Source organism: Clostridium novyi NT, from assembly GCF_000014125.1.
Taxonomy (GTDB): Bacteria; Bacillota; Clostridia; order Clostridiales; family Clostridiaceae; genus Clostridium_H; species Clostridium_H novyi.
The window spans coordinates 1614302-1671972 of the sequence record NC_008593.1 but is presented as its reverse complement, the minus strand read 5'-3'; the positions used below and the strand labels follow the sequence as shown (position 1 = coordinate 1671972).

49 protein-coding genes, 3 pseudogenes, 3 riboswitches and 1 other annotated feature (2 of these 56 running past the window's edge) are annotated in these 57671 nt (G+C 28.1%); of the genes and pseudogenes, 45 read left to right on the top strand and 7 right to left on the bottom strand.

Annotated features, from left to right (window positions below; genetic code table 11):
• Positions 1-272 carry the 3' end of a hypothetical protein gene (locus tag NT01CX_RS07785; RefSeq protein ID WP_011722520.1) on the top strand. Its footprint begins 307 nt before the window's first position, so only the last 272 of its 579 coding nucleotides appear in the window; its start codon lies off the left edge, out of view; it ends in the stop codon at positions 270-272.
• A gap of 93 nt (positions 273-365) precedes the next feature.
• On the opposite strand, the gene pflA is transcribed toward NT01CX_RS07785, so the two are convergent.
• Entirely contained in the window at positions 366-1088 is a 723-nt protein-coding gene (gene pflA, locus NT01CX_RS07780) for a pyruvate formate-lyase-activating protein (RefSeq protein ID WP_011722519.1), read from the bottom strand.
• On the bottom strand, positions 1075-3321 hold the full coding sequence (gene pflB, locus NT01CX_RS07775) for a formate C-acetyltransferase (protein WP_011722518.1): 2247 nt from the start codon (positions 3319-3321) through the stop codon (positions 1075-1077). The genes pflA and pflB overlap by 14 nt, the downstream gene beginning before the upstream one ends.
• Positions 3322-3738: 417 nt before the next feature.
• On the opposite strand from pflB, the pseudogene NT01CX_RS07770 reads away from it, so the two are divergent.
• The 7 genes and pseudogenes from NT01CX_RS07770 to NT01CX_RS07745 all read left to right on the top strand — a co-directional run.
• A pseudogene (locus NT01CX_RS07770) lies at positions 3739-4500 on the top strand (DNA polymerase IV); the annotation flags it as partial.
• 113 nt (positions 4501-4613) lie between these two features.
• Complete coding sequence (locus NT01CX_RS07765) at positions 4614-5924, top strand: MATE family efflux transporter (RefSeq protein WP_011722516.1); 1311 nt, start codon at positions 4614-4616, stop codon at positions 5922-5924.
• A gap of 178 nt (positions 5925-6102) precedes the next feature.
• On the top strand, positions 6103-6663 hold the full coding sequence (locus NT01CX_RS07760; RefSeq protein WP_011722515.1) for a GNAT family N-acetyltransferase: 561 nt from the start codon (positions 6103-6105) through the stop codon (positions 6661-6663).
• A 53-nt stretch (positions 6664-6716) separates the two neighbouring features.
• On the top strand, positions 6717-7082 hold the full coding sequence (locus tag NT01CX_RS07755) for a DUF2809 domain-containing protein (RefSeq protein ID WP_043878496.1): 366 nt from the start codon (positions 6717-6719) through the stop codon (positions 7080-7082).
• 16 nt (positions 7083-7098) lie between these two features.
• Positions 7099-7638, top strand: coding sequence for a GNAT family N-acetyltransferase (locus tag NT01CX_RS07750; protein WP_011722513.1), 540 nt, complete (start codon positions 7099-7101; stop codon positions 7636-7638).
• A 14-nt stretch (positions 7639-7652) separates the two neighbouring features.
• Positions 7653-7787 carry a hypothetical protein gene (locus NT01CX_RS12535; protein WP_256995287.1) on the top strand — a complete coding sequence of 45 codons (135 nt, stop codon included), beginning with the start codon at positions 7653-7655 and terminating at the stop codon, positions 7785-7787.
• A 41-nt stretch (positions 7788-7828) separates the two neighbouring features.
• Positions 7829-8188 carry an SdpI family protein gene (locus tag NT01CX_RS07745; protein ID WP_011722511.1) on the top strand — a complete coding sequence of 120 codons (360 nt, stop codon included), beginning with the start codon at positions 7829-7831 and terminating at the stop codon, positions 8186-8188.
• A 94-nt stretch (positions 8189-8282) separates the two neighbouring features.
• On the opposite strand, the gene NT01CX_RS07740 is transcribed toward NT01CX_RS07745, so the two are convergent.
• The gene (locus NT01CX_RS07740; RefSeq protein WP_011722510.1) at positions 8283-8843 is read right to left on the bottom strand and encodes a class I SAM-dependent methyltransferase; all 561 of its coding nucleotides are present in this window, start codon (positions 8841-8843) and stop codon (positions 8283-8285) included.
• Positions 8844-9109: 266 nt separating this feature from the next.
• Between NT01CX_RS07740 and NT01CX_RS07735 the strand changes: the two genes are divergently transcribed.
• A complete protein-coding gene (locus NT01CX_RS07735) occupies positions 9110-9631 on the top strand; it encodes a PepSY-associated TM helix domain-containing protein (RefSeq protein WP_011722509.1) in 522 nt (173 codons plus the stop codon).
• Positions 9632-9690: 59 nt separating this feature from the next.
• Here the strand turns inward: NT01CX_RS07735 and NT01CX_RS07730 are convergent, their stop codons facing one another.
• Entirely contained in the window at positions 9691-10245 is a 555-nt protein-coding gene (locus NT01CX_RS07730; protein WP_011722508.1) for a helix-turn-helix domain-containing protein, read from the bottom strand.
• A 167-nt stretch (positions 10246-10412) separates the two neighbouring features.
• On the opposite strand from NT01CX_RS07730, the pseudogene NT01CX_RS07725 reads away from it, so the two are divergent.
• The 3 genes and pseudogenes from NT01CX_RS07725 to NT01CX_RS11985 all read left to right on the top strand — a co-directional run bounded on the left by NT01CX_RS07725 (position 10413) and on the right by NT01CX_RS11985 (position 13450).
• Positions 10413-11347: pseudogene (locus NT01CX_RS07725) on the top strand (multidrug resistance efflux transporter family protein).
• Between the two features lie 170 nt (positions 11348-11517).
• Positions 11518-11904 (top strand): fluoride efflux transporter CrcB, encoded by a 387-nt coding sequence (crcB, locus tag NT01CX_RS07720; protein WP_011722506.1) that lies wholly within the window; start codon positions 11518-11520, stop codon positions 11902-11904.
• Positions 11905-12151: 247 nt separating this feature from the next.
• Complete coding sequence (locus NT01CX_RS11985) at positions 12152-13450, top strand: DUF4300 family protein (protein WP_011722505.1); 1299 nt, start codon at positions 12152-12154, stop codon at positions 13448-13450.
• A gap of 63 nt (positions 13451-13513) precedes the next feature.
• Here NT01CX_RS11985 and NT01CX_RS07710 read toward each other — a convergent pair whose 3' ends face one another.
• Positions 13514-14302: a histidinol-phosphatase HisJ family protein gene (locus NT01CX_RS07710; protein WP_011722504.1), complete on the bottom strand. Its 789-nt coding sequence runs from the start codon at positions 14300-14302 to the stop codon at positions 13514-13516.
• A 241-nt stretch (positions 14303-14543) separates the two neighbouring features.
• Here NT01CX_RS07710 and NT01CX_RS07705 point away from each other — a divergent pair, with 241 nt between their 5' ends.
• The 10 genes from NT01CX_RS07705 (at position 14544) to feoB (ending at position 21304) form a co-directional block, all read left to right on the top strand.
• A complete protein-coding gene (locus tag NT01CX_RS07705; protein ID WP_039226407.1) occupies positions 14544-14999 on the top strand; it encodes a DUF1097 domain-containing protein in 456 nt (151 codons plus the stop codon).
• A gap of 237 nt (positions 15000-15236) precedes the next feature.
• Positions 15237-15848 (top strand): DUF3793 family protein, encoded by a 612-nt coding sequence (locus NT01CX_RS07700; RefSeq protein ID WP_011722503.1) that lies wholly within the window; start codon positions 15237-15239, stop codon positions 15846-15848.
• Between the two features lie 108 nt (positions 15849-15956).
• Positions 15957-16328: a GntR family transcriptional regulator gene (locus NT01CX_RS07695; RefSeq protein WP_011722502.1), complete on the top strand. Its 372-nt coding sequence runs from the start codon at positions 15957-15959 to the stop codon at positions 16326-16328.
• An 11-nt stretch (positions 16329-16339) separates the two neighbouring features.
• On the top strand, positions 16340-17206 hold the full coding sequence (locus tag NT01CX_RS07690) for an ABC transporter ATP-binding protein (RefSeq protein ID WP_011722501.1): 867 nt from the start codon (positions 16340-16342) through the stop codon (positions 17204-17206).
• The gene (locus NT01CX_RS07685; protein WP_011722500.1) at positions 17199-17837 is read left to right on the top strand and encodes an ABC-2 transporter permease; all 639 of its coding nucleotides are present in this window, start codon (positions 17199-17201) and stop codon (positions 17835-17837) included. The genes NT01CX_RS07690 and NT01CX_RS07685 overlap by 8 nt, the downstream gene beginning before the upstream one ends.
• A gap of 12 nt (positions 17838-17849) precedes the next feature.
• Positions 17850-18035 carry a hypothetical protein gene (locus NT01CX_RS12465; protein ID WP_052294512.1) on the top strand — a complete coding sequence of 62 codons (186 nt, stop codon included), beginning with the start codon at positions 17850-17852 and terminating at the stop codon, positions 18033-18035.
• Entirely contained in the window at positions 17957-18508 is a 552-nt protein-coding gene (locus NT01CX_RS07680; protein WP_242648512.1) for an ABC-2 transporter permease, read from the top strand. Before NT01CX_RS12465 ends, NT01CX_RS07680 begins: the two co-directional genes overlap by 79 nt.
• A gap of 234 nt (positions 18509-18742) precedes the next feature.
• On the top strand, positions 18743-18967 hold the full coding sequence (locus tag NT01CX_RS07675) for a FeoA family protein (protein WP_011722498.1): 225 nt from the start codon (positions 18743-18745) through the stop codon (positions 18965-18967).
• A 16-nt stretch (positions 18968-18983) separates the two neighbouring features.
• Complete coding sequence (locus NT01CX_RS07670) at positions 18984-19226, top strand: FeoA family protein (protein WP_011722497.1); 243 nt, start codon at positions 18984-18986, stop codon at positions 19224-19226.
• Between the two features lie 62 nt (positions 19227-19288).
• On the top strand, positions 19289-21304 hold the full coding sequence (gene feoB, locus NT01CX_RS07665) for a ferrous iron transport protein B (RefSeq protein ID WP_011722496.1): 2016 nt from the start codon (positions 19289-19291) through the stop codon (positions 21302-21304).
• Between the two features lie 72 nt (positions 21305-21376).
• On the opposite strand, the gene brnQ is transcribed toward feoB, so the two are convergent.
• Positions 21377-22684: a branched-chain amino acid transport system II carrier protein gene (gene brnQ, locus NT01CX_RS07660; protein WP_011722495.1), complete on the bottom strand. Its 1308-nt coding sequence runs from the start codon at positions 22682-22684 to the stop codon at positions 21377-21379.
• Positions 22685-22781: 97 nt separating this feature from the next.
• Positions 22782-23066, bottom strand: a binding site (T-box leader).
• 394 nt (positions 23067-23460) lie between these two features.
• Here brnQ and NT01CX_RS07655 point away from each other — a divergent pair.
• From NT01CX_RS07655 to NT01CX_RS07595, 13 genes are all read left to right on the top strand, one after another.
• Entirely contained in the window at positions 23461-24057 is a 597-nt protein-coding gene (locus tag NT01CX_RS07655) for an ECF transporter S component (RefSeq protein WP_011722494.1), read from the top strand.
• A 203-nt stretch (positions 24058-24260) separates the two neighbouring features.
• Positions 24261-24366, top strand: a riboswitch (THF riboswitch).
• 63 nt (positions 24367-24429) lie between these two features.
• Positions 24430-24948, top strand: coding sequence for a folate family ECF transporter S component (locus NT01CX_RS07650; RefSeq protein ID WP_011722493.1), 519 nt, complete (start codon positions 24430-24432; stop codon positions 24946-24948).
• A 244-nt stretch (positions 24949-25192) separates the two neighbouring features.
• A riboswitch (glycine riboswitch) is annotated at positions 25193-25291 on the top strand.
• Positions 25292-25365: 74 nt separating this feature from the next.
• On the top strand, positions 25366-26754 hold the full coding sequence (locus NT01CX_RS07645) for an alanine/glycine:cation symporter family protein (RefSeq protein WP_011722492.1): 1389 nt from the start codon (positions 25366-25368) through the stop codon (positions 26752-26754).
• 229 nt (positions 26755-26983) lie between these two features.
• Positions 26984-27463: a 5-(carboxyamino)imidazole ribonucleotide mutase gene (purE, locus tag NT01CX_RS07640; protein ID WP_011722491.1), complete on the top strand. Its 480-nt coding sequence runs from the start codon at positions 26984-26986 to the stop codon at positions 27461-27463.
• Between the two features lies 1 nt (position 27464).
• Positions 27465-28172, top strand: a complete 708-nt coding sequence (purC, locus tag NT01CX_RS07635) for a phosphoribosylaminoimidazolesuccinocarboxamide synthase (RefSeq protein WP_011722490.1) — start codon at positions 27465-27467, stop codon at positions 28170-28172.
• Between the two features lie 17 nt (positions 28173-28189).
• Complete coding sequence (gene purF, locus NT01CX_RS07630; protein WP_011722489.1) at positions 28190-29566, top strand: amidophosphoribosyltransferase; 1377 nt, start codon at positions 28190-28192, stop codon at positions 29564-29566.
• An 8-nt stretch (positions 29567-29574) separates the two neighbouring features.
• Positions 29575-30570 carry a phosphoribosylformylglycinamidine cyclo-ligase gene (purM, locus tag NT01CX_RS07625; RefSeq protein ID WP_011722488.1) on the top strand — a complete coding sequence of 332 codons (996 nt, stop codon included), beginning with the start codon at positions 29575-29577 and terminating at the stop codon, positions 30568-30570.
• Positions 30558-31178 carry a phosphoribosylglycinamide formyltransferase gene (gene purN, locus NT01CX_RS07620; protein ID WP_011722487.1) on the top strand — a complete coding sequence of 207 codons (621 nt, stop codon included), beginning with the start codon at positions 30558-30560 and terminating at the stop codon, positions 31176-31178. The genes purM and purN overlap by 13 nt, the downstream gene beginning before the upstream one ends.
• Positions 31179-31204: 26 nt before the next feature.
• Entirely contained in the window at positions 31205-32707 is a 1503-nt protein-coding gene (gene purH, locus NT01CX_RS07615) for a bifunctional phosphoribosylaminoimidazolecarboxamide formyltransferase/IMP cyclohydrolase (protein WP_011722486.1), read from the top strand.
• A gap of 28 nt (positions 32708-32735) precedes the next feature.
• A complete protein-coding gene (locus NT01CX_RS07610) occupies positions 32736-37730 on the top strand; it encodes a phosphoribosylformylglycinamidine synthase (protein WP_011722485.1) in 4995 nt (1664 codons plus the stop codon).
• A gap of 146 nt (positions 37731-37876) precedes the next feature.
• Positions 37877-37978: riboswitch (purine riboswitch) on the top strand.
• Positions 37979-38157: 179 nt separating this feature from the next.
• Positions 38158-39585, top strand: coding sequence for an NCS2 family permease (locus NT01CX_RS07605; protein WP_011722484.1), 1428 nt, complete (start codon positions 38158-38160; stop codon positions 39583-39585).
• 257 nt (positions 39586-39842) lie between these two features.
• Complete coding sequence (locus NT01CX_RS07600; RefSeq protein WP_011722483.1) at positions 39843-40535, top strand: metallophosphoesterase family protein; 693 nt, start codon at positions 39843-39845, stop codon at positions 40533-40535.
• A 55-nt stretch (positions 40536-40590) separates the two neighbouring features.
• Positions 40591-42657, top strand: coding sequence for a hypothetical protein (locus NT01CX_RS07595; RefSeq protein WP_011722482.1), 2067 nt, complete (start codon positions 40591-40593; stop codon positions 42655-42657).
• Positions 42658-42730: 73 nt separating this feature from the next.
• Here NT01CX_RS07595 and NT01CX_RS07590 read toward each other — a convergent pair whose 3' ends face one another.
• Positions 42731-43621 (bottom strand): MBL fold metallo-hydrolase, encoded by an 891-nt coding sequence (locus NT01CX_RS07590; RefSeq protein WP_039227003.1) that lies wholly within the window; start codon positions 43619-43621, stop codon positions 42731-42733.
• Positions 43622-44096: 475 nt separating this feature from the next.
• Here NT01CX_RS07590 and NT01CX_RS07585 point away from each other — a divergent pair, with 475 nt between their 5' ends.
• The 10 genes and pseudogenes from NT01CX_RS07585 to NT01CX_RS11975 form a co-directional block, all read left to right on the top strand.
• Positions 44097-44417, top strand: coding sequence for a hypothetical protein (locus NT01CX_RS07585; RefSeq protein ID WP_011722480.1), 321 nt, complete (start codon positions 44097-44099; stop codon positions 44415-44417).
• Positions 44418-44442: 25 nt separating this feature from the next.
• The gene (gene rlmD / locus NT01CX_RS07580; protein ID WP_011722479.1) at positions 44443-45795 is read left to right on the top strand and encodes a 23S rRNA (uracil(1939)-C(5))-methyltransferase RlmD; all 1353 of its coding nucleotides are present in this window, start codon (positions 44443-44445) and stop codon (positions 45793-45795) included.
• A 354-nt stretch (positions 45796-46149) separates the two neighbouring features.
• Complete coding sequence (locus NT01CX_RS07575; RefSeq protein ID WP_011722478.1) at positions 46150-48123, top strand: DUF2075 domain-containing protein; 1974 nt, start codon at positions 46150-46152, stop codon at positions 48121-48123.
• A 175-nt stretch (positions 48124-48298) separates the two neighbouring features.
• Entirely contained in the window at positions 48299-48622 is a 324-nt protein-coding gene (locus NT01CX_RS07570; RefSeq protein WP_011722477.1) for a hypothetical protein, read from the top strand.
• 149 nt (positions 48623-48771) lie between these two features.
• Positions 48772-49940, top strand: a pseudogene (locus NT01CX_RS07565) (IS1182 family transposase).
• A 235-nt stretch (positions 49941-50175) separates the two neighbouring features.
• Positions 50176-52293, top strand: a complete 2118-nt coding sequence (locus NT01CX_RS07560; protein WP_011722475.1) for an N-6 DNA methylase — start codon at positions 50176-50178, stop codon at positions 52291-52293.
• Entirely contained in the window at positions 52290-53495 is a 1206-nt protein-coding gene (locus tag NT01CX_RS07555) for a restriction endonuclease subunit S (RefSeq protein ID WP_011722474.1), read from the top strand. Before NT01CX_RS07560 ends, NT01CX_RS07555 begins: the two co-directional genes overlap by 4 nt.
• The gene (locus NT01CX_RS07550; RefSeq protein WP_011722473.1) at positions 53492-56689 is read left to right on the top strand and encodes a type I restriction endonuclease subunit R; all 3198 of its coding nucleotides are present in this window, start codon (positions 53492-53494) and stop codon (positions 56687-56689) included. The genes NT01CX_RS07555 and NT01CX_RS07550 overlap by 4 nt, the downstream gene beginning before the upstream one ends.
• Positions 56690-56910: 221 nt before the next feature.
• Positions 56911-57309 (top strand): hypothetical protein, encoded by a 399-nt coding sequence (locus NT01CX_RS07545; RefSeq protein ID WP_011722472.1) that lies wholly within the window; start codon positions 56911-56913, stop codon positions 57307-57309.
• Positions 57310-57503: 194 nt separating this feature from the next.
• Positions 57504-57671, top strand: the 5' end (the start) of a protein-coding gene (locus tag NT01CX_RS11975; RefSeq protein WP_011722471.1) for a hypothetical protein. The gene runs 852 nt beyond the window's last position; the window shows 168 of its 1020 coding nt (coding positions 1-168); the start codon lies at positions 57504-57506; its stop codon lies beyond the right edge, outside the window.

Sequence of the window (57671 nt, the reverse complement as noted above, 5' to 3'; positions counted from 1 at the left end):
ATGAAATAATTGAAACAAGTAATGGAAAATACATATTAGTAGTAGGTGAAAAGCATAATACTAATTTAAAAAGAATTCTTATAAATTATACTGATAAAAAGTACAATATAGATATTCCTAATGAAGAATTTTATATTGCATATACTAAGGCCAATAAAGATATAGATATGCACTATAAACGTGATTACACAAAGTTTTTTAATGATAAAAATGAAGATATAACAGATGAGATCTTAAGAATAGGTAATAAAAAGAATAAGTTAAAGCGATAAATTAAAAGCCTTAGAATATTAGCAATTTATATACAATATTCTGAGGCTTAATTATTAAGAAATTTATTTTAAATACGTTATTGGTATAGAGTTTTATGGTAAATTTAAAAATTCTTGTAGTATCTTTAGTTTATTTTGATCCATAGGTTTTACATCCTTTAATTTATAATCTATATTTAAGGTTTTATATTTATTCACTCCTAAAGTGTGATAGGGAAGTAATTCTATTTTTTCTACATTGTTTATTTTTTTTATAATCTTTTTTAAAGATTTAATATGTTCTATGGAATCCGTTATTTCAGGTACAACAACGTGGCGAATCCAAACCTTGCAGCTTGAATTATTTAAGGTTTCTATAAAACTAAGAAGCCTTTCCATAGAAACACCTGTCAATGATTTAAAACTAAAGTCATCTACATGTTTAATATCTAAAAGAACTAGATCAGTAAAATTTAATATTTCATTTAGATGATCACTGTAATATCCAGAAGTATCTATGGCTGTATGAATATTATTTTCTTTACATAGCTTTAAAGCTTTAAGTAAAAATTCAGGTTGCATAAGAGGTTCACCACCAGAAAAAGTTACCCCTCCATTATTTTTAAAATAAGGTTTAAAGCGTATAATTTTTTCTACCAATTCTTCTGGAGTGGTTTTACTACCAGTGTTAAAATCCCAAGTATCAGGATTATGACAAAATGAACATCTAAGGGGACAACCTTGTAGAAAAACTACATTTCTAATACCAGGTCCATCTACAAGTCCCATACTTTCAAAAGAATGAATATATCCAGTAAGCATATTACATTCTTTCATGGAAAGTTCTTTTAATTACTTCAAGTTGTTGTTCTTTAGATAATCTATTAAAGTGAACAGCATATCCAGATACTCTTATAGTTAAAGTAGGGTATTTTTCTGGATTTTCCATAGCATCAATTAATGTTTCACGGTTTAATACATTTACATTTAAATGGAAGCCACCTTGATAAAAGTATCCATCTAGTATATTTACCAGGTTTAAGATTCTAGTATTTTTATCATTACCAAGAGCTTTTGGTACTATAGAGAAAGTATTTGAAACTCCATCTTGGCACCACTGTCTATATGGTATTTTAGCTACAGAATTTAAAGAGGCAAGAGCACCATTAGTATCTCTTCCATGCATAGGATTTGCACCAGGAGCTAAAGTTTCTCCAAGCTTTCTTCCATCAGGAGTAGATCCAGTTTTCTTACCATATACAACATTAGAAGTTATAGTAAGTGCTGATAGAGTGTGTTCAGCATCTCTGTATAGTTTATGTCTTTTTAATTCTTTTGAGAATTTCTTTACAATTGCAACTGCAATGTCATCAACTCTATCATCGTCATTTCCGTATTTAGGGAAATCACCGTCTATTTCAAAGGATACAGCTAGTCCATCTTCATTTCTAATAGGTTTAACTTTTGCGTATTTAATAGCACTTAATGAATCAGCGGCACAAGAAAGCCCAGCAATACCAAATGCCATTATTCTGTGAACAAGTGAGTCATGAAGACACATTTGACTTGCTTCATAAGCATATTTATCGTGCATGTAGTGAATAGTATTCATAGTGTTTACATATAAATCAGCTACATATTCTAAAACCTTAAAGTAGTTTTCTTTTACAATATTATAGTCTAAAATATCATCATTAATTTTTGATATGTTAGGAACTACTTTTATTAATTCACCATTTGATTCTTTTTTGATTTCATCTATTCCACCGTTAATTGCATATAAAAGGGCTTTTGCAATGTTAGCGCGGGCTCCGAAAAATTGCATTTGTTTACCTAATTGCATTGCAGATACACAACAAGCGATTCCATAATCATCTCCGTATACAGGACGCATAAGATCATCATTTTCGTATTGAATAGAGTCAGTTTCAATAGACATTTTAGCACAATACTTTTTAAATTCTTCAGGAAGTTTTTCAGACCAAAGCACTGTCATGTTAGGTTCTGGAGCAGGTCCTAAATTAGTTAAAGTGTGTAAAAATCTAAAAGAAGTTTTAGTAACTAAAGGTTTTCCGTTTATTGAAACTCCACCTATACATTCAGTTATCCAATTAGGATCACCGGCAAATAGTTCATTGTATTCAGGTGTTCTAAGATGACGAATCATTCTTAATTTTATTACAAATTGATCTATTATTTCTTGAGCTTCATCTTCTGTAATTAAACCATTTTTTAAATCTCTTTCAATGTATATATCCATAAAAGTTGAGATTCTACCAAGAGACATTGCAGCACCATTGTTTTCTTTTGCACCGGCTAAGTATCCAAAATAAATAAATTGCATAGCTTCTTTGGCATTCTTAGCTGGGTTAGATATATCAATACCGTAACTTTTAGCCATGTTTTTAATTTTTCCTAGTGTTTTTATTTGTTCTGAAATTTCCTCACGAAGTCTAATAAGAGATTCTGTAGCATGTCCTTTTAAATTTTTTAAATCTTTTTTCTTTTGTTCTACTAGATAATCAATACCATATAAAGCTATTCTTCTATAGTCTCCTATAATTCTTCCTCTTCCATAGGCATCAGGAAGTCCAGTTAAAAGACCAACGTGTCTAGCAGTTCTAGTTTCTTCAGTATAGGCATCAAATACACCTTCATTATGAGTTTTTCTAAATTCATCAAAGGTTTCTTCTAGTCCATCATTCATTTTGAAACCATATTGTTCTAAAGATTGCTTTACCATTCTCATACCACCATAAGGATTCATCATCCTTTTTAGGGGAGCATCTGTTTGAAAACCTACTATAGTTTCATTATCTTTATCTAAATAACCAGGAGCGAAATTATCTATAGATGAGAACTTTTTAGTTTCCACATCCATTATCCCTTTTTTTAGTTCCTCTAATATAAGAGAATATGCTTTGTTCCAAACTTTTTTAGTTTTTTCTGTAGGATTAGCTAAAAAATCATCAGTACCTTCATATAAAGTATAATTTTTTTGAATAAAGTTTTGTACATCTATTTCCTGAGTCCAATTACCGTTTTTAAAATTTGTCCAAAAGTCTGTCATGCAACTACCTCCTATTTCTTTGTTTTTCACTTTAAAACAACCCCCTTTGATATAATTAAAACTTGTGAATGATTTTTAAGTTGATTAAAATAATGTTCGTTATTTCTTTGTGGCAATTCTATCATTATATAGTTTAAAAGTCAATAAAATATAAATTATATAAAGATTTTACATTTTGAATATACTTACATTAGATAAAAAAATAATGGTAGATAATTTATAACGTAACGAACTATATAGGATATTTTATTGATTTATCAATATAAAATTAGGGGATTTGTTTATAAAAAATTAATTTTTTATTTTTTATAAAATTCTTATTTATGTTATTATAAAATAATATTACTAAAAAAATATACTATAAAAAAGAGGATTATGTAATGGTAATATTTACACAAGTATTAGGTGGTGAAGTTAGTGGAGAGAGTAATACTTCATGTTGATATGGATGCATTTTTTGCATCAGTAGAAGCTATGGATAATCCTTCTTTGAAGGGGAAGCCTGTAGTAGTTGGAGGTATATCAGAGAGAGGCGTTGTATCAACTTGTTCATATGAAGCTAGAAAATATGGAATAAGGTCAGCAATGCCAGTATATAAGGCAAAATATTTATGTCCGAGTGCTATATTTTTACCAACAAGACATTATAGGTACAGAGAAGTATCAAGAAAAGTTTTTAAAATTTTATCAACAGTAACGGATAAAATAGAACAAGTAAGTATAGATGAGGCATACCTAGATATAACGAATATTAACATGAATCCTAAAGATGTTGCAGTTAATATTAAGAATATGATAAAAGAAAATATGGGATTAACTATATCAGTGGGAATTTCATATAATAAATTTTTAGCTAAGCTTGCGTCTGATTGGAATAAACCAGATGGACTTAAAATTATAACAAAAGATATGATTCCAGAGATATTAATGCCATTAAGTATAAACAAAGTACATGGCATTGGAACAAAGTCTGCTGAGAAACTAAATAATATAGGTATATTTACAGTTAAACAACTATATGGTTTACCTAAAAAGTTATTTTGTGAGTATTTCGGAAAATTTGGTATAGATATTTATAATAGAATTAGAGGAATAGATAATAGGGAAGTTGTAACAGTTAGAGAACAAAAATCAATAGGAAAAGAAACAACATTGAAAAAGGATACAAAAGATATTGAAGTTGAGCAACTTACATTATTTTAAATAAACACTATAGTTAAGTGAGGTGATCCTATGATTAATGCGCCTATATTAGCCCTTCTTTCTTAATAAAGAACAGAAGGGTGGTATAAATGATAATAAATATATTTAAAAATAAAGACTACAAAAAAATAAATCATCTAGCTTTGCCATTGATACTAAATAATATTTTGTCACTTATAATAGAACTTTGTGATCAAGGTATAATGGGAAGAGTTTCAATAACAAGTTTTGCAGCAGTAGGACTTATAGAAACTAGTATAAATAGTATAACAGGGGTACTAGGTTCTATATCTGTAGCATTTAATATTTTAGGGGCAAGATGTAAAGGAAAAAATGATTTTGAAAGATTAAATAATAATCTAATATTAAATTTAATACTAAGCTTTTGTATTGGGTTAATATTTTTTATTATGGTGTTATTAGGTGGAATAAGTATATTAAAAGTATCATATGGATTTACAGGAGCTAATCTTAAGGAAAGTTCAAATTATCTATATATATTTAGTATTTCACTAGGATTAAATATGATTTTATTTACTTTTTCATCATATCTAAAAATAATACATAAGACTAAATATATATTTTATGGAAATATGGTAGCAGCACTATCTAATTTGTTATTTGACTATGTACTTGTTTTTGGACATGCTGGTTTTCCGAGAAGAATGGGTATGATAGGAAATGCAATAGGCTCTATTTTAGCCTTGGTGCTAAATTTAATAATTTATGTAGTTGTTATAATGAAGGTGAAAATTGGAGCATTAAGAAAGGCTAATATATTTGCAAATTTTAAAGATACTATAAAAATATCTATACCTCTTATGGTACAAGAGTTTTTAGAATCCACATTAATTGTTTGTGTAGTAAATTCTATATTATCCCATATAGGAACATTGGAAGTTGCGGTGTACAATCTTTTATTTGTAATAATAAATATAGCCTTAATGCCTATGTATGGTTATGCCCAAGCAGCACTTACAATAATAAGTGAAAGTATTAATAATAAAAGGAAAGAAAAATTAAAAATATCAACTAAATGCATTATATTAGCAGAAATTTTTTATATATTAATTGCCATGGTAATGATAATTTTCAGATATAAAATACCATGCATTATTACTAATAATAAGGAATTAATTACAACCTCAATAAAATATATTTTATTAGTAATAATATCAAATCTGCTTTATATTCCAGGTACTGTATTTAAATATAGTCTTCAAGCTATTGGCAAAGAAAAATGGGTATTCAGGATTTCTATAATAATTAATTTTATTGAAGTAGGGATTATTTTACTTTTTGTATGGTTCTTTAAATGGGGATTATATGGAGTATATGCTGGTATGATGTTAGGATATATAACTTTAACGGTTATTTTATTTTTAAAAATGAAATATTAGGTATATTTAATAATTACAAGCTTTATTAAAAACAGAATTAGTTAATTAGATATAAGAAACCTTCATATAAAATATGGAGGTTTTTTAATAGATAATTTATAGTGATGGGTTTGTTTTGTATGGAATTTATAGTATAATAAATCTAATTTTTTACTAATTTACAAGAGGGGGCAAATTTATGATAAACAATAAGGGTACAATAATTTTAGAAACTGAAAGACTTATATTGAGAAAATTTGAAGAAGATGATGCAATGGATATGTATGAGAATTGGGCATCAGATACAGAAGTTACTAAGTATTTAACTTGGGAAACTCATAGAAATGTAGAAGATAGCAAGGAGATTATTAATTTATGGATAAAGGATTATCATAACAAAGAAGTTTATCAATGGGCAATACAGTTAAAAGATAGTAATGAAATAATAGGCAGTATAAGTTTATTAAATGTTGATGATCATAATGAAAATTGTGAACTTGGCTATTGTATAGGTAGACTATTTTGGAATAAAGGACTAGTGACAGAGGCTGCTTTAGCTGTAATTGAATTTGCTTTTAATGATGTAGGATTCAAGCGTATTGCAGCACGTCATGATATAGATAATCCAGCATCAGGTCGTGTTATGGAAAAGTGTGGACTAAAGTATGAAGGAACCTTGAGAAAGATACTTAAAAATAATAAAGGACAGTTAGTTGATTGCAAGTATTATTCAATAATTATGGAAGATTATTTTGGTTAATTGGAGGAGCTTTAGTGAAAAATTATAGGCGTAATAGAGTAATATATGGTGCTATGACTGTAAGTGTAATGTGTTTAGGGTTATTTTCAAGAAAAATTAAGAATGTTATACCAGATTTTATAAATATGTATCTAGGAGATTCACTGTGGGCACTTATGATTTTCTTTGGTATGGCTTTTATATTTAAAAGTATGAAAATAAAGAAAGTGGGATTAATATCGCTGATATTTTGTTATTTAATTGAAATAAGTCAGTTATATCATGCTAGTTGGATAGATGATATTAGAAAAACAACGTTGGGTGGACTTATATTAGGATATGTATTTTCGTGGAAAGATTTAATAGCCTATGCAATTGGAATTATAGCTGGTGCATTTATTGAATTTCTATTAGTGCCTACTTCTATAAAAAATAAATAGGGAATGGGGAAAAGTTATGGAGGTTTTTTCTAGTGAAAGACTTATATATTTACCTTTGAAAGAAGAAGATGCAGAGGAAATATATAAGTTGTGGAGTAATCCAAAAGTTATAAAATATATGGTTTGTACATTAAAAAGGGATATAGATGGATGCAAAAAATGGATTAGGAGAATGCTTGCAGATGTTAGAGAGCCAAATATTTTTTCAATCAAATATAATGAAAAAATAATAGGAGTAGGTGGAGTACCTTGCTGGAATAAAAAAAGCAAGAAGTATAGTCTACATTATCAAATATTAGAAGAATACTGGAATAGGGGATTTGGCATAGAAATAGCAAAGACCTTAAGCAAATATGCATTTACTAAGTGTGGGGCGAATAGAATTGGTACATATGTTGTTGCGGAAAATAAATCTAGTATAAATGTATTAAAAAAGTTAGGAATGAATTTGTTAGATACACACATAGGAAATTTCAAAAAGAATAACAAGATATATGATGAACATTATTATGAGATAACTAAAAAACAATGGGAATATAAAAATAAGGGGGAATAGTGTTGAATAAGTTTATGAAATTAAACAAGGGAGATACAATAGGAATATTTTCACCATCAACACCTATAACAAGTATATGTCCTAAAAGGTTTCAAAGGGGAAAGCAGTATCTAGAAAGTAAAGGATTTAAGATAATTGAAGGAACTTGATGTTACAAATAAGAAAGTTACTATTTTATAGGAGGTATATTATGAAAATTTATTTTGGAGTAATAAATTTAATGATTCCATTGATTATGATAATTTTTGGGTTTATTTTTAGCAAGAATGCTCCTAAGGAGATAAATAAGATATATGGTTATAGAACCTATATGTCTATGCGTAATAAAGATACCTGGGAATATGCACATAAGGTGTGTGGAATCATCTGGAGAAATGTAGGATTTATACTTTTAATAATTACATTGATTATAAGTATTGTTCCCCCAATACCCTTAGAAAAAGTAGGGTTAGGTTTAATAATTGTAGATTCAGTTGTAATGATAGGAACAATACCAGTTATAGAATACAAGTTAAGGAAGAAGTTTGATATTGATGGAAATAAAAAATAAGTTATAATTTATCACATGAAATTCTATATTAGAAAATATCTTAGTTTTAAATCATAATCTCATAAGGTGTTTTCTAATATAGAAGAAAATAAAATTATCTATTACTGCAATTTAATACATAAGCGGGAGGTATGTTCCTGTATTCTTTATTAATATTGATATAAGAAAAATATCTATTGATATAGTCTTTCATGAATAATGTGTATTGAAATGTTATAAATTTACCATTTCTTTTTAATAAGCACATTGTTTTTCTTAATATATTAGATGATATACTTCTTGGTAAACTGGCAAATGGAAGTCCAGATACTACATAATCTATGTATGGTATATTAAAATCTTTTAAATACTCATCTATGTTTTCTGCTGATCCATTAATTATATATAAATTTTCTATATCTGTATATCTTTTTTCAAGTTCATTATAAAAGTTAGTATTGTATTCTATAAGTAAAAGAATTGTATTTTCAGTTTTGCGTTTTATAATCTCGTCAGTGAATACACCTGTACCAGGACCATATTCCACTATATACTTAGCCGTTTTAAAGTCAATTTTATTAACCATTTTTCTAGCAAGATATTTTGAACTTGGCATAACCGCTCCTGTAGTTCGTGGTTTAATTATATATTGCAATAAAAATAATAAGTTTCTCATGTAAGACTCCCCCTAAACTAATTGTTATAATAATTATAAAAAATAAAATTAAAGGAAAGCCTTATAAAAATCTTAAGATTTTCTTAATATTTAATATAATTGGAATTATAAATAGGTCTTATATTTAGTTTGTATACTTGAAAGTAAAAAATATGTAAAATGAGGAAAATATTTTGTTCTATACAAGAGTGAATTACTAGGATATAATGAAATTCGATATTAATAAAAATTGATAATCATTATCATAACGATTTAAGGAGGACAAAATGTTTAAATCATCATCAGTTAATAAGACAAATAGAAATCTACATAAGTGGCTAGGTATAATTCCAGCAATAATATTTTTAATGGTATCAATAACTGGAATACTACTTATCTTTTCAAAACAATTATCTTTAAGTCCCAAAATGCAAAAGGGAGTACAAGCAGAGTTAAATGCTGCAATTCCAGTAGAACAAGTAATAAAAACATCTATGGATTTAAAAAATGAAAATTTAAAGACTTTAAAGGATATAAAAAGGGTAGAATTTCATCCACTAAATAGAGTTTACAAAGTTAGAACAAAGAGTGGATTTGAAGTTCAAATAGATATGAGTACAGGAAAAGTTTTAAAGGCAGAAAAAAGTATATCATCAACAATTTTATCATTACATACTGGAGCATTCTTTGGAACTTGGTTTAAAGAGTACGTAGTAGGAGGATCATCTGTAGCTTTAATAATTGTAACTGTAACAGGAGTATACCTATTTGTTAATCCTATTGTGAGAAGAAAAAGAAGAAATAATTAAAAAATATGAAATAAAAACATCGCATTTTTCTGTAATGCGATGTTTTTATTATGTAAATATTACTTATTATATAACATTATATTTTGAAAAATAGCTTTATTGGAACTTATATTTTTATAGGAATGTTCGTTATTTCCTTTAAAATTAATTGAATCACCTTTTCTAAGAAGAAAGTTCTCATCATTTATAATAAGCTGTAGTTCTCCCTCTGTAACTATAATATATTCTTCAACTCCATTGTCGTGTGGTGTTGATATATGATTGCAATTAGGTTCTAATTCTATAGTAAAAATCTCAAAATTTTTCTTTGGATCAAAAGGAAAAATAGGATATAGTTTCATTCTATTTTTATCTTCTATTATTGGCTCTATATCATTTTGATGTATGATTTTTAATGTTTCCTTAGATTCATCAATAAAAGATGAAAAAGAAACCTTTAATCCTGTTGCAATTTTCCAAAGCGTAGATACTGTAGGGTTAGATTCTCCACGTTCTATTTGACCTAGCATTGCTTTACTTACTCCAGTTAATTTAGAGACATTGTCTAGGCTCATGTTTCTTTTAGTTCTTATAGTTTTTAAGTTCATTCCAATAATTGAAGTTAGTTCTTTCATATTTAAAGCTCCTTTACAATTATGAATCTTATATAAACATTATATATTAATTTGTGTATAGGAGTACATAGTTTAGAAAAATCAAATTCAATATTGTAAAATATGACGTATAATTATATAATATAACATACAAATATATTTGATTTATTATCTACTAGGAGGAAAATATGAAAAAATCAATAATTTTAGGATTAATGTCAGCGTTCTTTTTTTCTTTTACTTTTGTATTAAATAGCAAAATGAACATTTCTGGAGGAAGTTTTATATGGAGTGCTTCTCTAAGATATATTTTTATGGTACCTATTTTGTACATAATTATGATTAGAAGGAATGTAATGATGTTATAAAAGATATATTAAAAAGACCAAAAGATTGGATTATTTGGAGTACTGTTGGCTTTGGCTTTTTTTATGCACCACTCTGTTTTTCATCTATATATAGTCCATCTTGGGTTGTTTCGGCTACTTGGCAAATTACAATAGTTGCTGGAGCAATTTTATCACCTTTATTTTATAAAAAAATAAAAACTAATGAAGGCATTAAAAGGGAAAGAAATAAGATTCCTAAAAAATCTTTGTTCATGTCTTTTATAATATTAATAGGTGTATTTATAATACAGTTTCAACAAGTAGGAAATATAGATTTTTGTAAAAATTTAATAGGAATAATAGCAATAATTATTGCCGCATTTGCCTATCCATTAGGAAATCGTAAGATGATGGAAGTTTGTGATGGTAAGTTTAATACTTTTCAAAGGGTATTCGGTATGACTATTGCAAGTATGCCATTTTGGATAATTTTATCTATATTTGGAGTTATTAAGACCGGGTTTCCACAACAAAATCAAGTTGTACAAGCATTGTTAGTGGCAATATTTTCGGGGATTATAGCTACAGTTTTATTTTTTAAAGCTACAGATTTAGTAAGGGAAGATTCATCTAAAATAGCTGTAGTTGAAACTACTCAAGCAGGGGAAGTTGTATTTACTATAATTGGAGAAGTTTTAGTTTTGAATGGTACAATGCCATCTTTTATTGCTGGAGTAGGAATAGTGCTTGTTATAATTGGAATGATGTTAAATAATTTAGTTTCTGATAAGTAGTACTTATGGTATATAAAATATATATAAATTTAAAATGGATTTTACTTGATGAAAGTTAGTACTTTAAGGTTCTAATTTTTAGAGGTTTTATTGAATTTTGCAATTATTGAAGTATAATACAAAATATGAACTTATATTGATATTTATAAATAATAAAAGAGGTGTGTTTTATGGAAAAGTTAATCTTAGCTATTATAGTTGGGTGTGGAGGATTTATTGGAGCAGCTTTAAGATATTTAATATCAGAAAATACTTCAAAAATGTTTAATGGAAATTTTCCTTATGGAACCTTAATAGTTAATATTGTTGGGGCTATTATAATTGGATTTATTATGGATATAAATGCTAATACTTCATTAATATCAGGTCATACGAAATTGTTTTTGACAACGGGAATGATGGGGGGACTTACTACATTTTCTACATTTTCCTATGAAACAATAAACTTAATTAATTGTGGAAATATATTAATGGGATGTACAAATGCAGCACTGAATTTAGGGTTAAGTTTAGTAGGAGTTATTATAGGACAAGCTTTAGGAAAAATAGTATATTAATTAATAACATTACAATAATTATAAAATGAAATATTATAGGTAGTGTTAAGTTAAAAATATACCCTATAGAGTAGAGAGTCTATTCTATAGGTATTTTTTATATACAGAAAAATAGTTGTGCAAAAGTTATTGTTTTAAATTTGTAACTTATATGGTAAATAATTATGATAATTTCAAATAAATAAATAATATTCCAAATAAATCTTTAGAAAACAATACATAATAACAAGTAGGAGGAAATTATAAGATGAATTCTAAAATAAAAAAGATGTTAATAATAGCAAGTTGTATAGTTATAGGAATATCACTTGTAGGATGCAAATCCAGTAAAACTAATTCTAAGGAAGTAAAAAATAACATAAGCGTAAAAACACAAGACAATGGTAATAAAGATGTAAAGTTAAGTAAAGAAGAATTAGCAAATAATAAAAAAGCTAGTAATAATGAAAAAGATATAAACACTAAAATTAATGATAAGAAAACAACTAATGTAAAAGAACAAAAGAAAGAAGTAAGTTTATCTAATAATAAGTCTTTAGTAAAAAAAGCAAAAGTAGATACTACCACAGATACTATTACTAATAAACCAAAAGATAAAGTTTATAATATTGCAAAAAAGAAAAATAAATCAAAAATAAAACATAAACCTTCAAATAATATTAATATTAAAAATAATAGTATTAAAGTAAATAAAACAGATGTGAATTTAGACAAAAACTCAGATAAAAAAGTACAAGCTATAAAAGAAGCAAAGGAAGTAAAAGCTAAAAGTGATAATAATTTTGTATACTCAAGTATGTCTGATAGTTTAACTCAAAAAGAAATAGCACAGGTATTAAAAAATGCAGGGGTAAAGAAGGAAAATGTTGATAGATTTATAAATTATATAAACAATTATGATTCTGTAGTAGGAAAACTTAATACATCAACAACGGGTTTTAAGGCTGTAAATCCTAATTCAGTGGATTATGAAGAAATATCAGATTATATAATGGACAAATGGTATAAGCATTCAATGGATCCAGCAGATATAAACTGCAGATTAACAGCATTTTCATTATTTAAAGATAATATTATATCAGAGGGTAAATCAGAAGATGTTGATTCATGGTTAGTTTTTGATTTGGATGCAATAAGGAGATATGAATTATGTAACTTTAAAAAAGAAGAGGTTGAAAAATTCCTTAACACATATGCAGCAATACCAACAGTGCAAACAAAAGATGTAAAAAAACATGCTGATATTATAAAGAAGGAATGGAAAAAAAGAAAAGTCAGTTTCGTGAAAAACTCAAGTATTTCTTTGATAAATGGATTTTTACATTTTGCTGATAGAGATCTTGTATTTTCAGGACATAGTGGAGTACTTGTAAAAGATAATAAGGGATTTATTTTTATTGAAAAGTATTCATTTTTTATGCCATATCAAGCAATAAGATTTAATAATAAAGCTGAAGTAAAAAAATATTTATTAGATAGATTAGATGTGGAATATGGACAAGAATCCTCAAAACCTATTATTATGGAAAATGATAAATTAATGTAAAACTAAAACTTTAGGGTATATGATAAAAGACTTATACCCTAAAGTTTTTTTATTTAATTAATGTTATATAGTATGTGCTATAGGTTTTCTGTTTTTAAATGTAAATATGTATTTATAATCTAGATTTTTAAGTAAATCTAAAGCTTCCTTACAATTAGCACCTACATCAGAAGGTTTATGTGCATCTGAACCTATGGTTATTATTTCTCCACCTAAACTTTTATAAAGTTTAAGTATTTCTACTTTAGGGTGAATGTCATTTAATGAATTTCTAAGCCCTGATGTATTTATCTCAATTCCTATTCCACGATAAATTAGTTTATTTAAAATAGTTTTTACAATATCAAAGTAATCATAAAAATTATAGTTTCCAAGGGTATTAAATGCATACCTATTCATTAAGTCTAAATGTGCTGCAATATCAAAATCACCAATAGAAACTAATTTTAAAACTTCTTCAAAGTACATATTGTAAACAGTATATTTATCAAATTTATTACACAAAGCTCTATGACCAACATTTTCAATGTTATGAACTGATCCCAAAATGAAATCAAAGTTTAAATTGCATAAATGTGATTTTAATTCATTGGGATTTTCATGAGGTTCGCAAATTTCAAGTCCAGTATATATATTTAGTTTATCATCAAATAGATTTTTAGCTTTTTTTATATCTGCATTATATTTACAAAAGTTCATATAACCATAAGTTTTCTTGTGATTATTAATTGAAAAATGTTCTGTAAATGCAATATCCGTAATATTATTTTTTATTGCACTTTTACACATATCTATAATATTAGATTTTGAATCAAAAGAATTGTTAGAATGTGTGTGCATATCATATATCATAAAAACACCTTCATTTCTTAGAATTTAATACAGTAAATATATTACCACAAAAAAATTTTTAATATTAAAAAATATGAATATGATAAAAGAGTTTATGGAATATATAACTAAATGAAAATGTTTAAATTATGTTACAATGGGATCTTAATTATGATAAAATAAATAATTATCTTTATATTTTAAATAAAAAATAATTTTTGAAAAATTATTAAAACCAAAGATGATTTTAGGAGGAAATTAAATGAGTTCAATTTTTACAGGTGCATTAAGTGTTGGCATATTATCTTGGTTTTGGGCGTACATAAGTGCAAAATTAGGATTTATAACATGGGTTGGATTTATTGGATGTACAAGTTACTTCGCCTCAGGTGGAGAATTTAAAGGATTTAAAAAATCTTTAATTTGTAATATGTCAGGTGTGCTTTGGGCAATGATGATTATTAAAGGAAGTAATATTTTTAATTTTGCACAAGCAGGCGCTATTCTTACAGGAATATTTTCCTTTGTAATGTGTTATCAATCAAGAAATAAGTATCTTACATTTATACCAGGAGCATTCATGGGAGCATGTTCAACATTTGGTGCTAATGCTGATTATAAATCAGTTATAATTTCATTATTTTTAGGTGCTTTAGTAGGGTATTTTTCAGATTTAGGTGGAAAATTTCTATATAAGCATTTTGGAAAAATTAAATAAAATAAATAATAAAAACAAGTACTCTTAAATTTATAGGTACTTGTTTTTTTATTATAAATACTACAATCTTTAACTCTTATAATCTCTGATATAAGGGGAATACTTAATTTAAATAGAAGTATAAATAATTATTTGTTCAACCATAAAATTATTGAAAACTAGTATAAAATATGATAATATGTAATTAATATTGATAATCAATATCAATTACATATAAAGTCAATAGGAGGTAAACATATGGGCGAAGGATACTTAAAGGCGTATATGAGAACTGTTGATGGTTTTAATGACAAAGATTATTTACTTTCAACTATAATATATAGTATTGCACCAACTCTTGCAGGTGAAAAGGTATCATCACTTGTAAATTTTAATAAAACAAGAAAAAGAGATTTATATAGTTCTTGGATTCAGTATAAAGAAGAAATTATAGAAATTTTAAACATAGATTATTTTGAGCTTAAAAAAACTGATGATATGTGTGTTGTTCTTTTTTACAATAGTGATCAGTTAACAGAAATACTTGCCAATGAAAAAAATCAAAAGTTTTTAAGTAGATTTGATTATTATAATTTTGATTCAAATTTAGAATGTTTAGAGATGTTAAGTTATAGATATGAAAATGTATGTCCCCATGAAATAGGTATTTTCTTAGGCTATCCTCTTGAAGACGTTAAGGATTTTGTGGAATGTCCTAACAAAGAATGTTTACTTTTAGGATATTGGAAAGTTTATAATGATATAAAAGATGCACAAATAAAATTTAATAAATTTAACTCAATTAAAGATAGGGTAGTTTATCTTACGGTTCAAGGTACTGAACCATCTAGGATTGTGAATTATATTTAAGAATCTGAAGAATTTTTCTTTGGATTCTTTTTTTATTGACAAAGAGATTAGTAGTGTATATACTGTATATAAAGAATATATACAGTATATACACAGAGGAGAATAAAAATGAAGATATTAATATCGAATTCTTCAGGCGAGCCTATATATGAGCAAATAGCTTCTCAAATAAAATCACTTATTTTAAAAAATGAATTAAAGGAGGGAGAAATTCTTCCGTCTATAAGAAATTTGGCAAAAGAACTTGGAATAAGTGTAATTACAACTAAGAGAGCTTACGAAGAGCTTGAAAAAGAAGGATTTACAGAAACGGTTAGAGGAAAAGGAACATTTGTAGCAGCTCAAAATAAAGAGCTTATGAAAGAAAATAAATTGAAAATAATTGAAGAAAAGTTACTTGATGCAGTAAGCGAAAGTAAGATGCTTGGACTTGAGTTAGATGATTTAATAAAAATGCTAAAAATATTATATGAAAACTAGGGGGAATTTTAATGGATAAAATATTGGAGGTATCTAATTTAAGAAAGGAATATGATAATTTTACATTGAATGATATAAATTTTAGTTTGGATAGAGGATATATTATGGGGTTTATTGGTCCAAATGGAGCAGGTAAAAGCACAACAATTAAGCTTATTATGAATCTAATTAAGAAAACATCTGGAGAAATTAGAGTTTTTGGAAAAGACAATGTAAAAAATGAGAGAGATATAAAAGAGAAAATAGGTTTTGTATATGATGAAAGTCATTTTTATGAAGATTTAAAAGTAGATACTATGAAAAATATAATAGCTTCATTTTATAAAAATTGGAATGAAAATCTTTTTAAAAAGTATATAAGAGATTTTGACATAAATCCTAAGAAAAAAATAAAGGAACTTTCAAAAGGTATGAAAACAAAGTTCCAACTTGCTATAGCGCTTTCACATAATGCAGAACTTATAATAATGGATGAGCCTACAGCAGGACTAGATCCTATATTTAGAAGAGAAATTTTAGATATATTGATAGATACTATTCAAGATGAGAGAAAAAGTGTTTTCTTCTCTACACATATCACAACGGATTTAGATAGAATAGCTGATTATGTAACTTTTATAAATAATGGAAAAATGATTTTTTCTCAAAATAAAGATGAAATTTTAGAAAACTATGCTATTGTACGAGGAGGACTTGATCTATTAAATGATGAAAATAAAAAATACTTTATAGGAGTAAGTAAAAATTCATTTGGATTTGAAGCTATAGCAAAAAATAAAAATGAAGTTAAAAGAATTTTTAAGGATAAATGTATTATAGAAAGACCTACATTGGAAGACATAATGATTCATACAGTAAGAGGTGAGAGAAATGTTTAATCTTATATTTAAAGATATAAAAAGCGTATACAATAAGAAAAACATAATAGCTCAACTAATATATATGCCTATGATGATTTATGTTATTGGTGATAATTATATGAAGACTATAGATGTAATATTTTTCATGGGAGCTATGTTTATTATATCATATGGCATGATGTCATTTTATGAAGATGAAAAAAGTAAGTGGGATATAGTTGTTAATTCACTTCCAGTACAAAGAAGTAATATAGTGTTTTATAAATATTTTAATATGATTATACAGATGACATTATACGTAGTTTTTTTGAGCCTAGTTATAACATTAGGAAATTATACAACATTAATTAATATAAATTTATTTAACAAAAGAGTGTTAATGAGCATTTTGAATATGAGTTCAATAGTTTTAATATTTACAGCTGTAGTTTTTCCTATATATTTCAAGTATGGAGTTACAAAGATGAGAAGTATAAGTATTTTAATAAGTATATGTATATTTGCTGTTATTGGTGCTTCTGGATTTTTATTTTCCTCTATAGATGTTAGAACAATAAATAAGATAATAATTAATTTAGTGTGCCTAACTATTTTTATATTATCTAGTATAGTTTCTGTAAAAATTTATACAAATAAGGATATTGGATAGGAGGGGATAATTATGCGAAGTTTAATATCAAAGGATATTATAATAGCTAAAAGAAATATTATAATTGCAATAGTTTTTTGTATTATATTTTCTATATCATGGGCATATTCCAAGGAAATATCAGGGGTTTTAAATATATTTTCTCTAGCAACATTTGTGTCAATATGTATACAGGATCAAATGGATACGATGACTTAAATAAGAGTTATGTGATGATTGCAAGTCTTCCAACTACAAGAGAAAAAATAGTTAAAAGTAGATATATACAAGTTTTGCTTTATTTAATTATTGGAGGAATGTTAATAATACTAACTAATACAGTTTTGAAGCTATTAAATATTGTAAGCTTAAAGATTATATATATAAATCTAATTGGATTATTGTTAGGTAGTATTTTTGTTTTCTTATATTATAGTTTATATTATCCGTTATACTTTAAATTAGGGAATAAGTATATTTCGAATATCAATCAAATGATATTTGTTTTAATGATATTATCTCCTTCACTTATATTAAAAATTTTAAAAAAACATCCAGAAATTAATATGACTAAATTTATTGTGGAATTTAATATTAAAGGTTTGGTTTTTATATTAATATTTTCAGTAATATTATTTTTGATTTCTAATAAAGTTTCTCAAAATATATATAAAAACAGGGAATTAATATAACACAATATTAAAGGGATTTAGTTAGGGATAAAATTCATCCTATAAAGTGGACAATTTAGAAAAGGTCTATTTTATAGGATTTTTTAGCATAAAAAATTAATTAACTGTTGTTGACAGGCTACATAAATAGTGGTAATATTTAAGAAGTAAATGAATTTCATTTTCAATTGTTCATAAAAATCAGTATCAAGAAAATATACTTAATAATATATTAATTTTAGAGGGGGAGTAGGTATGAATAATACATTAAAGAATATGCCCGTTGGTTCAAAGGGCAAAGTAGTTAGTATATTAAAAGAAAGTCCATTTAAAAGAAGACTTATGGATATGGGAATAATTCCAGGAGTAGAAGTTATGGTTACAGGTAAGGCACCACTTGGAGATCCTATTGAAATTTTAGTAAGAGGATACAAGCTTACTTTAAGAGGTAAAGAAGCTGTAGACATTATGGTAGGTTAAAGGGGGAATAGAGTATATGAATATTTTACCTTTGAATTTTTTCGTTGAGGGAGAAAGTGGTATAGTAGAAGAATTAAAAGTTGATAATACTTTATTTCAAAGATTATCTTCCATGGGACTTAACAAAGGCGCCATATTGAAAGTTGTAAAAAATGATTTGGGACCTTTGATTGTTGCTTTAGGAGGAAATAGAATAGCAGTTGAAAGAAAGATTGCTCATAGAATAATGTTAGAACCATCAAGTTTAAGCTATGAGTAATTATTTTTAACAATGCAATGATAATGAGTGTCATTATTAAATAAAATGGAGGGGGTTTTTAAATGAGCACTATTGCTTTAATTGGTAATCCCAATTGTGGGAAAAGTACGCTTTTTAATGCCATAACGGGATCGAAACAACACATAGGAAACTGGCCTGGTGTTACTGTAGAAAAAAAAGAGGGAAAAGTTAAGGTTAATAATGAAGTTTATACAATAATAGACTTACCAGGTACATATAGTCTGGGAGCTTATTCAGAGGATGAAAGAGTTGCTAGGGATTATATTTTAAAAGAAAAACCAGATGTTGTAGTAAATGTAGTTGATGCATCTAATATAGAGAGAAATCTATATCTTACAACACAACTTTTAGAAATGGGAGCCAATGTAGTTATAGCATTAAACATGATGGATGAAGCTGAGAGTAAAAATATAAAAATTGATGTTAATACTTTATCTAAAGAGTTAAAAGTTCCTGTTATATCTACAGTTGCTGTAAAGAAAAGGGGAGTTCAAGAACTTTTAAAAGAAGCTGTAGCTAATGTTAAAAACAGTTTTAATAATAAAAAGTTCCAATTTGGTAGCGAAATTGATGGAGAAATAACAAATATAGAAAACTTAGTACAAGAATATTTTAAGAATATAGATTATCCAAGCGATTGGATTGCTATAAAATTATTAGAGCAAGATGAATTTATAATAAATAGTTTAAATAAAAATAGTAATTGGAATGATTTCTCTAAGTTTCTGAATGATAGCATGGAGAGTATATCTATCAAACTAGGTCAAGATTCTGAAATGGCTATAGTAGATAAAAGATATAATTTTATAGGTGAAGTTGTTAGTAAGGGAGTTAAAAAAGGAAGTTCCTTTAATGAAACTACATCAGATAAAATAGACAAGATAGTAACTGATAAAATCTTTGGACTTCCTATATTTGCACTTATAATGTTTGTTATGTATCAATTAACTTTTGTGGTTGGAGCTACTCTTCAAGATAAGACAGAAGAGTTAATAGGAATAGTAGGAGAAAAAGTTGCAGAACTTATGACAAATGCAGGTGCTAAAGAAATACTTGTAAGTTTTGTTCAAGATGGTATATTTGCAGGTGTTGGTAGTGTTGTGTCTTTTCTTCCACTTATAATGGTATTATATTTGTTAATGGGTATATTAGAAGATAGTGGGTATATGGCAAGAGCAGCTTATGTTATGGACAGAATTATGAGAATGATAGGACTACATGGTAAAACATTTGTATCTATGATAATAGGTTCAGGCTGTAATGTACCAGGAATTATGGCAACAAGAACTCTTGAAAGTAAGAAAGATAGAATGATTGCAATACTTATAAATCCATTTGTATCTTGTGGTGCAAGACTTCCAATATATATGTTATTTATAGCAGCCTTTTTCCCAAAACATGGTGGAGCAATGTTGTTTTTATTATATGCAATAGGAATTATAGTGGCCTTAATTATGGGTAAAATATTTAGTAAGACTTTATTCAAAGGGGAAGCATCTTATTTTATAATGGAACTTCCACCATATAGAATGCCATCATTAAAAAATGTACTAATGAATATGTGGGATAAGGTTGGTGGATTTTTAAAGAGAGCAGGAACTATTATATTTGCAGTTGTAACATTACTTTGGGTACTTGGAATATTACCATTTGGAGTAGAACCAAATAGTGAAGCAAGTTTACTTGGAAAAATAGGTTCAGCAATTGCACCAATTTTCAAACCAGCAGGATTTGGTACTTGGCAAGCAGCAGTTGGATTATTTACAGGTATAACTGCAAAAGAAGCAGTGGTTGCAACTTTAGGAACAGTTTATGCTGGAGTTGAAGAAGGAGACAAGGTAGTTACAGCAATTCAAACAGTATTTACTCCATTAACAGCATTTGCATTTATGGTTATGAACTTATTATATACTCCTTGTGGAGCAGCAATTGCAACAATAAAAAGAGAAACAAATTCTACTAAATGGACAATATTTGCAGCAGTCTATACATTTGTAATTGGTTGGGTTGCAGCAGTTTTAATATTCCAAATAGGTACACTATTAGGATTTAGATAATTAATAATTTATTTAATTAAAAAAGAGTATCGGGATTTTCCTGATACTCTTTTTGTATATTATATGTTTATATTATTCTTCATCAGTTATTAGTTTGCTACAATTTTTACGTCTGCTTAATAATAATGTAGATACTATGCCTCCTATAATAGATGGTATTATCCAAGAAAATCCTTGTTTAGCAAGAGGAATTTGCATTATTATATTTCCTATAAAATCTACATTAGCTCCTGCCATTTTAAGTCCGTCATACAAGCTAACTATAAATGTAGTAAATATTGCTCCAACATAAGCGTTATCAGGAATGATTTTTCCTATAAGACTCATAAGAACAAGTACAATTGCAACGGGATACATGGTTACAAGTACAGGTAGAGTAAAAGCTATAAGTTTATCAAGTCCTACATTTGAAACTATTGTACTAAATATTACAGTTATTATAACTACTGCTCTATAGCTTATTTTATTATTACTAAGTTCATTAAAGTAGTTACCAACAGTTGCTGTAAGTCCAATAGAAGTAGTAAGACAAGCTAATGATACAACTAAGCCTAGAGCTATTTTACCGAAAGAACCAAGAGACATATAAGTAATAGCTATTAACAAATCTCCCTTAGGTTTATCTATTGGGAATATTGAGTTAGTTGATGCTCCAAGATACATAAGTCCACCATATATAACGGCAAGACATACAGAGGATACTATTCCAGCCTTTATAGTCATTGATATTTGGTCATTTTTAGAAGTATATCCTTTGCTTTTTAAAGAGTTTATAATTACTGCTGCAAACAGTAATGAAGCTAATGCATCCATAGTTTGATATCCTTCAGTAAAGCCCTTAGGAAAAGGACTAGTTGTCATTTCAGTTACAGGTTTTCCAAGTGGAGATATAATTCCTTTTATAATCAATATGAACATTATGATTAAAAGTAAAGGAGTTAGAATTTTTGCAATTTTATCTATAATTTCAGATGGATTAATTACAAAGAATAAAGTAATTGCAAAGAATACTATAGATACAATAATTGGACTTATTCCAGGTAGTGAAGGTTTAATCCCAGTTTCAAAAGTTGTAGCTGCAGTTCTTGGTATTGCAAATAGTGGTCCAATAGCTAAAATAATTACTGTAGATATAATTTTACTAAATTTCGGACCTACTTTATTTCCTATATCATCTATAGTTCCACCAGCCTTGCAAACCGCAATTATAGTTATTAATGGCATACCTATAGCAGTTATAAAAAATCCTATTCCACATGTGATCCAATCCTTTCCTGCCATCAGCCCCAATGATGGAGGAAATATTAAGTTACCAGCTCCAAAGAACATAGCAAACAATGCTGTTCCAACAATAAGTATATCCCTTTTCTTTTTATCCATATTAATGCCCCCTTAAAAAAATATAATAAATAAAAACTTGATCTACATTAAAATTAGCATTTTTAATAAAAAAAGCTTTCGTCCCTATGAAATACTTCATAGGGACGAAAGCCAATATTCGTGGTACCACCCTAGTTTACATTAAAAAAAATGCCTCTATTAAAGTTAAAGTATATGACTTAATAAGTAATAAACACTTTAATACTTAGTTAATACTTAAACTTTAGTCATATATCGGTGACAACCGTCCAATCTTACTAAAATAAATTCAGATTGGCAACTCAGGAGTGAGTATTATATACTAGTTTAATATCCAACTCTCAGCAAATGTTGGTTCTCTGTAATTAAAATATAGTATTTTTCTCTCCGTCAATGTCTTGAAGATTTTAACAGGTTTTTGATTTGTATATTATTATAAGAACTACCATGTAGTTTGTCAACAGGTTTTTTGAATAAATTTTTATTTATTCAAAATATATTGTATATTTAAACAGGTACATATAATGTAGAATAATTTATTTATTTAGTTAAAAATATTAATAAAATAAAAAAATAAGTATAAAACACACATAAAAAAACGTATAGTTAAAATATTAACAATTTTTTGCTAATATTTCATAAAAAAAACCTTGAACTCCAATGAAAATATTGTATAATGAACATAGTTGGTATTTTTATGAAACCAAACTTAATAAATTAAGAATTTTCAAGTTAAAAGCTTAACAACTAAACAACTTATATCCAATTTAATGGAATAAGAATGGGAGGGTATTAAAATGTCAGAAAAAATTTTAACAAAAAGAAAATTTACAACAAGGGAAATAACTACAGTAGGCGCATTGTTTGCTATAGTTATGGTATTAGGAGCCACTGGACTTGGGTTTATACCAGTTCCACCGGTAAATTTAACTATAATGCATATACCTGTAATAGTAGGTTCATTAATTGAAGGGCCTGTAGTTGGGGGAATGCTTGGATTACTTTTTGGAGCATTTAGTATGTTTCGTGCTATTAATACACCAACACCAGTATCATTTATATTTTTAAATCCTATAGTATCAATTTTACCAAGAATTTTAATAGGGGTAACACCTTATTTAGTATATAAATATTTAAAAATAAGACATGATAAAGTAAGAATAGGAATTGCAGCAGCAGTAGGTTCATTTACTAATACATTAGGAGTAATGGGATTAATGTATGCATTGTATTTAAAGCAGTATGCACAGGCGCTTCACATATCAACTGCAGCAGCAAGTAAAACTATGCTTATGTTAGTTTTAAATGGATTTAATTCTGCTGGACTTTCAATAATAGTAGCATTACCTATAGTAATAGCAGTAAGAAAAATAAGAGGAATAAAAAACAATTAAATATTAAATATAAGAATACCAATATGGCATTATTTAAAATTATAAAATTTAAATAGTGCCATTTTAAGTATAAAAGAACAAAAAAACAGAAGAATATTATGGAAAATACTAATATAGTTCGTATTATAACGAAATTTAATGCTTGTAATAATGTGTATTATAAAGTATAATATGCATTAAATAAATTATAAAAATTAATAAAAGGCAGAGTAGGTATTTGTGCGTTAAGTGTCATTGGAACGGGAAGTTGTCCATTGAACGAAAAATGAATTTATTTCATTTGCGGTGCATATATCGCATTCCGCTGCCATAAAAGAGATAGGGGTTATCCTCTCTTTTTGGCATATTGTGAAAAAGAGAGGAGGAGAGAAAATGAAAAAGGTAAATGTTATGATTTATATGGCATTTATGATTACACTAGAGATTGTGTTTACTAGATTTTTATCTATACAAACACCTATAATAAGAATTGGATTTGGGTTTATTCCAGTTGCTATGTCAGGGATGATGTTTGGACCACTTCTTGCTGGAATTGTGGGAGCAACATCTGATGTATTAGGGATGATGATATTTCCTAAGGGAGCCTATTTTCCAGGGTTTACTCTAAGTGCTTTTGTAGGGGCAGTAATATATGGAGTGTTCTTTTACAATAAAAAAGTATCAGTAAAAAGAGTACTTTTAGCTGTAGGAATAATAACTGTTCTTGTAAACTTAACTATGAATACAATATGGCTTCAAATTTTAACTGGAAAAGCAGTAAAAGTTTTATTTGTTACAAGACTTGTAAAAGAAGCCATTATGTTTCCTATTCATGCAATTGTAATTTATGGTGCATGGAAGATGGTTGATAGACTTGAAATAATGAATAAAGTTGCAAAATTTAATAAATAATAATATGGTTTTTTATATAAAATTATATAATTTATATGATTAATTAAAAAACGAAATTGTGTGTGCAGGCTATATTTTTGTCATTATTTATAAAATTACCATTGTATTATTAAAAAAAGTTTAATATAATGAAACAGTAAAATAAAGAAGTGTTCGGATGAAGATAGCGGGAGAGAGATGGGATTCCATCCACCGAAGAGGTCAATCTTTCAGGTAACTATGTTTATAGGGGATGACCGTTATTGGACGAGCCTCTGGAGAGATCCATTAATGGACACCGAAGGAGAAAGATAGCTAAATTTTAGTTATTGAAACTCTCAGGTAAAAGGACAGAGGATAGGATTATTTTATTTATAGTACAAAAAAATAATTCGTATTCTCCTCCGTAAAATAAACAAATCATAGGAGGATGATAACATGTCATTATTATCACAAATTTTTAACAAAATTGATTCTTGGTTGTGGGGTCCACCACTGCTAATTTTATTAGTTGGTACAGGTATTTATTTAACAGTAAGACTTGGGATTTTACAAATCTTTAAATTACCATTGGCACTAAAATATGTTTTTGGAAAAGATGATGAACTTGAAGAAGAAGGCGATGTATCTAGTTTTGCAGCTTTGTGTACAGCTTTATCTGCAACTATAGGTACAGGTAATATAGTTGGAGTTACAACAGCTATAAAAGCTGGAGGACCAGGAGCTATATTCTGGATGTGGATAGCTGCATTTTTTGGTATGGCTACTAAATATGCAGAAGGATTACTTGCAGTAAAATATAGAACTGTAGATGAAAATGGTCAAATGGCTGGGGGACCAATGTATTACATAGAAAATGGTTTAGGAATTAAATGGCTTGCAAAAATATTTGCTGTATTTGGTATTGGGGTTGCGTTCTTTGGTATTGGAACATTTGCACAAGTAAAAGCCATATCACAAGTTGCCAAAGTAACTTTTAATATACCAATAATAATAACAGCAATAGTAATAACAGCACTAGTTGCGCTTGTAACTATTGGAGGAATTAAAAATATTGCATCTGTAGCTGAAAAAGTAGTTCCTTTTATGGCCGTATTCTATATAATAGGTGCTTTACTTATTTTAGTTTTTAATATAAATGCTTTACCAAGTGCCATAAAATTAATAATTAAAAGTGCATTTACTCCAACAGCAGCTTTAGGTGGATTTTTAGGAACAACTGTTATGAAAACTATTCAAAGTGGTATAGCAAGAGGAGTATTCTCTAATGAGTCTGGTTTAGGAAGTGCGCCAATTGCAGCAGCGGCAGCAAAAACTAAATCTTGTGTACGTCAAGGTTTAATATCAATGACTGGTACTTTCTTTGATACAATATTAATATGTACAATGACTGGTATAGTGCTTATAGTAACAGGTGCTTGGAGTTCAGACTTTGAAGGTGCAGCAATGACAACGCATGCTTTTAACATAGGAATTCCCGTTCCTTACTTAGGAAAAATAATAGTTGCTATAGGACTTATATTCTTTGCTTTTACAACTATACTTGGATGGAATTATTATGGAGAAAGATGTATGGTTTATTTAGCAGGAGTTAAGGCAATAAAACCATATAAAATAGTTTATATTGTATTAGTTGCTATGGGATCATTTATAGGACTAGATTTAATATGGATAATAGCAGACATAGTAAATGGATTAATGGCAATACCAAATCTTATTGCTTTAATAGGATTAAGTGGAGTAATAGTTGCCGAAACAAAAAAATTCTTTGATGAAAAACGTAAAAAGGAAATTTTTGAAGTACAAAAAGTAGATGAAGTATTATAAAAGTTAATAAAAATATAAAATAGAGGCATAGTTCGCATCATTACGAACTATGCCTTTTGAATTTCGTGTAAAATTTCGCTAAAAACGAATAATTGCATTAGAATATATGTAAATGTATTGACTTACAAAAGATGAAGTGGTAAAATTATGGTAAACAAATACGAACAATAATTACTAAAATAAAAAAATAGTTCATATAATTATTATATAATCAAAAGGGGGGCTATTCTTGAAAGTAGCAATTATTTTTGGTAGTAAATCAGATATAGCTAAAATGAAAGGTGCTGCACAAATATTAAAAGAGTTTGGAATAGAATATAATTCATACATTCTGTCAGCGCATAGAATTCCAGAAGAATTATCAAAGGTTGTAAAGAAATTAGAAAAAGAAGATTATGAATGTATAATTGCAGGGGCAGGGCTTGCAGCACATCTTCCAGGTGTCATTGCATCTCAAACTATACTACCAGTTATAGGGGTACCAATAGAGGCAGCAGTATCTGGTCTTGATTCACTTTTATCTATGGTGCAAATGCCAAAACCTATACCTGTTGCTACAGTTGGTTTAAATAATAGTTTCAATGCAGGTATGCTTGTTATAGAAATTTTAGCTTTAAAATATCCAGAATTAAGAGAAAAATTAAAAAACTATAGAAAGAATATGAAAGAAAAATTTATAAAAGAAAATTCTAAGGGGGTAGAACTTTAAAATGGAAAAGAAAATGTTATATGAAGGAAAGGCAAAAAAAGTTTATGAAGCTGAGGATAAGGATCATGTAATTATTTATTATAAAGATGATGCAACAGCATTTAATGGGGCTAAAAAATCTCAAATTGATCATAAAGGAATTTTAAATAACAATATAACATCTGCAATATTTGAGATGCTTCATGAAAAAGGAATAGAAACTCATTTTGAAAAAAAATTAAATGAAAGAGAACAACTTTGTAAAAAGGTAGAGATAGTACCTCTTGAAGTAATAGTTAGAAATGTTGCAGCAGGAAGTATGGCAAAAAGACTTGGAGTTTCAGAAGGAAAAGAGTTAAACACAACAATATTTGAAATTTGTTATAAAAATGATGAACTTGGAGATCCACTTATAAATGATTATCATGCAGTAGCTTTAGGACTTGCTACTTTTGACGAATTAAAAGAAATATATAACATTACATCAAATGTAAATAACATTTTAAAGGAATTTTTCTTAAAACAAAATATAAAGTTAATTGATTTTAAATTAGAATTTGGTCGATTTAATGGTAAAATTATCTTAGCAGATGAAATATCACCAGATACATGTAGATTCTGGGATGCGACTACTAATGAAAAATTAGATAAAGATAGATTTAGAAGAGATATGGGAAATGTTGAAGAAGCTTATATTGAAATATTAAATAGAATATCTAATGCTAAATAAAATTTACGGAGGGCCATATGAATAAAATCGAAATAGATAAGTTTAAAGATGAATGTGGAGTGTTTGGTATATATTCTAAATCAAAATTAAATGTAGCAAGTGTAACATATTATGGACTTTATGCACTTCAACATAGAGGTGAGGAAAGTGCGGGAATAGTAGTATCAGATGGAGAAAAACTTACTTGTATAAAAGATATGGGGTTAGTTAGTGATGTCTTTAATGAAGAAATAATAAATAACATGAAAGGCAAAATGGCCATTGGTCATGTTAGATATTCTACTTTTGGGGAAAGTACAATTTCAAATGCACAACCTCTCTTAAGTAGCTTTAAACTAGGATCAATTGCAATAGCTCATAATGGTACTTTAATTAATGCAGAAAAAATAAAACAGGAATTAGAAGAAAAAGGAGTTTTGTTTCAAACTTCAATAGATTCTGAAGTGATTTTAAATCTTATTGCAAGAAGCCTAAAAAGTGATATAGAAGAATCTATAAAAGACGCTATGAAAGAAGTTAAAGGTTCTTATGGAATTGTAATTTTAACAAAGGACAAACTTATAGGAGTTAGGGATCCAAATGGTATAAGACCATTATGTATAGGAAAAATGGAAGATGATTATGTAATTTGTTCTGAAAGTTGTGCCCTTAATTGTATAGGTGCAGAGTTTATTCGTGATGTAGAACCTGGAGAAATGGTAATAGTAGATGAAAATGGACTTAGATCTTTTAAATTTGAGGAAAATATAAAACACAAAACTTGTGCTTTTGAATATATATATTTCGCAAGACCTGACAGTAAAATGGATGGAATTGAGGTTTATAACTCAAGAGTGGCAGCAGGTGAACAATTATTTAAAGAAGCTCCAGCTGATGCTGATATTGTAATTGGTGTACCAGATTCAGGAATACCAGCAGCTGTTGGATATGCTAAAGCATCAGGTATTCCATATGGAATTGGACTTGTTAAAAATAAATATGTAGGAAGAACATTTATAGCACCATCTCAAGATTTAAGAGAAAGGGCAGTTTCAGTAAAATTAAGTCCTCTTAAAGTTAATGTAGAAGGAAAAAGAGTTGTATTAATTGATGATTCTATAGTAAGAGGAACAACAAGTAGAAGACTAGTTGAAGTTTTAAAAAGAGCAGGAGCTAAAGAAATTCACTTTAGATTGTCATCTCCAGTTGTTACAGATCCATGTTACTTTGGAATTGCAACTCCATATAAAAAGGATTTAATAGGAGCAAATATGTCTGTTGATGAAATATGCAAGGAAATAGGAGCAGATAGTCTTGGATATTTAAGTATAGAGGGACTTTTGAAAGTGCTTAAAGATGGAAAAGATGAATTTTGTTTAGGATGCTTTAATGGACAATATCCAGTAGAAAGGTAGGTACTAAAATGGCTACTTATAAAGATGCAGGAGTAAATATAGAGGAAGGTTACAAAGCTGTTTCACTTATGAAAAATTATGCAGCAAAAACATTTACTAAAGGAGTAATTAATGATTTAGGAAGTTTTGCAGGAATGTTTGAACTTTCAGGTTACAAAACTCCAGTTTTAGTTTCAGGAACAGATGGTGTTGGAACTAAACTTAAAATAGCATTTGATATGAAAAAATACGACACAGTAGGTATTGATTGTGTAGCTATGTGTGTTAATGATATATTATGCCACGGTGCAAAACCATTATTCTTTTTAGATTATATAGCTTGTGGAAAGTTAGAAGCTGAAAATGCAGCAGATCTTGTTCGTGGAGTAAGTGATGGTTGTATAGATGCGGGATGTTCTCTAATTGGAGGAGAAACAGCTGAGATGCCTGGCTTTTATAAAGAAGGGGAATATGATGTTGCAGGTTTTTGTGTTGGAGTAGTTGAAAAAGATGAAATAATAGATGGAAGCAAAATAGAAAATGGAGACGTTTTAATTGGTATAGAATCTACAGGAATTCATAGTAACGGATATTCCTTAGTTAGAAAGCTTATTAAAGATTTTAATGAAGATTTCAATGGAGAAAAAATAGGAAATGTACTATTAACTCCTACAAAGATATATGTAAAAACAGTTTTAGAATTAATAAAAAAATACAATATACATGGAATGGCTCATATAACTGGGGGCGGTTTTTATGAAAATATTCCAAGAATGTTTAAAGGTGATTTTACAGCCGTTATAAATAAGGGAAGTTTTAAAGTGCCAGAAATATTTAATCATATAATGTCACTTGGGGTAGAGGAAGAACATATGTATAACACATTTAATATGGGTATTGGATACGTTTTATGTGTTAAAGAGGAAGACGCAGAAAATATAATAAGGTATATAGAAAAGATGGGAAGCAAAGCTTACAAAATAGGGCATGTAGAAGCTGGAGGACATGGCGTATGCTTAAAATAGCAGTTTTAATATCAGGGGGCGGAAGTAATCTTCAATCAATAATAGATAATATTGAAAGTAAGAAGTTAAACTGTAGTATTGAATATGTTATTAGTGATAAAGAGGGAGCTTTTGGAATAGACAGGGCAAAGAAACACAATATAAAGACTTTTGTATTTGATAGAAAAATATATAAGGATACTTTATCTGAAAAGATACTAGAAGTATTAGATGGAAAAGTTGATTTAATAGTTCTTGCTGGATATCTTTCTATTATAAAAGGAGATATACTAAAAAAATTTAAAAATCAAATCATAAATATTCATCCTTCATTAATTCCATCCTTTTGCGGAAAAGGAATGTATGGAATAAAAGTACATGAAAAGGCTTTAGAATATGGGGTTAAAGTCACAGGATGTACTGTTCATTTTGTAGATGAAGGAACTGACACAGGAAGCATAATAATACAAAAAACTGTGAATGTAGAAGATGATGACACACCAGAAACACTTCAAAAAAGGGTGTTAGTAGAGGAACACAAGGCACTTCCAGAAGCTATAGGACTAATAGCTAATGGAAAAGTAAAAATTCATAATAGAAAAGTGATTATTAAAGCAGGTGTTAATTAAATTATCTAATCTAGGAGGAATTCAAAATGCTAAAAAGAGCGTTAATAAGTGTTTTTAATAAAGAAGGTATAGTTGATTTTGCAAAGTTTTTAGTAAACAAAGGGGTAGAGATAATATCAACTGGAGGTACATATAAACATCTTAAAGAAAATAATATTCCAGTTACAGAAGTTAATGAAGTTACTGGATTTGATGAGATATTAGATGGCAGAGTAAAGACCCTTCATCCAGCTATACATGGAGGTATACTTGCTATAAGAGATAACAAAGAACATATGAGTATTATTGAAAATAAAGGTATTAAGCCTATAGATATGGTTGTAGTTAATCTTTATCCTTTCTTTGAAAAAGTAAAAGAAGATTTAGAATTTCAAGAAAAAATAGAATTCATTGATATTGGTGGCCCTACTATGATTAGAGCTGCTGCCAAAAATTTTAAGGATGTTGTAGTTCTTACAGATACAAAAGATTATAGCGATGTAATGGATCAAATAGAGAAAAATAACGAAGTTAACTATGATACAAGAAAAAGACTTGCAGGAAAAGTATTCAATTTAATGGCATCTTATGATGCAGCAATTAGTAATTTCCTTTTAGAAGATACAGAATATCCAGAAAACCTAGCTTTATCATACACAAAATCAATGGATTTAAGATACGGTGAAAACTCACATCAAAGTGCCGCATGTTACACTGCAAATAATGGAAAAGGAATAATGAATAATATTGAAATTTTAAACGGAAAACAATTGTCTTATAATAATATTAAAGATATGGATATAGCTTGGAAGGTTGTATGGGAATTTGATGATATAGCTTGTTGTGGACTTAAACACAATACACCTTGTGGAGTTGCTCTTGGGGAAAATGTTCATGATGCATATTTAAAAGCTTATTCTTGTGATCCTGTTTCAATATTTGGCGGAATAGTGGCATTTAACAGAAAAGTTGATAAGAAAACTGCTGAGGAAATGGTGAAAATATTCCTAGAAATCGTCATCGCTCCTGATTTTGATTCAGATGCACTTGAAGTATTAAAAACTAAAAAGAATTTAAGAGTAATTAAATGCAACACAAAGCCAGAAGATAACTTTAACATAGCTAAAGTTGATGGTGCTATTTTAGTTCAAAGTGAAGATAAATTATTTGCAGAGAAAATGGAAGTAGTAACAGATAAAAAACCAACAGAAGAGGAATTAAAGGAATTAACTTTTGCCATGAAAGTTTGCAAATATACAAAATCTAATGCAATTGTAGTATCAAAAGGTTGTGTAGCAGTTGGAATTGGTGGAGGACAGGTTAATAGAATATGGGCAGCAGAGGAAGCCCTAGAAAGGGGAGAGGGAGCAACAGTTCTTGCCTCAGATGCATTTTTCCCATTTGATGATGTTGTAAAAACTGCTGCAAAACATGGAATCAAAGCTATAATTCAACCAGGTGGCTCTATAAGAGATAAAGATTCTATAAAAGCTTGTAATGAAAATGACATATCTATGGTATTTACAGGAATTAGACATTTTAAACACTAAATTTTAAAAAGAGCAGGGGGAGTTTGTGGTGAAAGTTTTAGTAATTGGTTCTGGTGGAAGAGAACATGCTATAGTTTGGAAAGTATCACAAAGTGCTTTAGTAGATAAAATATATTGTGCACCAGGAAATGGTGGAACGGCAAAGGAAGATAAATGTGAAAACATAAGTTTAGAGGGGATAGATTCCCTTTTAAATTTTGCAAAAAAGGAAAACATAGATCTTACTATAGTAGGTCCTGAAGCTCCTTTAGTAGAAGGGATAGTAGATAAGTTTAAAGAAAGTGATTTGAAAATTTTTGGACCAAGCAAAGAGGCTGCAAAGCTTGAAGGAAGTAAAAGTTTTTCAAAGGAGTTTATGAAGAAGTACGGAGTTAAAACAGCACAGTATGAAGTTTTTGAAGACATTAAAAGTGCCACTGAATATTTAGAAACTTGTAATTATCCAACAGTTATAAAGGCTGATGGACTTGCAGCAGGAAAAGGTGTTGTTATATGTAAAACTAGAGATGAAGCAAAAAAAGCCTTAGAAGATTTTATGCTTCATGATATTTTTAAAGGTGCTGGACTAAAGGTAGTAATTGAGGAATTTTTAGAAGGTGTAGAGGCATCTATTTTATCTGTTACAGATGGAGAAACTATAATTCCATTTATATCAAGTAAAGATCATAAGCAAATATTTGATGGTGATAAAGGACCAAATACAGGTGGTATGGGAGTTATAGTTCCTAATTTTTATTGTACAGATGAGGTTTTAAATGAATTTAATGAAGAAATTTTAAAGCCTACTTTAGAAGGAATAAAAAAAGAGAATATGGACTACACAGGTACTATATTCTTTGGAATTATGATAACTAAAAATGGAGTTTATCTATTAGAGTATAATGTACGAATGGGTGATCCAGAAACCCAAGGAGTTTTAACTTTAATGGAAAGCGACTATACAGAGCTAATGTTAAAGGCAATTGACAGGAAGCTTTGTGATTATGAAATTAAATGGAAAGATGGACATGTTTGCTGTGTTACAGCAGTTTCAAAGGGATATCCAGGAAGCTATGAAAAGGGATTTGAAATAAAAGGTTTAGAAAAGAGCGATTCTAAAGTATTTATAGCAGGTGCTAAAGAAGAAAATGGAAAACTTTTAACAAATGGCGGTAGAGTATTAAATGTAGTTGCTTTTGGAAAAACATTAAATGATGCTAAGAAAAAAGCGTATAAAGATATAGAAAAAATAGATTTTGAAGGTATGTATTATAGACATGATATAGGAAATAAAAAAGTTAAAAGAATATTTGTTGAAAAGAAACCTACATTTAATGTTGAGGCAGAGGGATTACTTAAAGAAATAAAAGAAAATTTAAATATAAAAAATATAGATAATTTAAGAATTTTAAATAGATACGATGTATCTGGAATATCAGATAAAGAGTATGATGAAGCTAAAAAAATTATATTTGCAGAACCTGTAGTTGATTTTGTATATGATGAAGATATGGAAGTAAAGAATGATGATAAAATATTTGCAGTGGAATATCTCCCAGGACAATATGATCAAAGGGCAGATTCAGCAGCACAATGTATACAAATATTAACTCAAAATGAGAAACCAATAGTAAAATGTGCAAAGGTTATTATAATTAATGGAAATGTAAGTGAAGATGAAATAAATAGAATAAAAGAATATTATATAAACAGCGTAGATTCAAGAGAAACATCACTAAAGAAACCTATTACTATTAATATGGAATGGGAAAAACCAAAAGACGTAGAAGTGTTACATGGATTTATAGACAAAAATGAAGAAGAACTTAAATGCTTTTGGAAAACACAAGGTCTTGCAATGAGTTTTGAAGACTTAAAGTTTTGCAGAGAATACTTTAAAAATACAGAAAAAAGAAATCCAACAATAACAGAAATAAAAGTAATAGATACTTATTGGTCAGATCATTGTAGACATACAACATTTGAAACAAAAATAGAAGATGTAAAATTTGAAGAGGGAGAATATATACTTCCAATTAAAAAGGCTTATGATAAATACTTAAATTCTAGAAAATATGTATACGAAAATAGAGAAAAAGATATTTCATTAATGGATCTTGCAGTAATTGGCATGAAGGAGCTTAGAAAAGAAGGACTTCTTGATGATCTTGAAGTTTCAGATGAAATCAATGCTTGTAGTATAGAGTGTGATGTTGATGTAGATGGAAAAGATGAAAAATATCTTATAATGTTTAAAAATGAGACACATAACCATCCAACAGAAATAGAGCCTTTTGGTGGTGCTGCAACTTGTCTTGGAGGTGCAATTCGTGATCCCCTTTCAGGAAGAAGTTATGTATATGGAGCTATGAGAATTACAGGAAGTGCAGATCCAAGAAAGAAAATAAGTGAAACGTTAAATGGAAAACTTCCACAAAGACAAATAACAATAAAAGCTGCCAATGGATATAGTTCTTACGGAAATCAAATTGGACTTGCAACAGGATATGTAAAAGAAGTATATGATGAAGACTTTGTAGCAAAGAGAATGGAAATTGGTGCTGTGCTTGGGGCAACGCCTAAAGAAAATGTTCGTAGAGAAAAACCAGTAGAAGGAGATTCTATAATACTTGTTGGAGGAAGAACAGGAAGAGACGGCTGTGGTGGTGCAACAGGTTCATCAAAAGAACATGATGAAAACTCTATTTTAACTTGTGGTGCAGAAGTACAAAAGGGAAATCCTCCTACAGAAAGAAAATTGCAAAGATTATTTAGAAATCCAAAGGCAAGTAAACTTATAAAAAAATGTAATGACTTTGGAGCAGGTGGAGTATCAGTTGCCATAGGAGAACTAAGTGATGGACTTTTAATAAATTTAGATTTGGTTTCTAAAAAATATGAAGGCTTAGATGGCACAGAACTTGCAATATCAGAGTCACAGGAAAGAATGGCAGTTTTAGTTAAAAATAAAGATGCAGAAAAATTTATAAAACTAGCACAAGAAGAAAACTTAGAAGCCATTGAAGTTGCAAAGGTTACTTCAAATAATAGACTTACAATGTCTTGGAGAGGAAAAAACATTGTAGACATAAGTAGAGATTTCTTAGATACAAATGGTGTTAAACAAAGAATAGATATAGTAGTTAAAAATCCTGATTCTCATGGATACTTTAAAGAGAAAAAATGCGAAAATATAAAAACAAAATGGATAGAAACTCTAAAAGATTTAAATGTTTGTAGCCAAAGGGGACTTATGGAGAAGTTTGATAGTTCCATAGGTGCAGGTACAGTATTTATGCCTTATGGTGGAAAGTATTATAAATCTCCAATAGAATCAATGTGCTTTAAAGTTCCAGTTTTAAATGGAGAAACAAAAACAGGAACAATTATGGCTTATGGATACAATCCTAAAATAGGAAAATGGAGTCCATTCCATGGAGCAATGTATGCTGTCATAGAATCTGTAACAAAGGTTGTAGCAGCAGGAGGAAATTATAAAAATATTAGACTAACATTCCAAGAATACTTTGAAAAGTTAGGACAGGATTCAGCTAAATGGGGAAAACCATTTGCAGCATTGCTTGGAGCATTTTTAGTTCAAAAGGAATTAAAAATACCTGCAATTGGCGGAAAAGATAGTATGTCAGGTACTTTTAAAGATATAAATGTACCTCCAACACTTGTTTCATTTGCAGTAGATACAGTAAATACAGATAAAGTTATATCACCTGAATTTAAGAAAAAAGGCTCTAGAGTTGTATTAATAAAAACACCAAAAGATAAGTATAATATACCTAACTTTGAAGAACTTAAAAAGAATTATGAAGTTGTTCATAAACTTATAAATGAAGGTATGGTTTATGCATCACATACAGTTACAAATGGAGGAATTATAGAAGCTGTATCTAAAATGACTTTTGGTAATAAAATTGGAATAAATTTTTCTCAAAATGTAAAATATGAAGAATTATTAAATGAAGATTATGGTTCTATAATTTTAGAAATAGATAACAAAGTTAAGCTTAAAGAGGAATTTAAAGATGTAAACTACACTTTAATTGGATTTACTCAAGGAGCATCTTTAATAAAAATTGGAGATGAAGAAATAGAGATAGATGAACTTATAAAGGTATGGGAAAACCCACTTGAAAAGGTATTTCCTACAAAAGTGGAAGCTATAGATAAAAAAATACCATTAAAATTATACGATAATAAAAGCATACTATCTCCATCAATAAAAATTCCAAAACCAAATGTATATATTCCAGTGTTCCCTGGAACAAACTGTGAGTATGATCTTAAAAAAGCTTTTGAAAGAGCAGGAGCTATGACAAATCTTAATGTATTTAGAAATTTAACTCCTAAAGATGTTGAAGAGTCTGTAGATGCTATGGTTGAAAATATAAATAAATCACAAATAGTAATGCTTCCAGGAGGATTTAGTGCAGGAGATGAACCAGATGGTTCAGGTAAATTTATACAAGCTGTATTTAGAAATCCTAAAGTTAAAGAAGCTGTTATGGAACTTCTAAACAAAAGAGATGGATTAATCCTTGGAATATGCAACGGTTTCCAAGTGCTTATAAAACTAGGACTTCTTCCATATGGAGAAATTAGAGATTTAGATGAGAACTCACCAACATTAACGTACAATAGTATAGGAAGACATATGTCGAAAATGGTAGAAACTAAAATAGTTTCAAATAAGTCACCGTGGTTTAACAATGTAAATCTAGGAGACATTCATAGCATTGCCGTATCACATGGAGAAGGAAGATTTGCTTGTAGTGATGAGGTTGCACGAAGATTAATGCAAAATGGTCAAATTGCTACACAATATGTGGACTTTAATGGAAATCCTACTTATGATATAGAATTTAATCCAAATGGTTCTGTTTATGCAGTTGAAGGAATAACAAGTCCTGATGGAAGAATACTTGGAAAAATGGGACACTCAGAGAGAATAGGCAATAATGTTTACAAAAATATTTTAGGAGAAAAGGACCAAAAATTATTTGAAGCTGGCGTTAGATACTTTAAATAAGAAAACATAAAATTAATATAGTATAAAAATAAGCAATGAGTCTTAGAAAATAGCAAATTTTTAAGGCTTATTGCTTATTTTATTTTTAAAATTTTTGTAAACTAAAGTTGACTTATGAAAAAAAAGGTGTTACTATAGTTAAAAATTAAATACGTTATTAAATAACTCATATAAATCCGATAATATGGTTCGGTTGTTTCTACGGGAATACCTTAAATATTCCTGCTATGAGTAAATCTATGTATAATTACTTTTGAAATTCTAGTAATGGATTTACTTATTCATTACTAGAATTTTTTTATTAATCTTATTAATTGATTTCTTTGCTTTTAATAAATATGATAAATTTTCAGTGAATTTATTATATTTTAATAGTTTAAGAGAAATCAATATTAAAATGACTTTAAAAATTTACGGGAGGAATTACATGGAGAACTCAAAGAAAAGAAAGGATAATTTGAAAGAAAGCTTTTTAGACAAATATTTCAAGTTATCCGAAAATGGTACAAGTGTTAGAACAGAAATTTTAGCAGGACTTACAGCATTTATAACAATGGCATATGCACTTTTAGTTATACCTAATATGCTAAAATTTTCTGGAATGAATTCATTAGGGGTTAAAGGCGATGCAGCAGCATCTCTTACGGTTTTAAATGACCCTGTTATAAGCTCTGCTTTTGCAGGAATGTGTATAGCATCCTGTATAGGAACTCTTATTATGGCATTGTATGCAAATCTTCCATTTGCATTAGCACCAGGAATGGGACTTACAGCATTCTTTACATATAGTGTTTGTTTAACACTAGGATATACTTGGCAACAAGCATTAACTGCTGTATTCATATCAGGAATTTTATTTATAATAATAACTGTAACATCCATAAGAGAAAAAATCGTTGAGGCATTACCTCAAAATTTAAAACTTGCAATAACAGGTGGTATAGGATTATTTGTATCTCTTATAGGATTAAAAAGTGGACATATTGTAGTTTCAGATCCAGGAACATTAGTTAAGTTTGGCGATTTAACTAGTAAAAGTACTGTACTCACTGTAATTGGCATAATAGTAATGGCAATTTTAATGGCTCGTAATGTAAGAGGTGGAATGTTAATTTCAATTATTTTAACAACAATAATAGGAATACCAATGGGAATTACAAAAATTTCAGGACTTAAATTTTTCTCAGTACCTAAATTCGGAGCTACATTTTTCGCATTTGACTTTAAAGGATTATTACATCACGGTGGTTCAGGATTTGTTGGAGCTTTAACAAGTATAGTAATGGTAATTTTAACATTTAGTTTAGTTGATTTATTTGATACTATTGGAACATTAGTTGGAACAGCTCACAAAGCTGATATGATTCAACCTGATGGAAAAGTTAAAAATATGAGAAAAGCATTATTATCAGATGCTGTAGCAACAACTATAAGTTCTATGATGGGAACTCCTACTATGGCAACAGTTGTAGAATCTACTGCTGGAATTGCTGAAGGGGGAAGAACAGGACTTACAAATGTAGTTGTAGGAATATTATTTGCATTATCACTATTCTTTGGTGGAATCGTAGGAATTGTTCCATCAGAAGCAACTGCACCTGCACTAATAATAGTTGGAATACTTATGGTTGGAGCTGTAAAAGAAATTGATTTTGAAGACTTTACAGAAGCTCTTCCAGCATTCTTCACAATGGCAATGATGCCTTTTACATACAGCATTGCTAATGGAATAGCAGCAGGAATTATATTCTACACAGTAATTAAATTAGGAACAGGAAAACAAAAACAAATACATCCTATAATGTATATACTATCCTTATTATTTATATTAAGATTTGTTTTGTTACCTCAATAGAAATTACTAAAACAGTTAATAAGTATATAAAAAACATAGCTCTATAAAATAGATAATTATTTATTTTATAGAGTATTTTTTATATTATTCTTGAAATTTCGTGGTTACGATTACATATACATATTTACTAAAAAATATGTATTTAAATTCATTGCTCCTTAAAATATAGGATTTTATATATCTATTTAACCATAATGTTTTGTGCTATAATATTTGATGAAAATATAGAGAAGTATAAAAATAAAAGGAGAATTTAAATGAAAATAGCGATTTTTTCAGATGTTCATGGAAATTTAGAAGCACTAAAAGCTGTGCTTTCTGATATAAAATCAAAAAATGTAGATAGAGTAGTATGTCTTGGAGATTTGGTTGGATATGGACCTTTTCCAAATGAAGTTATAGATATAATTAGAAATGAAAATATATTAAATATAATTGGAAACTATGATACAGCAGTTGTAAACAACGATATAAAGTATATACAAGACAATCTACTAAATAGAGAATTTGCCCTTCCTTGGTCAGTAAAAGAAGTAAGTGACGCAAACAAAAAATATTTAAAAAGATTACCACAAGATATAATTATAGTTGAACATGGAAAGGTTATAAAATTTGTTCATGGAAGTACAAGAACTGTAAATGAATATCTTTTAGAAGATTCAAAAGAAGCAAATGAAGTTATGATTCAATTAAAGGAAGATGTATTAGTTTGTGGTCATACTCATTTACCATATGTAAAAGAATATGAAAACAAAATAATAATTAATGATGGAAGTGTTGGAAAGTCAAAAATAGGAACTCCTAATATAACTTATATTATCTTAGATATTGAGGATGAAGTTAAAGCAGAAATAGTTGAAGTACCATACAATTATGAAAAAACAGTAAAGGCTATGGAAGAAAGAAAGTTTCCACAACAATTAATAGAAAATATAAAGTATGGAAAATAAGTTTTTAATATAGGCTTAAAACACATACATAAGAAATGAAAGGGAAATTGAGTTAATGCAAAGAAGAAAAATATTTAAAAAATTTCTTAGTGCTTTTGTAGTGGGGCTATGCATAGTTCAAGTATTACAAATTAATACAGCTAAAGGATTGGATAAATCATCAAAATTAGATACATCCATAACAGTATTAACAGGAACAAAACCTTTTGATAAAAAGAAAAAAACTAAATTAAATGAATCTGCAACATTAGAAATGACAGTCTCAGCATTACCTAAATTTGATTTAATAAATATAGATGATGCAAATAATGGGAAAATAGAAGCTTTAGGACCTAATGGAGAAAGAGGAAGGCTTTTTATATACGGCATAGGAATTTGCACTAGCACTTCAAAAGGAAGTGAAGCATTAAAGGGAAAAATATCGTTTTGTGATGATTTAAGCCAATTTGGTATTAAAAATGCTACTTTATACACTTGGGGACGTAAAAATGAGGACAATATAAAGTCGTGTGGTATAAATGGTGATGATGCCAATACAATCATAAGTTCCTTTCCATATGGTTCTTTACAATTGGGCTTTGATTATGATAGGTCTGTTTTAGAATCTGGAGAAATTATTGCAAAACAAAAGTCTCCTGGAAAACCAATAAATATAACTATAAAAAATATGGATAGTAGTGCAAACCATTGTCCTACAAAAGATGTATTAGGAAATGTAATTAAAAAAGACGATAAGTATGTTTTTAGTGGATATATAGTTTTGTGGGTAGATGAAAATAGTATACTACTAGGAGAAAATAATATTATAAATAAATTTTATAAGTTTAATGCAAAAAGTATAACTAATGTGTTAAACAATAGCAATGGTAGCGAAAATTTAAACAATAACACTACAAGCTTTAAGTATATAAAAAGACAAAAGGAAGCACCAAGGTGTACTTTTGACGTATCATATATAGATTCTAAAGATAAAACAAAAAAGACAAACAGTATTAACCAATGGTTAAGTGAGGATAGTATTGTTACACCTGGTTTTATAGATTATTTTAAAAAAGATAAAAGTGACTTTAAAGCTGAACCCATAGTAAATGTTAAATCTACTATAAATGATCCTAAAATAGATGATTTAAATATTAATAATGACAATTTAATAAAGTCAATGTTTCCAAAGAATTTATCAGATAAACAATGTACAAGCAATGTAGAAATAGAGGCTGTAGATTGTAAAATAGAAAAAAATAAAGATATAAATTATGTATTAAGTTATTCTCAAAAATATAATAATGAGTATCAAAGTGTAGACATTATAGATGTATTACCTTTCAATGGAGATGAAAGGGGAAGTAAATACAGTGGAGAATGTTTCCTAAAGAGCATAAAAGCAAGTGATGAAGATGAAGTTTATATATCATATGATGATCCTAAAACCATAAACAAAAATTCAAAAGAATGTAATTTTAATTGGATACCCTATGAGGAAAGCATAATAAAAGGGGATAAGGTTACAGCTATAAAAGTACATTGTAAAGAGTTATCAACACAAGAAGTTGAAAAAAAAGTATTAGTAACATTAGGAACAAAAGATAACTTAAAAGAAGATGTATATGTAAATAATGTAGAGGGTGTATTAGGAGAAGTTAACAAAACAATGAAATCAGCTAATAGTTTTGTTAATGTATATAATAAAGAAAATTATGTTCTTAAAGAAAATAATCAAAAGTTAAATGGAAACAATAAAGAAAAGTTATCTTACGAAAACAAAGATAATAATAAAATTAACAAGTTAATACTAAAGAATTTAAAGAAAGACAATATAAGAAAACATAAAAATATAAAATCTAATTTAAACTTTGATGATAGTGTAAAGGAAAGAAAGAACCCAATAGACAATAATATAAGTAATGGTAATATAACTAAAAGTATGTGTGAAGATAAATATGAGGATAAATGTATCATTGAAAATTCTGTTAAGGTAGTCAAAGATAATATGATAGATAAAGAATATCAAAGTTTATTTACTAATTGCTGTGGAAAGTCCTATAATAATTTATTAGGAAGTATAGTAATGTTAATAGGTATTATTGGGTTAATCATATGCAAGAAAAGTAAAGGTAAAAATTAATGGTTTATAATATAAAAATAAATTAGATGATGTCATATAAAATGAGTTCATCTAATTTCTTTTTATTACGTTATTATTTTTTAAAATAATAAAGTTTTCCGTTTTCAATAGATAAATCTATAAGTCCAGTATTATATAAATGACTTACAAAAGCTGATGCGGAAGATAAATCTACAAAATAGTGTCTAAGTCCAACAGAAATATCATTCAATATAATTATATTTTCAAGAATGTCTTCTATAGTAGAAGGCTGATCTAAAATTTCAAGAATACCTTCAATATGCTTATTAGTATTTTCCATATTAGCATCTATAAGGGGAAGAATCTCTTCCTTTGTAAGAACTTCTTTACCATGTCCTAAAACAAAGTAATCTGCATCTATTTCCTTTATTTTATTTAAAGTATCCAAAGTATCTTGTATATTATATAAAAATGGGAAAGGATACTTCTTTAAAGTTTCATAACCAAATAGGGAATCTCCAAGAAAACAAACTTTTTCAGGAGTTATAATTCCTATATGTTCTTCAGCATGTCCTTTTAATGAAAGGATTTCAAATTTTTCATCATTTATCTTATTTATACCATAATCTAAAACTTGATCCACTATAAATGGTCTTTTATTGTCAAACAATCTTTTTATTGGAGTTGCTGAAAATAATATAGTAGGAAAAAGCTTAGGATTTTCTAAATATAACTTTTCCTTTTCAGAAGTATAGGTTAAAGTTCCGGGATATGTATCTTTAAAATAGTTATTCCCACCACAGTGATCTATATGACTATGTGTATTTATTATGTACTTTGGATGCAAATTATTTTCTTTTAGTATAGCATCAATTTTACGAGCTGCAGAGTTATCAAGACCACTATCTACTAAAATACAAAATTTATTTTTAAAAACATATACTCCAATAGTAGTAGGTCCATCTATAAAATATGTATTTCCTTTAATCTTGTTTAGTTCCAATGTTAGCACTTCCTTTATAAATAAAATACAAATAAAAATATATCACAATTAAAATTAAATAACAAATAACTTATTATATATATGTAAAAATTAATAAAAATATTCCATTTATATTGAAAAAAGTTTATTAAAATAATAAAAAAAATAAAAACAAAAAATTATTGATAAAAGATTGACATACTATCTGAAAAGTTGTATATTATGTGTAGTAAATATTTACATAGAAATTTATCTATGGCAGTTGACCTTGTGGCAATTGACATTAGAATTCGCAGCAGGCAGTTGACCTTGCGGCAATTGACCTGCTTTTAGTTAAAACTTGATTTGGTTATCCCGAGCCTTTGCTTGGGATTTTTTTGTTTATATAAATTAACATATTATTTATATTATAAAGAGGTAAATTACTTTACATGATGTGGATATTGGTGCATAATAAATTTTAAGCGTATAATTTTATGGTATAGGAGTGAAAGTAATGAGTGAAGAAAATAGTGTTAATACAAAAGAAGAGGTAACTGAAGTAAAAGATAAAGAAAACTATATCTCTAAAGTAAGTTTTAAAGACACATTTGTAGCAAATATAGTAGATATATTAGTAACACTTGGAATATCTATAGTAGTTTTATTTGTAATAGATGGAATTCTTAGAGTTACAGCAGGATATTACATAGTTGAAAAGATACAAATGACAGCAATTATTTATTTAATAGTATCATTATTATATACAAGTATTATGCAATCTAAAAGCTGTGACACAGCAGGTATGAAAGTTGCAAAATTAAAAATAAGTAAGTAAAGAGAATGAATATAGGAGTGAACGTATGAAAAAAAGAAAGGTATATGAGTTTGACATTGTAGACACAGAATTTCCAGGGTTTGGAGTTGCTTATAAGGATGATATGAAGGTTCTAATTAAAAATGCTCTTCCTGGACAAAAGGTAGAAGGATTTGTTAATAAAAAAACAAAAGAGTATGCTAAAGCTAAGTTAAATAAGGTTATTGAAGATGTAGATTACAAAATGGATCCTAAGTGTCCTATCTTTGATGTATGTGGTGGATGCAGTCATCAATTTCTTTCATATGAAAAGCAATTAGAAATAAAGAAAGAGCAAGTTTTAAAGTTATTCGAAAATGCTAATATAAGTGGATTTGAATTCTTAGGAATACAAGGAAGCCCGGAAGAATTTTATTATAGAAATAAAATGGAATTTACCTTTGGAGATATGGAAAAGGGTGGAGAACTTACTCTTGGAATGCATGCTCAAGGTAAAAGTTTTGGAATTATAAGTGCTGATGTATGTAAAATAGTAGACAGTGATTTTAATTTAATTTTAAAAACTGTACTTGAATATTTTAGAGCACAAGGACTTCCACATTATAGAATAATGAGCCATGAAGGGTACCTTAGAAACTTAGTTATAAGAAAAGGAAAAAACACTAAGGAAATAATGGTGAATTTAGTTACTACATCTCAAAAGGATTTTGATTTAACTGAGTTTACTGAAATGCTAAAGGGACTTAATTATGAAGGAGAATTAACTGGAATTCTTCACACAATAAATGATTCATTATCAGATGTAGTTCAAGCAGATAGCATGGAAGTTCTATTTGGAAGAGATTACATAATGGAAGAGGTTCTAGGATTAAAGTTTAAGATATCACCGTTTTCTTTCTTCCAAACAAACACTAAGGGAGCAGAGGCTTTATATAGCATAGTTAGAGGATTTATGGGAGATGCAAAATCAAAGGTTGTATTTGACCTTTACTGTGGTACAGGAACCATAGGACAAATTGCAGCTCATAATGCAGAAAAAGTTATAGGAATAGAACTTATAGAGGAAGCTGCAAAGGCGGCTAATGAGAATGCCAAACTAAATGGCCTTACAAACTGTGAATTCTTAGCAGGTGACGTAGCTAAGGTTATTAAAGACATCAAAGTAAAACCAGACATAATAATCTTAGATCCACCAAGACCAGGCGTTCACCCAGATGCACTAAAATACGTTACAAAATTCAACGCAAAAGACATAATCTACGTTTCATGTAATCCAAAGACTTTAGTTGAGGATTTAAAATTCCTTATAAAAGAAGGTTACAAAGCAGAGAAGGTTAAGGTTAAGGACATGTTCCCACACACGCCACATGTGGAAACTGTAGTGCGTCTAACTAAGTAATATCAAGGGTTAAGACTTTTAAAATGATATTAAAAACAGTGAATTTCCATCCTTTTGCCATCCTAAAATCATAGAGGATGGAAGGAAATTATTTTACAGATATAACAGACTCAAATAAGTCAACATTAGTTTGAGTTAACTTGTTTGTAATAAAACAATAAACCTTTGCTTTTTATAAAAAAGAATTCATTGAATTAAAATAAAGAGTTGATTTTACAGCTCACAGGCTTTGTCTGTGAGCTTTTTTCATATATGTATATAACATAGTTTGTGATAGAATAGATTAGATATTTTATAATAAATGTATAATCTATAAAAGTAGAATAGAAGGCTAGCGGTAAAGGGGTGTGAGTTTTGAAAAGAGCATATTATTTAAGCAGCGTAAGTGAATTTATAGAAAAAAATAATTTTACCATATTTGGTGAAATAACAAGCAATGATCAGTTTGCTGCTGATGATTTACAAAAAAACACATGGAAAAAAGAAATTGAAATATTAAAAAGAGAATTAACTAAATGTAAAGATGGACATTTATTATTTGAATATACCATACCACGAATAGGAAATAGAATTGACAATGTACTTCTTTATAATGGTATTGTTTTTCTATTAGAATTTAAAGTTGGTGAATCAACATATCCGAATTATGCTATTGAACAAGTTACGGATTATGCACTAGATTTGAGTTGTTTTCATAAAGAAAGTCATAATAAGCTTTTGGTACCAATTTTGATTTCTACATGTGCTGAAGAAAAACATCAAACAATAAAATTAATGAAAGATAACATTTTAGAGACTTATTGTTGTAATGAATTTAATATTGGAAAATATATTTCGGAAGTTTGTTCTCTTTATCGAAGAACCAACTTTAATCCTGAGAGTTGGATAAACTCATTATACATGCCTACTCCAACCATTATTGAAGCAGCTCAAGCCCTATATATGGGTCATAATGTGGAGGATATTTCAAGAAATGATGCAAGTGCAAAAAATCTTAATAAGACAACTAAAGCTATAAATGATATTATTGATTATAGCAAAGCAAACAATAAGAAGTCTATTTGTTTTATTACTGGAGTTCCCGGTGCAGGCAAAACGTTGGCGGGACTTAATATTGCTATTGAACGCCAAAAAGTGGATGAAAATGAACATGCTGTATTTCTTTCTGGAAATGGACCATTAGTTGATGTTTTGCAAGAAGCCTTAGCTCGGGATGATGTAAAAAGAAATAATATAAGAAAAAGTGAAGCTATACGAAAATCAAGGGAGTTTATACAGATTATCCATCATTTTCGTGATGATGCTATATCAGTTGATACTCCGCCTATTGAAAGGGTTGCTATTTTTGATGAAGCGCAAAGAGCTTGGGACGAACCTAATCTAACTAATTTTATGAAAAAGAAAAAAGGCGTATTAGATTTTAATATGTCAGAACCAGAATTCTTAATTAGTATATTAAATCGTCACAATGGCTGGTCTACCATAGTTTGTTTAATAGGTGGAGGACAAGAAATTAACAAGGGTGAATCACAAGGAATTTCTGGTTGGTTTCAATCGCTAAGAAATAATTATCCTGATTGGGATGTGTATATATCTAATAAAATTATAGATGATGAATATTCTAAGGGAAATACTTTTGATGAATTAGTTAAAGGTATCAATTATAAAATTGTAGATGATTTACATTTATCTATATCATTACGTTCATTTAGAAGTGAAAATGTAGCTGAATTTGTTAAGGCTATTTTAGATGTTAATAAGGATAAGTCAAAAGAATTATATAAAAATTTTAATAAAGACTATCCAATTTGTATTACAAGAGATTTAGAAGTTGCTAAAAAATGGGTGAAAAATAAAGCTAAAGGTTCACAGCGCTATGGAATGACTGCAAGTTCTGGTGCTAAAAGACTTCGTAAATATGGAGTGTGGGTACAAAATAAGATTGACGCACCTAATTGGTTTCTTAATAGTAAGGATGATGTAAGGTCATCTTATTTCTTAGAAGAAACAGCTACAGAATTTGATATTCAGGGACTAGAGCTTGATTGGACAATTGTTTGTTGGGATGCAAACTTGAGATTTTGCAGTGATCACTTTGAATTTTATAATTTTAACGGTACTAAGTGGCAAAATATCAATAAGAAAGATAATATTCTTTATTTGAAGAATGCGTATAGGGTGCTTTTAACTCGTGCACGACAAGGATTTATTATTTTTATTCCAACAGGTGATGAAAATGATATTACTATGAGTCCTGAATTTTATAATGGCATTTATAATTATTTGAAAGATATTGGTATAGAAGAAAAGAATATTCATAATATTTAAAGATGTTGACGTAGACATTATTAATTAAAATCTTTAAAATATAATAATAAAGTTTACTTAAGAACATTATAATAAAGAAACAATTGATGAAATCAATAGTTTAAAAAGAAAATTAACAGAAATAGAAGAGGCATTAAAACCAAGTAAACAAATCATAAAACGTAGGCTAGATAGTTTGAAACCAATATCAGACGAACTGTCAGATATAAAGTCAGATATGGTTTTAAGTATGGAAGAAGAAATGTTTAATGTTATTGAAAAGAATTTGTTAGATGGGATGGCATTAGAAAAGGTTAAAGATATTAAAAATATAAGATATATTATTTTTAATGATGAAGAAGTTGGCGGAATAGAAGTATTAGAAAATTGTAGACCAGATATTAAAATAAGAGTTAGGGTGTACAAAAATGTTGATGAATTTATAATAAAAGATCCCTTTAAAATGTATAGTATAATTTCATTTATAAATACTAAATTTAATTACAAACAAGAATATTAAAATTAAAAAGTATTATAATTACTTAAACTGTTGATAGATTTATCAACAGTTTTTTGCATTTATTACAAAAATAGTTTTTGGTATTTATGTAGGATATATATTTTAGACCAATAAATTTTTTAGCCCGTTAGGGCTCCTACGGAGGAAAAATGTTTAATAATAATGAAATAAAACAAAATCAATTAGAGCTAGTTTATATAGAAAATTTAGTACCTGAAAATCACATACTTAGAAAAATAGATAAATACATAGATTTTTCATTTATAAGAGATTTATATTGTGCTGATAATGGTAGACCATCAGTGGATCCAGTTGTATTATTTAAAATGCTTTTTATAGGATACCTATTCGGTATACGTTCAGAGCGTCAGCTTGTAAAAGAAATCCAGGTAAACGTAGCTTACAGATGGTTTTTGGGATATGGACTTACTGATAAAATACCAAGTCATTCCACTATAAGCCAGAATAGAACAAAAAGATTTAGTAATACAAATATACATCAAGAAATATTCGATAATATTGTATTTCAAGCTATTAATAGAAACTTGGTTGATGGCAAAATTCTATATACTGATTCTACTCATTTAAAAACTAACGCTAATAAACATAAATTTATTAAAAAAGAAATAACTAGATCTACAAAGGAATACTTTAATAAATTAGAGGATGACATTAATAAAGATAGAATTAATCATAATAAAAAACCTCTAAAAAAAGACTAGAATAGCTGAAACTAAGGAAATAAAAGTAAGTACAACCGATCCAAACGGTGGATACATCGTTAGAGATGGAAAACCTAAAGGCTTCTTTTATTTAGATCATAGAACTGTTGACGGAAAGTATAATATTATAACAGATGTTCATGTTACTCCTGGAAATATAAACGATGTAGATCCTTATGTTAAAAGAATAAACTCAAATAGAAAAGTTTAATTTTAATACAAAATATTTAGTAGCACATGCCGCATATTCTACCAATCCTATTTGTAAACAAATTTCAGATAAAAATTATCAAGGTGTTTTTGGGTTCCGTTTAGGACCCCATGTTAAAGGTAAAAGTATTTACAAACAACGTAAAGAAAAGATTGAGCGTAGCTTTGCTGATTCAAAAAAATTACATGGGATACGTTATTGTCGCATGCGAGGAATTAAAAATGTTTCTGAACAATGCTTTCTTACAGCAGCAGTTCAGAATATGAAAAAGATAGCCATGGTGCTATCGAACTATTTTTTGTGTATGTTAATTCAAATTTATTCCAAATTAACATGCATAATAAATATTTTTCGAATGCTATCGCATAAGAGAATTTTGGCGTAAACAAAAGCCCCCAATTGTTGGGGGCTTTTTGAACAATCTGCACTAGTTAAACTAGTGGATTTTTATTAATGTGAAAATTAGTATGTTTAGTAGTGCAGGGGGAGGAAACAGTCATTTTGTAAACATTATGGAAAATACAAAAAAATAGGGTTATAATATAATTGCATTTGTATAGGCTGATGAAATTATTTTAGTTTAGTATAAATATTAGTTAATGCGAAAGAGGAGATATTTAATGGAAGATATCAAGAAAATAGAAAGAGATTTATGGGATGCAGCAGATCAACTAAGGGCAAATTCAAAGCTAACAGCAGCAGAGTATAGTATGCCAGTATTAGGACTTATATTTTTAAGATATGCTTATAATAGGTTTTTAATGGTTAAGGAAGAAATAGAAGAAAACTTACCATCTAGAAATGGTAAAAAAAGACCTATAACTAAAGAGGACTTTGAAAGTAAAAGTGCTATTTTCCTTCCTGAAATAGCTAGGTATGATTATTTAGTATCTTTAACAGAAGATGCTGATATAGGTAAATCTATTAATAATGCAATGAAAGCTATAGAAAAGGAATATGAAAAATTAAAAGGTTCCTTACCTACTAATTATACGATATTTGACAATGAATTACTTAGAGAATTATTAAGAAAGTTTAATAGTGATGAATTAAGAAATGCTAAGGGCGATGTATTTGGAAGAATATACGAGTATTTTTTAAATAAATTTGCTATGACTGGAGCACAAGAAGGGGGAGAATTCTTTACTCCTATATCTTTAGTTCAAATGATAGTTAATGTTATAGAGCCAGAGCAAGGAATCGTATTAGATCCGGCTTGTGGTAGTGCAGGTATGTTTGTTCAAACAGGACATTTTATTCAAAGTCATGGTGCTAGTGCAAACGATAAAGTAACATTTTATGGTCAAGAAAAAGCAGAACTTAATACTAAGCTTGCAAGAATGAATATGGCAGTTCATGGATTAGAAGGTAAGATATTAGAAGGTAATACTTTTTATGAAGATAAACACGAACTTTTAGGTAAATGTAATTATGTTATGGCTAATCCACCATTTAATGTAGATGGTGTTGATAGTGAAAAAATAAAAACAGACCCTAGACTGCCATTTGGATTACCAGGAGTGAATAAAAAATCTAAGGCAGTTAGTAATGCAAACTATTTATGGATTCAATATTTCTATTCTTATTTAAATGAAAAAGGAAGAGCGGGTTTCGTAATGGCAAGTTCTGCTACTGATGCAGGTCATGGAGAAAAGGATGTAAGAGAAAGACTTATAAAAACTAATGATGTAGATGTGATTATATCAATAGGTAATAACTTTTTTTACACTAGAAGTTTACCTTGTACTTTATGGTTTTTTGATAAAAACAAGTCAGAAGATAAGAAAGATAAAGTACTAATGATAGATGCTAGAAATATATTTAGAAAAGTTAATAGAACAATAAATGATTTTTCAGAGGAACAACTTAAAAATATAACGTCAATAGTATGGTTATATAGAGGACAAAATGAAAGATATCTTAAATTAGTAGCTGAATATATTAATGATTATTCAAGTAAGGCTAATTTTATAAATAAAAAAGCAATATTATTTGAAGATAAGCTACATGAATTAATTGATCAACTTGAAAGATTTAATTCATTTAAATTAGTAGCTGATGAAAATAAAGAAATTAGAGAAGAATATTATACTTCACTAAAAGAATTGCAAAAGGATATTGATAATTATTTTGTTGAAAAAGAAACTTTAAATAGAGAAATAGAAGATTATCAAAATTGGGTTAAAGATAACACTATAGAAGATTTTAGTGAAATAGATAAAGCGAATTCTATCCAAATTGAGCAATATAGCAAATTTGAAGAAATCTCAAATAAAATCAAATTGAAAATAAAAGCTATAGATCACTTATATAAAGAAGCTAATAATCTTATTGATAAAGCAGAAAAAGAGTTAGAAGCTAAGAAGAGTGATGAATGGGATACAAAAAAAGTAAAAGAAGATAGGAAAAAGATTGATGAAGCTAAAAAAGACTTTGTTGAATCTCTAAAAGAAATAAATTATCTATATTCTCAAGTGAAATGGCTTCAAAGTAAATTTAAAGATGCAAAACTAGAAGACATAGAAGGATTATGTAAATTAGTTGATAAAGAAGAAATAGAAAAGAATGATTGGAGTTTAACACCAGGAAGATATGTAGGCGTTGCACAACATATTGATGAAGACTTTGATTTTGAAGCAAGACTTAAAGAAATACAAATAGAGCTAGATGGATTAAATGAGGAAGCTTTTGAATTGGCTAAGGTGATAAAATGCAACTTTGAGGAGTTGGGAATATGATTAAATTAGGCGAAATTTCTGAAATAAAGGGTGGAAAAAGGTTACCCAAAGGTTGCGATTTTGTAGAACAAGAAACTAAATATAAATATATAAGAGCACGAGATATTGGAGAGGGAAAAATAAAATGTGATGAGTTACAATATATTGATGAGAAAACATATGAAACTATTAAAAATTATACAGTGAGCACAAATGATGTATGTATAACAATAGTTGGTGCAAATATAGGTGATATTGGAATTGTCTCAGAAGAATTAGATGGGGCTAATCTTACAGAAAATGCAGTGAAAATTACTAAACTTAAAAACTATGATTCGAGTTTTTTACTCTATTATCTATCTATGGATAAATCAAAGCAAGAAATGCAAACACTAGCAGCAGGTGCAGCACAGCCTAAGTTAGGAATATATAAGATTAAAGAGATTCTTGTACCTAAAGTGGATATAAATATTCAAAAAAAAGTAGTTAATATAATTTCCAAATATGATTATTTAATAGAAAATAACCTTAAAAGAATAAAATTATTAGAAGAAAGTGCAGAGCTAATTTATAAAGAATGGTTTGTTAATTTTAGATTTCCTGGGTATGAAAAGTGTGAATTTGTGGATGGAGTACCTAAAGGATGGAGTAAAGTGCATTTGAGTGAAATCGTGTCAACACAATATGGTTTTACAGAAAGTGCATTGAATGAAGATACAGGTGTTAAGTATTTAAGAGGTAAAGATATAAATAAAACTAGCTATATTAATTGGTCTAGTGTACCATGGTGTAAAATTGAAGACAATCAAAAAGATAAATATGCATTAAAAAAGCATGATATTCTTGTAATAAGAATGGCTGATCCTGGTAAAGTTGGCATTGTGGAAGAAGATATAGAAGCTGTTTTTGCGTCATATTTAATAAGGATAAATATAAATAATGATAATATAAAGCCATATTACTTATTTTATTTTCTTAATTCTGATTTTTATCAACAATTTATATCACAATCTAGTACTGGGGCAACTAGAAAAAGTGCTAATGCAAAATTAATTACAGATGTAGATATATTAATGCCAGAAAAAAAAGTAATTGAACAATTTGAAACAAAAATTACTGATTTAAGAGTGTTACTAAATAATTTATTACAGCAAAATCAAAAATTAAAAGAAGCCAGAGATATTTTAATACCAAAGTTAATTATGGGGGAGATTGAAGTATGAGTAAGGAGTATTCAGAAGACGGGTTAGTACAAAAGACAACAATAGATTATTTCAAATATAATTTAGATTGGAATACAGCTTATGCGTATAATACTGAAACACTTGGGGAAAATGGTACATTTGGAAGAAAAATAGAAAAAGAAATAGTGCTGGTTAAATATTTAAAGCCAGCACTTAAGAAACTTAATCCTAATTTACCAGAAGAAGCGTATGATAGAGCTATTGAAAAAATAGTTGAAAATAATATATCTAAATCTCTTATAGATATTAACAAAGAAAAATATAAAATGTTTAAAGAGGGTGTAAAAGTAGAGTTTAAAGATAGAGAAGGACATAGAAAAGAAGAAAAATTAAAAATCTTTAACTTTCAAGAACCTTCTAAAAATCATTTTTTGGCTATAAGAGAATTATGGATACAAGGGGATCTTTATAGAAGAAGAGCAGATATTGTTGGTTTTGTGAATGGAATACCTTTATTATTTATTGAATTAAAAAATGTTCATAAGGAAGTAGAAGATGCATATAGAGATAACCTTACTGATTATAAGGATACAATACCAGAAATATTTAATTTCAATGCATTTGTAATATTAAGTAATGGTAGTAAAGGAAAAGCTGGAGCTGTTACAAGTAAATATGAATATTTTAATGAGTGGAAGAGACTTAAAGAGGAAGAAGAGGGCTCTGTTGAGTTTGAAACAATGCTTAAAGGAATGTGTTCAAAAGATAATTTTATGGACATATTTGAAAATTTTATATTGTTTGATGATAGCTCAGGAAAATTAGTTAAAATTATTGCTAGAAATCATCAATTTTTAGGAGTCAATAAGGCAGTTGAGTCTTTTAAGAAATCTAAAAAAACTAAAAGTAATAAACTTGGTGTGTTTTGGCATACTCAAGGAAGTGGAAAATCTTATTCTATAGTTTTCTTCTGTCAAAAGATACTAAGAAAATTAAATGGTAATCAATCATTTTTAATAGTTACTGATAGGACAGAATTAGATGAACAGATATACAAAACTTTTGTAGGTGTTGAAGCAGTTAAAGCTAATTATGATGTATGGGCATCTAGCGGAGAGCATTTAAAAACACTACTTAAACAAAATAATAGATATATCTTTACACTTATTCATAAATTTAATGAAAAGGTAAAAGAACCATTTCCTAATAGTGATGAGGTAATAGTTATATCAGATGAAGCACATAGAACACAGTATGGATTACTTGCAACAAATATGAGACATGCCTTGCCAGAGGCTAAATTTTTAGGCTTTACAGGAACACCTCTTCTAAGTGGAGATACAACTACTAAAGAAGAGTTTGGTGATTATGTATCCATATATGATTTTGATAGGGCAGTAAAAGACGGAGCCACAGTACCTCTTTATTATGAAAGTAGAGGAGAAAAGCTAGGAATTGTAGACCATAATTTAAATTCCAAGATTCAAGATAAGATTGAAGATTTTGATTTAAGTGATGATCAAGAAGAAAAGTTGAGAAGAGCATTAGGTAAGCAATACCATGTAATAACAAGTAATGAAAGATTAGATAAAATAGCAAGGGATATAGTAAATCACTATTCAACAATGTGGGAAAGTGGCAAAGCTATGCTTGTATGTATAGATAAGGTTACTTGTGTTAAAATGTATAATCTCATAGATAAATACTGGAAGGAAAAAATAAAATTAGAAGAATCTCAATTAAAGAATTGTATTGATGAACAAGATGGAGTAGAGAAAACAAAGCATTTAAATTGGCTTAAGGAAACAGAATATGCAGTAGTGGTAAGTGAAGAACAAAATGAAGTTAAAACTTTTGAAAAGTGGGGTTTAGATATAAAACCGCATAGAGAAAAGATAAAAAAGGGAATAAAGAGAAATAATGAAGATAAATATACAGAATTAGCAACTGATTTTAAAGACTCAGAAAGTCCATTTAGATTAGCAATAGTTTGTGCTATGTGGCTTACAGGATTTGATGTAAAATGTTTATCTATTTTATATCTAGATAAAGTATTGAAACAGCACACGTTAATGCAGACAATAGCAAGAGCAAATCGTGTATATGAAGGTAAAAATAATGGACTTATTGTAGATTATATAGGTGTCCTTAAAAATTTAAGACAAGCTTTAGCAGATTACGGAAGTGCAACTGGAATAAACAATGGAGAAAATACTTCAACTGGAAATCCAGCAAAGACAGATGAGGAACTAATTAACGAATTAGCTTATGTTATTGAGCAAACAAAAGAGCACTTAAAATCATTGAATTATAATTTAGATGAACTTGTTGTTTGTGAGAGTGGATTTAACAAAATAAAACTTATAAATGATGCACAAGAAGTTATTTACTCAAGTAAAGAATTTAAAAATAAATTTGAAATATTGGCTAGAGAGGTAATAGCTAAATATAAAGCTTGCTTATATCATGAAGATATAGATAAATATACTCCGTATAAAAATGCAATTGATATAATATATAAAAAGATACAGGAAAAGAAAAAAGTTAGTGATATTACAGAGGTAATAAAAGAATTGCATACCGTAGTTGATGATGCTATCAGTACACAAGAAATAAAAGAAGATTCAGTAAATGAATATAAAGTATTTGATATAAGTAATATTGATTTTGATAAATTAAAAGAAGAATTTAAAAAGAATCCAAGAAAAAATACTACAGTCCATGATATGCAAGAAAAGATAGAAATGAGATTGTCAAAAATGCTAAAACAAAACTCTACAAGAATGGATTATTATGAAAGATATCAAAGGATAATAGAAGAATATAATAATGAAAAAGATAGGTTAACTATAGAAAAGACATTTGAGGACTTGCTTAAGTTTGTTAATGATTTAAGCAAAGAAGAAAAAAGAGCAGCTAGAGAAGGGTTAACAGAAGAATATTTAGCAGTTTTTGATTTATTAGAAAAACCCAATTTATTATCTAGAGAAAGGGAAAAATTAAAGAAAATAAGTAAGGAACTTATTGAAGAACTTAAATTAACAATTTCTAATATAGATAATTGGAGAGAAAAGACTCAAAGTAAATCAATAGTAAAACAACATATATATAATTTTCTTTATCAATATTTACCAGAATCTTATGAAGAGTATGAAATAGAGGAAAAGAAAGAGGTAGTGTACAAACATTTCCTTTATAATTATAAAGATACACAATGTAACACATATGTGTAAGGAAAATTTTAGGATAATTATAAATTATAATAAGTATTCAATAAAGCACCAGTTTTAGTAGCTGGTGTTCTAATTTACAGGAAACTAAAACGAAATAGTGAAAAAATGACGAAGAAGAATTAAATAATCTTTTTTATGTATGAAATCATTCAAAAGTAGTAAGACAGTTAAAAATATAAATCTATATAGTTTCTATGATTATAAAAAGGATGGATGACATAATGAATAAAAAATTTATAAAAGAGCAATGTAGAAGACTTAAAGTTATACATAGAAATGAAAGTGAAGAGATAATAGAGGAAAATGACTTAGATGATAAGTGGATATTAGTTCATAATGAAGGTCATGAAGAATTGATCAATAAATTAAATGGATATCTTGAATTTATATTAAATAATAAGCAAGATACTAAAAGATGGTTAAGAAAGAATATTAAAAAGTCCAATAATATTATTAAAAATCTAAATAAAAAATACAATAATTTTGTTAACGATGAAGTCATGAATGAAGAGGATGAGAAAATTTATGATTTTAATGATGGTATTTGTTGTATGGGATACACATTAATCAATATTATTGATGGAAAAATGTATATAAGCAAATTGAAGGCTAAAAACTAAAAATATGTATTTCTAAAAAACTAGTGATTAAATTTAATCGCTAGTTTGTAATTATATATAGCCATTTTTATTAAATTTAAAAATTCAGTATATATAATTAATGAGTTCACATTAATAAGTATAAAAAAGAAAAATAAATCTTTGAAAAAGAATAATTAGAGTTACATTTTATTTGATTTAGGAGGAAGATAGGGATGAATTTACTAGAAAAAGATATTGAAGATATTATATATAATTCACCATGGCTATTGGATGAGCGCTATGTTATTCCCAAGATTAAAGGTAGCAGAAATGAATTTGGAAGACAAATTAATATTGGTAGGAATGGGCTGAATAGATACATAGATTTACTATTTAAGGAC

Coding starts and splice junctions, on each gene's coding strand:
- purC (WP_011722490.1), top strand. CDS start 27,465: ATGGAAAAGAAAATGTTATATGAAGGAAAGGCAAAAAAAGTTTATGAA.
- NT01CX_RS07670 (WP_011722497.1), top strand. CDS start 18,984: ATGAATATTTTACCTTTGAATTTTTTCGTTGAGGGAGAAAGTGGTATA.
- purM (WP_011722488.1), top strand. CDS start 29,575: ATGGCTACTTATAAAGATGCAGGAGTAAATATAGAGGAAGGTTACAAA.
- NT01CX_RS07645 (WP_011722492.1), top strand. CDS start 25,366: ATGTCATTATTATCACAAATTTTTAACAAAATTGATTCTTGGTTGTGG.
- NT01CX_RS07710 (WP_011722504.1), bottom strand. CDS start 14,302: ATGATATATGATATGCACACACATTCTAACAATTCTTTTGATTCAAAA.
- purF (WP_011722489.1), top strand. CDS start 28,190: ATGAATAAAATCGAAATAGATAAGTTTAAAGATGAATGTGGAGTGTTT.
- NT01CX_RS07605 (WP_011722484.1), top strand. CDS start 38,158: ATGGAGAACTCAAAGAAAAGAAAGGATAATTTGAAAGAAAGCTTTTTA.
- pflB (WP_011722518.1), bottom strand. CDS start 3,321: ATGACAGACTTTTGGACAAATTTTAAAAACGGTAATTGGACTCAGGAA.
- NT01CX_RS11985 (WP_011722505.1), top strand. CDS start 12,152: ATGAATTCTAAAATAAAAAAGATGTTAATAATAGCAAGTTGTATAGTT.
- purH (WP_011722486.1), top strand. CDS start 31,205: ATGCTAAAAAGAGCGTTAATAAGTGTTTTTAATAAAGAAGGTATAGTT.
- feoB (WP_011722496.1), top strand. CDS start 19,289: ATGAGCACTATTGCTTTAATTGGTAATCCCAATTGTGGGAAAAGTACG.
- brnQ (WP_011722495.1), bottom strand. CDS start 22,684: ATGGATAAAAAGAAAAGGGATATACTTATTGTTGGAACAGCATTGTTT.
- NT01CX_RS07650 (WP_011722493.1), top strand. CDS start 24,430: ATGAAAAAGGTAAATGTTATGATTTATATGGCATTTATGATTACACTA.
- NT01CX_RS07675 (WP_011722498.1), top strand. CDS start 18,743: ATGAATAATACATTAAAGAATATGCCCGTTGGTTCAAAGGGCAAAGTA.
- crcB (WP_011722506.1), top strand. CDS start 11,518: ATGGAAAAGTTAATCTTAGCTATTATAGTTGGGTGTGGAGGATTTATT.
- rlmD (WP_011722479.1), top strand. CDS start 44,443: ATGAAAAAAAGAAAGGTATATGAGTTTGACATTGTAGACACAGAATTT.
- NT01CX_RS07555 (WP_011722474.1), top strand. CDS start 52,290: ATGATTAAATTAGGCGAAATTTCTGAAATAAAGGGTGGAAAAAGGTTA.
- NT01CX_RS07705 (WP_039226407.1), top strand. CDS start 14,544: ATGAGTTCAATTTTTACAGGTGCATTAAGTGTTGGCATATTATCTTGG.
- pflA (WP_011722519.1), bottom strand. CDS start 1,088: ATGAAAGAATGTAATATGCTTACTGGATATATTCATTCTTTTGAAAGT.
- NT01CX_RS07745 (WP_011722511.1), top strand. CDS start 7,829: ATGAAAATTTATTTTGGAGTAATAAATTTAATGATTCCATTGATTATG.
- NT01CX_RS07695 (WP_011722502.1), top strand. CDS start 15,957: ATGAAGATATTAATATCGAATTCTTCAGGCGAGCCTATATATGAGCAA.
- NT01CX_RS07550 (WP_011722473.1), top strand. CDS start 53,492: ATGAGTAAGGAGTATTCAGAAGACGGGTTAGTACAAAAGACAACAATA.
- NT01CX_RS07755 (WP_043878496.1), top strand. CDS start 6,717: ATGACTGTAAGTGTAATGTGTTTAGGGTTATTTTCAAGAAAAATTAAG.
- NT01CX_RS07545 (WP_011722472.1), top strand. CDS start 56,911: ATGAATAAAAAATTTATAAAAGAGCAATGTAGAAGACTTAAAGTTATA.
- NT01CX_RS07600 (WP_011722483.1), top strand. CDS start 39,843: ATGAAAATAGCGATTTTTTCAGATGTTCATGGAAATTTAGAAGCACTA.
- NT01CX_RS07700 (WP_011722503.1), top strand. CDS start 15,237: ATGGGCGAAGGATACTTAAAGGCGTATATGAGAACTGTTGATGGTTTT.
- NT01CX_RS07595 (WP_011722482.1), top strand. CDS start 40,591: ATGCAAAGAAGAAAAATATTTAAAAAATTTCTTAGTGCTTTTGTAGTG.
- NT01CX_RS07655 (WP_011722494.1), top strand. CDS start 23,461: ATGTCAGAAAAAATTTTAACAAAAAGAAAATTTACAACAAGGGAAATA.
- purN (WP_011722487.1), top strand. CDS start 30,558: ATGCTTAAAATAGCAGTTTTAATATCAGGGGGCGGAAGTAATCTTCAA.
- NT01CX_RS07735 (WP_011722509.1), top strand. CDS start 9,110: ATGTTTAAATCATCATCAGTTAATAAGACAAATAGAAATCTACATAAG.
- NT01CX_RS07560 (WP_011722475.1), top strand. CDS start 50,176: ATGGAAGATATCAAGAAAATAGAAAGAGATTTATGGGATGCAGCAGAT.
- NT01CX_RS07750 (WP_011722513.1), top strand. CDS start 7,099: ATGGAGGTTTTTTCTAGTGAAAGACTTATATATTTACCTTTGAAAGAA.
- NT01CX_RS07765 (WP_011722516.1), top strand. CDS start 4,614: ATGATAATAAATATATTTAAAAATAAAGACTACAAAAAAATAAATCAT.
- NT01CX_RS07730 (WP_011722508.1), bottom strand. CDS start 10,245: ATGAAAGAACTAACTTCAATTATTGGAATGAACTTAAAAACTATAAGA.
- NT01CX_RS07585 (WP_011722480.1), top strand. CDS start 44,097: ATGAGTGAAGAAAATAGTGTTAATACAAAAGAAGAGGTAACTGAAGTA.
- NT01CX_RS07760 (WP_011722515.1), top strand. CDS start 6,103: ATGATAAACAATAAGGGTACAATAATTTTAGAAACTGAAAGACTTATA.
- NT01CX_RS07690 (WP_011722501.1), top strand. CDS start 16,340: ATGGATAAAATATTGGAGGTATCTAATTTAAGAAAGGAATATGATAAT.
- NT01CX_RS07740 (WP_011722510.1), bottom strand. CDS start 8,843: ATGAGAAACTTATTATTTTTATTGCAATATATAATTAAACCACGAACT.
- NT01CX_RS12465 (WP_052294512.1), top strand. CDS start 17,850: ATGCGAAGTTTAATATCAAAGGATATTATAATAGCTAAAAGAAATATT.
- NT01CX_RS12535 (WP_256995287.1), top strand. CDS start 7,653: ATGAAATTAAACAAGGGAGATACAATAGGAATATTTTCACCATCAACA.
- NT01CX_RS07685 (WP_011722500.1), top strand. CDS start 17,199: ATGTTTAATCTTATATTTAAAGATATAAAAAGCGTATACAATAAGAAA.